Raw genomic sequence first — 56,668 nt, 5'->3', positions numbered from 1 at the left:
TTCGGTGATAAGGAGGCGAGCTCAACTGCGCCTTCCGGCCGGATTTGCGGATGTCGTCACGGTGCGGAGAGGTGGCAGAGTGGTTGAATGCACCGCACTCGAAATGCGGCATGCTCGCAAGGGCATCGGGGGTTCGAATCCCTCCCTCTCCGCCAATTCATCCGTCAAGTGTCTGCTTTTTCTCGACTTTCAAGATGAATGGTGGCGTTGCGCACAAAGCCACGTACGTGGTCTGCTGTGCGCAGGGGCTGGTGACCGCTAGCGGCTTATTCTGATGCGTAGAAAGACGCGCTTCTTCCCACCTTTGACGCTAGGTACCTTCGAGGAAGGATACCAATCGTCATCAACGAGGTATAACCTGATCGTCAGTGGCAATGCGCATGAAGCGGACATTGCTGATCAGATCGGTGCGGCCTTTTGCGCTGAGGTCCGTTAGGCTTTAAGCCATCCTTTCGGGCCAGTTCCATCGTGCCATAGCTGAAGCGCATACTCTTCCGCTGTCGCACCGCTCACGCGGCTTTTGCGACGGACCAATCCTGCTCTTTCTGCGCGGGCGTAGCTCTGGACGACGGCTTCGCGGTCCATGCCGTGTTCGGCCACCAATTTGCGCATAAAGTCACGCTGTCCAAATGAAGGCTCATCTGCCATCGCTGTTCCCCTACTGCTTTCGCTAAGCTAGCGCGCCACCTGTGTACGAAACGCCAATTGTTTGGACGTCAGACTGGACTGAGAGACTGCGCAGCGACCTTGGTAACTCAGTTTACGGTTAGCGCCTCGCCAGCTTGCGCGGCTTGCCGGTGGTCGTGTCCCAATAGGCCAACCATCTCTCAGGCGTAAACTTGTCAACTTCGGCATCAAGCCATCTGGGAAATTTTCTACCGTATTTCTCTTTAACGGACGTTCCATTCTGGTGGTGGTGGGCGATCACGGCGTACCACCAGCAACGTATAGCTGCCCTAGTGCGCGGTTCATACGGGTGCACAGTACGAGTGAGGTCTCTTCCCCAACCGCGCTGCATGTTCTTTGAGACAGTTTTATACACTGCTATGCCCGCTTCTTACACGGCCCTCGCTCGCCCGGCTTGTGCGCGGGGGTCGGCATCAGCTGGTGACCCCCGGTTTACAGTGACCGCACTTCCGTTTGTCGGTGAAGCGAGGAAACTGAGCATTCATGAACCGCTCCGCTTCCTCTACCGAGTCGAACGGGCCATCCCAGCCGGTATTGCCGGAGCCGTTCTTAGCTTGGCCGGGCTGGCCTTGCCCGTCGTTACAGTGCGAGCAGGCGCCTCTATGAACGCGCGCGCGTTTGATCGGGGTCATATGCGAGACATAGTACTGCATGCCGCCAAGGATATCGGATTTATGGTCCTAACGCGACAAACTAGTGGTATCCGCCTGACATAAGAGTCCTTTGCGGGATTCCCATTGGTTTGCGCGCATGCGAATCTGATGCATGCGCACCGGAATATCTTTCACCGTCTCGCCTGCGGATCGTTCGCGGCTTGCGTCCGTGATCACCAACCGCAACAGCCCGCAGAAGCATGTCTGGCGCGCCGAGATCGTGCTGCTGTCCGCCGACGGTATCGGCACTGTCGAGATCATACGCCGGACCGGCAAGTCGAAGACCTGCGTATGGCGCTGGCAGGAGCGCTTTGCCGCAGAAGGTGTCGACGGGCTGCTGCGCGACAAGACGCGACCGTCGCGCATTGCGCCGCTCGGGCCCGAGGTCGCCGAGCGTGTGGTGGCGCTGACGCTTGCCGATCCTCCGGGTGAGACAACGCACTGGACCGCCGACATGATGGCGAAAGCTGCCGATATCAGCGCCAGCGCCGTCAGGCGCATCTGGAAGGCGCATGGCCTCGCGCCCCACCGCTGGCGTCAGTTCAAGCTCTCCAACGATCCGAAGTTCGTCGACAAGCTGCGCGACGTCGTCGGCCTCTATGTCGATCCGCCGGCCCATGCCATCGTGCTGTCGGTCGACGAGAAGAGCCAAATCCAGGCACTCGACCGCACCCAGCCCGGCCTGCCGATGAAGAAGGGCAGGCTCGGTACCATGACGCACGACTACAAGCGCAACGGCACAACCACCCTGTTCGCCGCCCTCAACGTGCTCGACGGCACCGTCATCGGCCGGAACATGCAGCGCCATCGCCATCAGGAGTTCATCCGCTTCCTCAATGCCATCAATGCCGAGGTTCCGCCGAGTAAGGCCGTGCACGTCATCCTCGACAACTATGCTCCCCACAAGCATCCCAAGGTGCGGGCATGGCTCGACCGCCACGAGCGCTTTACCTTCCACTTCACGCCGACCTCCTGCTCGTGGCTCAACGCGGTGGAGGGCTTCTTCGCCAAGCTGTCGAAGCGGCGGCTGAAACGCGGTGTCTTCCACTCTGTCGTTGACCTCCAGGCCGCCATCAACCGCTTCCTCGACGAGCACAACCTGCAACCCAAGCCCTTCAAATGGATCGCCGACCCCGACAAAATCATCGCCGCCGTCAAACGTGGGCACCAAGCGTTAGACCCCATCCACTAGCCGTCAAATTTTAAACTGCGGCACTACCCGGCGACCCCTTTTGTAGCCATACAGTAACGGACCCGTGCATAATGTCCCATCTGCGGCAAGCTCGAAGCTGCAGCATGCACTGCGGGGGGGGGGGGGCTTCGACAGCGGCACCGTATGACGAAATTCACCAGTCGCGCCCTGGTATCGTGATTGTAGAAGAGCACGGTCGTGAGCCGTGTTGTTGAGGGAAACGTGGCGAAGAAGAGCGTTGAAATTCAGAACCTCAGCGGGTTCATATGGTCGATAGCCGAGATCCTTAGAGGCGACTTCAAGCAGTCGGAGTACGGCAAGGTCATCCTGCCGTTTGTCGTAATGCGCCGCCTTGACTGCCTGCTCGAGGCTTCCAAGAACAGCGTCCTCGCAGCAGCCGAGACGCTTCCGACCGGCATCGACGACGCGACGCGCGACATGATCCTGTTCGGCGCGGTCGGTGACAACGTCAAGGTCTACAACCTTTCGCGTTTCACCTTCGATAAGCTGAAAGGCCAGGAACCGGCGCAGCTGCATTCGAATCTCATCGACTACCTCACGAAGTTCTCCGCAAACGTGCGGGACATCTTCCTAGACAAGTTCCTGTTCACCGATCAGCTCAAGCGCCTGAAGGATGGCGGCATTCTGTGGCCGGTGTTCGAGCGCTTCTGCGAGATCGACCTGCACCCGGATAAGGTCTCTAATGTTGAGATGGGCTATCTGTTCGAGGAGCTTATCCGGCGCTTTTCGGAAATCTCGAACGAGACGGCCGGTGAGCACTTCACACCCCGCGAAGTCATCCGCCTGATCGTCGACCTGCTGATCGCGAATGATGACACCAAGCTGACCGGCCGCGGCATCATCCGGCAGGTCTATGACCCGGCATGCGGCACCGGCGGTATGCTGGCCCTGACCGAAGAGGCGCTCAAAGACTTCAACCCGTCTATCCGGGTTGAACTGTTTGGTCAGGAGCTCAATGAGGTGGACCCGCTTGGTGAGACAGTTTGGCGGCTTGGCTAAGGTGGATCGGGTTGGTTTTTACGCCGCCAATTTCTCCATCATTTCTGCCGTAGCATAGACCTCGTCGGGTGTCCTGCCGTCGAAGGTCGAGTGGGGGCGTCGCCGGTTGTAATAGTCGATCCATGAACCGATGCCAGCCCGGGCCTCACCGCCTGTCTCGAAGGCGTTGAGGAAGACGCACTCGTATTTGAGGCTGCGCCACAGCCGCTCGATGAAGACGTTGTCCATCCACCGGCCGCGCCCGTCCATGGAGATGCGGATGCCGGCATCCTTCAACGTCGTGGTGAAGGCGAAGCTGGTGAACTGGCTCCCCTGATCGGTGTTGAAGATGTCGGGCCTGCCATGGCGGGCGATCGCCTCTTCCAGAGCGGCGACGCAGAAGTCGGTATCCATCGTGTTCGACAGCCGCCAGGCCAGCACCTTGCGGCTGAACCAGTCCATGATGGCGACGAGGTAGAGGAAGCCGCGCCGCATGGGGATGTAGGTCACGTCGGCGCACCAGACCTGATCGGGGCGCTCAATGTTGAGATGCCGCAGCAGGTAGGGATAGATGCGGTGCTGGGGATGCGGCTCGCTGGTCTTCGGCGCTTGGTAGATCGGTGACAGGCCGATCTTGCGCATCAGCCGCCGGACCCGCTTGCGGCCTACTGTGTAGGGCGGTGACAAATTAGGCCATGGAGCGCCGGCGTGCTGCTGGTGCGGGCGGAGTAAAAACCGTCCATTGGCTAGGCTGATCCCTTTGAGGATCGGCCGGGAATGTTTGCCGTGGAAGTCTATGCCGCTGTCCGGCACTTCGTGTTTGTCGAGGGCAACAGTCGTCGTGAGGCAGCTCGCGTTTTCGGGTTGAGCCGGGAGACGGTTCTGAAGATGTGCCGGTTCTCGCTTCCGCCGGGCTACACGCGCACGAAGCCTGTCGTGAAGCCGAAGCTTGGTCCGCTGCTGCCGGTGATCGATGCGATCCTGGAAACCGATCGCGCCGGGCCTGTAAAGCAGCGGCATACGGCGAAGCGGATCTTCGAGCGGCTTCGTGACGAGCACGGCTATGGCGGCGGCTACACGGTGGTGAAGGACTATGTCCGGGTTGCCCGAGCCAGGGGCCGCGAGACGTTCGTGCCCTTGTCGCATCCGCCGGGTCATGCGCAGGTGGACTTTGGCGAGGCGATTGGTGTGATCGGCGGGGTCCGGCAGAAGATTCACTTCTTCTGCATGGACCTGCCGCAGTCGGACGCACCCTTCGTGAAGGCCTATCCGGCGGAGACGACGGAGGCGTTCCTGGACGGGCACGTCTCGGCCTTCGCCTTCTTCGGCGGCGTGCCGCTGTCGATCCTCTACGACAACACCCGGATCGCGGTGGCGAAGATCTGCGGCGACGGCAAGCGGGAGCGAACGCGTGCGTTCACCGAGCTGGTGAGCCACTATCTGTTCCGCGACCGGTTCGGCCGACCGGGCAAGGGGAACGACAAGGGCAAGGTCGAAGGGCTGGTGAAGTATGCCCGCTCGAACTTCATGACGCCGATCCCGATGGCCGCCAGCTTCGACGATCTCAACGCCATACTGGCCGAGCGATGCCGGTCGCGACAGGCAGAACGAGCCGGCCGCCATGCCACGACCATCGGCGAGCGCCTTGCCGCCGATCTTGCCGCGTTCCGGGAGTTGCCTGCCGTGCCGCTGGAGCCTTGCGAGAAGCGCTCGGCCCGCGTCTCCTCGACGGGCCTGGTGCGATACCGCGGCAACGACTACTCGGTTCCGACCGCCTATGGCTTCCAGGATGTGATGGTGAAGGGCTTTGTCGACGAGATTGTCATCCTGTTCGGCGGCGAGGAGATCGCCCGGCATCAGCGCTGCTATGGCTCGGGCACCTTCGTCTTCGATCCTCTGCATTATCTGGCGCTGCTCGAGACCAAGCCGAATGCGCTCGACCAGGCGGCACCCCTGCGGACTGGAATCTGCCCGAAGCCTTCCAGCATCTGCGTCACCTCATGGAAGCCCGCATGGGCAATCGCGGCAAGCGCGAGTTCATCCAGGTGCTGCGGTTGATGGAGGCGATCCTGAAAGAGGTGGTGACCCATGCCGTCACCGAAGGCGATCAGGCTGGGCGCGATCGGCTTCGATGCGGTCAAGCAGATCGCACTGGCTCGCGTCGAGCGCCGCCCGCCCCGTCTCGATCTCGCTGCCTATCCGCACCTGCCAAAGACCACAGTGAAGACGACCTCGGCGGCCGATTACACCATCCTCATCCCGGGAAGAGCCGCATGAGCGGGAAGCCGATGGACACGATGCCGGCGGGAACGACGAGCGGCACGCCGCAGGTGCTGTTGGCCCATCATCTCAAGCAGCTGAAGTTGCCGACGGTCCTGCGTGAGTACGACAAGGTCGCCCGCGAGTGCGCCCGCGACGGTGTCGATCATCCCTGCTACCTGCTGCGTCTCGTCGAACTCGAACTGATCGACCGGGAACGGCGTGTCGTGGAGCGCAGGATCAAGCAGGCCAGGTTCCCGGCTGTGAAGAGCCTCGACACCTTCGACTTCACCGCCATCCCTTCGCTCAACAAGATGCTGGTGCTGGAGCTTGCCCGCTGCGAGTTCATCCTGCGCCGCGAGAACATCATCGCGCTCGGCAATAGCGGAACCGGCAAGACCCATATCGCGCTCGCCCTTGGCCTTGCCGCCTGCCAGAAGGGCTTCGCCGTCGCCTTCACCACCGCGGCAGCCCTCGTGCATCAGCTCATGGAAGCGCGCGACGAGAGACGACTGCCGAAGCTGCAGCGCGAACTCCAGGCCGTGAAGCTGCTCATCGTCGATGAACTCGGATACGTGCCGCTGTCACCCACCGGTGCGGAACTCCTGTTCGAGGTCTTCTCCCAACGCTATGAACGTGGCTCCACCATCGTCACCTCGAACCTGCCCTTCGAGGACTGGACATCCATCTTGGGCTCCGAGCGGCTCACCGGCGCGCTGCTCGACCGCCTGACCCACCACGTTCATATCCTGACCATGAACGGCGACAGCTATCGCCTCAAGCAATCCGCAGGTCGCAGGGCCGCCGCCGCGTCAAACGGGGCGGAGCAAAACCAGGCCACCGCCTGAGCTTCGTTCTTCCAGATTCAAAGGGCCGCTCGCTCGCTACGGCGCAATGTGGAAGCGCGCTCGCGAGCGGCCAGCGCCAAGACCTCAATGGCCTGCTTTTACTCCGCCACGCTGGTCCGGATTCCGACCGCCGTTGACAAGCTGCTCCTCTCCGGTCGGCTCGAACTCCTCGGGCGAGAAGCCGGCGTCGATCAGCGCGCGGCGGAAGAACAGCGTGCAGATCAGGCAGTCGCTCTCAGCCGAGATGGCGTGCGAGAAGAGCCAGAAGGCGCGCTCCGGCAGCGCCTTCGCCAGCTCGTCGCGCAGCGTGTACCATTCCATGTAGGCGCGGTAGGCCGGCGGCGAATGCATGAGCGTGCGCTTCATGTTGGTGACGTGGCCGCGCTTGCGCACCTCCTCGTCATGGGCGGCGCGCACGTCGTCCGGCGCGCTCGCATGGTCGATCTGGCTGATATGGGGCATGTCGTCCCTCCTTTGCGGGCGCAAGTCTAGCGCCGCGCGGCGGGCGACAGGAGAAACCGGCCGGTCGCGCCGGGGGCGGGCGGGAGAAAATTCCTCCCTCCCCACGCGGCCCGGGCCGCATCCGGTTTCGTCCCCCCACAAAAAAGATTTGCCTGCAATCACGATCCGGACAGGTGGAATTTTTACCGACCCGCCCCGGTTTTGGTCGGCATCGACATCGGCAAACGCCGATCCGTGTGTGATCGTATCCGGCGATGAACCAAGAAGAGACGGAGACGGAGTTGAGAAGCTTCCGTGATCTACGAGGAAAATCATTCCGGGATGGAGAATACAATACTGAAAATCTCCGGATGGAGACGAAATTTCCTTCGGAGCTATGCTTCCTCGATTCTGGATTTCTTCTTTTCCATCCTGAGGGGCATCAGATTGCGCAATGCCTTCTCGAAGTGGCGCGCGAGTCCTCCCGCCGCGACGCCTGACCGACACGCCCTCCTTTCGACGGATACCGCCATGACGCTTGAGCACCTGAAACCCGAGACGATCGCCCTCCATGGCGGAGCCTACCGCGCCGACCAGGCGAGCGGCGCCGTCGCGGTGCCGATCTACCAGACCACCTCCTACCAGTTCCAGGACACCGGCCACGCCGACCGGCTGTTCGCGCTCGACGAGATCGGCCACATCTACACCCGCGTCTCCAACCCGACGCAGGACGCGTTCGAGACGCGGCTGGCGGCGCTGGAAGGCGGCGCGGCGGCGGTGGCGGTGGCTTCGGGACAGACGGCGTCGGCCTTCTCCATCCTCAACCTCGCCGGGGCGGGCGACAATATCGTCTCCTCGACCGATCTCTATGGCGGGACATGGGCGCTGTTCGCCGCGTCGTTGAAGCATTTCGGCGTCGAGGTGCGGTTCGTCGACCCCGCGGACCCGGAGAATTTCCGCCGCGCCACCGACGAGCGCACCCGCGCCTATTACGCGGAGGCGCTGCCCAACCCGAAGCTGAACGTGTTTCCCATCCGCGAGGTGGCGGATATCGGCCGCTCGCTCGGCGTGCCGCTGATCGTCGACAACACGGCGGCCCCGCTGGTCATCCGGCCGCTGGAGCACGGCGCGGCCGTCGTGGTCTACTCGGCGACGAAATATATCGGCGGCCACGGCACCACCATCGGCGGCGCCATCGTCGACGGCGGCAACTTCCCGTGGGAGGAGCACGCGGCGCGCTTCGCGACGCTCAACGCGCCGGACCCGTCCTATCACGGCAAAGTCTGGGTCGAGGCGGCGCAGCCGCTCGGCCCCATCGCCTACGCCCTGCGCGTGCGCACGGTGCTGCTGCGCGACGTCGGCGCCGCGATCAGCCCGTTCAACGCCTTCCTGCTGATCCAGGGGTTGGAGACGCTGCCGCTGCGCATCCGCCAGCACAACAGCAACGCGATCAAGGTCGCCGACTTCCTGCACAACCACCCCAAGGTCGGGAAGGTGATCTTTCCGCGCTTCCAGACCGGCGAGGAAAAGCGCCGGGCCGACGCCTATCTCCGGCCCGGCAGCTACGGCGCGCTGGTCGGCTTCGAGCTGAAGGGCGGGCGCGAGGCGGGCCGGCGCTTCATCGACGCGCTCCAGCTTTTCTACCACGTCGCCAATATCGGCGACGCGCGCTCGCTGGCGATCCACCCGGCGACCACCACCCATTCCCAGCTCTCCGACGAGAACCAGCTCTCGGCCGGCGTGACGCCCGGCTATGTGCGGCTTTCGATCGGCATCGAGGATGCCGACGACATCATCCTCGACCTCGCCCAGGCGCTCGACAAGGCGTGAGCCATTCCCATCGACGAAAGGACAACGACATGAGCGACAGACTTCCAGGAAAGACGGGTGCGGCGGGAATCTCCCGGCGCGGGTTCATCGGCACGGCCGGCGCCCTCGGCGCGGCGGCGGTGGCGGGCGGGCTCCTCGCCAACCCGCTGCGGGGCCACGCCACGGCAGGCAACGCGACGAAGCTGCGCCTGTCATGGACCGAGTTCGCCGCCTGCCACTCGCCGGTGGCGTTCGGCGTCGCCGAAGGCGTCTATGCCAGGCACGGCCTCGACGTCGAGCTGTTCTATCAGGGCGCGAGCGGTCAGACGCTGATCCAGTCCATCGCCACCGACAAGACCGACGCGGGCGCGGGCCTGCTCTACGACTGGGTCAAGCCGCTGGAGCAGGGGCTGGATGTCAGGCTGTTCGTCGGCTCGCATGGCGGCTGCACCCGTCTTCTCGCCGCGAAGTCGTCCGGCATCGAGAAGCTGGAAGACCTGAAGGGCAAGAAAATCGCCTCCTATGATGTCGCCAGCCCGCCGAAGCACTCGTTCCAGGTGGCGCTGGCCAAGGCCGGCCTCGACCCCGAGCGCGACGTGGAATGGCTCAATGTGCCGTTCGACCTCGTCGGCGAGGTGGTCGGGCGCGGCGAGGCCGACGCGCTCGCCCATCTCGATCCATGGGCCTACGCCCACAAGAAGAAGTTCGATTTGACGGAAGTCTACAACACCCAGAGCGGCGTGTTCGACGGCGCGGTGTGCTGCGTGCTCGGCGTCAACGCGAAGTTCCTCGAGGCCAACCGCGACGCCGTGCGCCGGCTGGCCGAGGCCAATATCGAGCTGCACGAGCTGGCGGCCGCCGACCCCGACCGGGTCGCCGACTGGTTCGTCAAGAACCTCAATCCCGGCTTCCCGTTCGAGGACATCCGCGACAACATCGCCTCGTGGGACAACCACAACCACCCGATCGGCAAGGCGCTGGTCGATCAGGTGGAGTGGGCGGCGGACGACCTCGCGCTCATCACGGTGCTCGACCCGACGACCGACCGGCGCGAACTCGCCGAGCGCGTCACGGTCGACATCCTCGCCTGACCGCGAGGGAAGCATCGGTGAGCACGGTGACGGAAACCGGCGCGGCGGGCGGGGGCTATGCCCCGCCCGCGCTCGCGCAATCGCTATGGTGGCCCGGGCTTTGGGCCGCAGCGACGTGGCTGACGGCGGCGGGCATCACCCTCGGCCTGCCCGACATCATCCCGTGGGGCAGCCGCGACATCTTCGCCGGCCTGCTCGTCGCCGGAGCGGCGATCTTCGTCCTCTTGGCGTTCGGCATCGACAGGCTGGGCCGCTCGCGCGACGCCGTCGCCTATTACGGCCCGTGGATGATCGCGCTCGGCGTCTGGTTCGCGCTGTGGGAGCTGGTGACTGCCAAGCTCGGCTGGCTGCCGAAGCCGTTCTTCTCGCCGCCGCACGGGCTGCTTCACGTCTACATCGTCGACTGGGAGCGTATCGCGATCTGCATCGCCTATACGGCGCGGCTTTGGACGCTGGGCTTCTTCTCCGGCATTGCCGTCGGCTTCGTCATCGGTGTCGGGCTCGGCTGGTCGCGCGGCTTTTCCTACTGGGGCATGCCGCTCCTGAAGCTCATCGGGCCGGTGCCGGCTAGCGCGTGGATCCCGGCGACCTTCTTCCTGTTCCCGTCCACCTTCCAGGCCTCGATCTTCCTCGTGGCGCTCGCCTCCGGCATTCCGGTGGCGATCCTGACGGCGTCGGGCGTCAACCAGGTCAACCGCGCCTACTACGATGTCGCGCGCATGCTGGGGGCGGGCAGCCGCTTCCTCGTCCTGCGCGTCGCCATCCCGGCCGCGCTGCCCAACGTCTTCGTCGGCCTTTTCATGGGCCTTTATTATTCCTTCGCCGTGCTGGTGGTGGCCGAGATGCTGGGGGCGAAATACGGCCTCGGCTGGTATCTCCAGTTCCAGACCGCCTATTCGGCCTACGCCAATGTCTACGCCATGCTCATCATCATGGCGCTGCTGTGCTCCGGGCTGGTCAAGCTGCTCTTTGTCGTGCGCGACCGCGTGCTGGCGTGGCAGAAGGGGGTGGTGCAATGGTAGCCGCGCCCGCATCGCAGCCTGTCGGCGCGGCGGCGGAGGCGGGGCTTTCCCTGTCGTTCCGCGGCGTCTCGCACGCGTTCCGCCTCGACGGCGCGCCGCTGCCGGTGCTGGAAGGGATAGACCTCGACATCGCGCCCGGCGATTTCGTCGCGCTGCTCGGGCCTTCGGGCTGCGGCAAGTCGACCCTCCTGCGGCTCGCCGCCGGCCTCGATGCGCCGGCCGCCGGCGCGGTGCTGGCGAACGGCGCGGCCATCGCCGGCCCTGACCCGTCGCGCGTGCTGGTGTTCCAGGACCCGACGCTGTTTCCCTGGCGCAGCGTGCGCGACAACGTCGCCACCGGGCCGCAGGCGCGCGGCGTTGCAGTGCAGGCGCAGGCGCGCATCGACGCCGCGCTCGCCCTCGTCGGGCTTTCCGCCTTCGCCGGGGCCTATCCGCACCAGCTCTCCGGCGGCATGGCGCAGCGCGCCGCGCTCGCCCGCGCGCTGGTCAACGACCCGCTCCTGCTCCTGCTCGACGAGCCGCTCGGCAAGCTCGACTCGCTGACGCGGCTCGCCATGCAGGACGAGCTTCTGAAGCTGTGGCAGGAGGCTGGCTACACCGCGCTTCTCGTCACCCACGACGTGGAGGAGGCGCTGCTCCTCGCCAACCGGGTGATCGTGCTTTCCGACCGGCCGGCGCGGATCAAGGCCGACATCGCCGTCGGCCTGCCGCATCCGCGGCGGCGCGAGGACGGCGAGATCGTGCGGCTGCGCCACGATATTCTGGCGATCATGGGATATGGCGGATGAAGCCCGGCATGTCCCTTCCGCCGCGCCTCGTCCCGGCGTTGGAAATCCTCGGCGCGGCGCTGGTCGCCGTCGCTGTCGCATGGTGGGCCGTGGTCTACGGCCAGGTGATCGCCAGCACCGGCATGGCGCCGCACAGGACCGTGGCCTGCCTGCTGCGGACCTCGGACCTGTGCTCCCTCGCCATGTCGCTGTGCTCGGAATGGCACATCCTCGGCATCCGCCGCTATTCGGCGGAACTGTTCTGGAGCGGCGCGGCCGTCATCGCCGCGGCGCTGCTGGCCGGCTCGGCAGGGCGCGGGCGCGAATAGGGGTGAAGGAGGCCCGCCGCCGCGCGCGGGGCGGGCCGGAGGAGGGGAGGAGAACACGCGATGGGAACGACGATGAAAGCGGTGCGCTGCTTCGGGTTCGGGCGGCAGCACCGGTTCGTGGCCGACGCGCCGGTGCCGGTTCCAGGGCCCGGCGAGGTGCTGGTCAGGGTCGACGCCAGTGGCATCTGCGCCACCGACCGGGCGATGTGGGACGGGAGCGGGCCGTGGCGGCTGGCGTTTCCGTTCACGCCCGGCCATGAATTCACCGGCACCGTGGTCGAGTTGGGCGAGGGCGCGGGCGAATTGCACGGGCTGGCCCTCGGCCAGCGCGCCGTGGCCGAGCTCAACGTCACGCGCGGCAACGACTTCTTCCGCCAGCGCGGCCTCTACCACCTTTCCGACGCGCCGGAGGTGATCGGCGTGACGCGCGACGGCGGCTGGGCCGAGTACATGATCTATCCGGCGAACGCCGTGGTCCACAAGGTGCCGGACGCGGTGTCCGACAAGGCGGCCTGCTATGCCGAGCCGCTGGCCAACGCCATCCATAGCGTCGAGCGCGCCGGGATCGGGTTCGGCGACGTGGTCGTCGTTTCGGGTGCCGGGCCGCTCGGCCTCGGCATGCTTCAGGCCGCGAGGCTCAGGACGCCGCGCAAGCTGATCCTCGTCAATCCCGGCGCGGCGAAGCGGGCGCTCGGCCTCAGGCTCGGAGCGGACCTCGTCTTCCATCCCGACGATCCGGCGCTCAAGGCCGCCGTCGCCGACCTGACCGGCGGGCGCGGCGCCGACGTGTTCCTCGAGGCGTCGGGCCACACGGAAGCGTTCCAGGCCGGCCTCGACCTGATCCGCAAGCGTGGCACCATCGTCGTGTCCGGCGTCTACAGGCGGAAAGCCGAGATCGACCTCAACGCGCTCGGCGAATTCAAGGAGCTGAACATCCTCGGCAGCCGCCTCGCGCCCTTCACCTACGCCGTCGCGCTCGACCTGATGGCGCGCGGGCTGATTGACGGCGAGGCCTGCGTCACGCAAGTCTATCCGCTGGAGGCGTTCGAGGAGGCGCTCGACCGCCAGCCGATACCCGGCGTGTTGCAGGTCAAGGTGATCTTCGACCCGCGCCTGTAAGGAGGACGCATGGCCTATACCGCGGCGCATTGGGGCGCCTACAGGGTCGTCGACGGTGGCACGGCGCTGGCGCCGCTGGAGGACGACCCGCAACCCTCGCGCATCGGCCGCGGCTGGCTCTCGGCCGCGACCGACAGGCAAAGCCGCATCCTGCGCCCGGCAGTGCGCCGCGGCTGGCTGGACGGCGACCGGGGCGCGGGGCGCGGCATCGATTCCTATGTCGAGATGGAGTGGGACGCGGTCCTCGACCTCGCTGCGGGCGAGGTGGAGCGCGTGCGCGGCACGTTCGGCAACGGCGCGATCTTCGCCGGTTCCTATGGCTGGGCCAGCGCCGGCCGCTTCCACCATGCGCAGAGCCAGCTCCGCCGCTTCCTCAACCTCGCCGGCGGCTTCGTCGGCGCGCGCGACACCTATTCCCACGCCGCCGCCGAGGTGATGTTCCCGCATCTCCTCGGGCTCTCGAACCGCGAGTTCCAGGACGTGGTGACGAGCTTTTCCGAGGTGCGCCGGCATTGCGAGCTGGTGCTGGCTTTCGGCGGGATCTCGCCGCGAACCGCGCAGGTCGCCTCTTCCGGCACCACGCGGCACGAGGTCGGTCGCTGGCTCGGCGACCTCGCCGCGGGCAAGGTGCGGCTCGTCAACGTCTCGCCGCGCCGCGGCGACCTCGACGGGGCCGAATGGCTGCCTATCCGCCCCGGCACCGACGTCGCGCTGATGCTGGCGCTCGCCTTCGAGATCGTCGCCGCGGGGCGCGAGGACCGCGCCTTCCTCGCCCGCTGCACCGCCGGCTGGGAGACGCTGCGCGCCTATCTTTCCGGCGAGAGCGACGGCGTTCCGAAGACGGCCGAATGGGCGGCGGCGCTGTGCGACATCGACGCGCCGACGATCCGCGCGCTGGCGCTGGAGCTGACCGAAAGACGCTCCATGGTGTCGCTCACTTGGGGCATGCAGCGCGCCGACCATGGCGAGCAGCCGCTGTGGGCGGGGCTGGCGCTCGCCTCGGTCATCGGCCAGATCGGCCGGCCCGGCTGCGGCTTCGCCTTCGGCTACGGCAGCACGACGCCGGTGGGGCGCGACGCCCCGCTGGTCGACTGGCCATCGATGCCGCAGGGCGTCAATCCGGTGCGCGACTACATCCCGGTGGCGCGGATCGCCGACATGCTGCTCAGGCCGGGCGAGGCCTATACCTACAATCTCCAGCATCGCGTCTATCCCGACATCCGCCTCGTCTGGTGGACGGGCGGCAACCCGTTCCACCACCATCAGGATCTGCGGCGTCTGGACGAGGCGTGGAAGCGCTCCGAGACGGTGATCGTCAACGAGCATAGCTGGACGGCGACGGCGCGCCGCGCCGACATCGTGCTGCCGGCGACAACGCCGTTCGAGCGCGAGGACGTGATGGTCAACCGCCGCGATCCGGTGCTCCTGTGGATGTCGCGCATCCGCGCGCCGATGGGCGAGGCGCGCGACGACTACGCCATCTTCGCCGGGCTCGCCGAACGGCTCGGCCTCGCCGAGGCCTTCACCGAGGGGCGCGACGCCGAGGGCTGGCTGCGCCACCTGTGGGCGCGCTCGCAAGGGGTGGCGCAGCGGGCGGGCTTCGCGCTGCCGGATTTCGAGACCTTCCGCGCCGTCGGCCGCTTCGACGTGCCGCTGGCGGCGGAGCCGCAGAACCCGCTGTCCGGCTTCGTCGCCGACCCGCAGGCCAATCCCCTGCGCACGGAATCGGGGCGCATCACGCTGGCGAGCGAGCGGATCGCCGGTTTCGCCATGGACGACTGTCCCGGCCATCCGGCCTGGCTCCCGCCAGCCGAAAGCCTTCTCGATGCCGCGGAGGACGAACTCCACCTCGTCTCCAACCAGCCCGACACAAGGCTCCATGCCCAGAACGACCGCGGCTCCGAGGCGCTGGCCGACAAGACCGCCGGGCGCGAGGCGGGCTATCTCCATCCCGACACCGCCGCGCGCCACGGCCTGAAGGAAGGCGAGGTGATGCGGCTGTGGAACGCGCGCGGCGCCTGCCTCGCCGGCGTGCGCTTCGACGAGGGCATGCGCCGCGACTGCGTCGTGCTGCCGACAGGCGCCTGGTACGATCCGCAGATCGTCGACGGCGCATGGCTGGAGGCGCACGGCAACCCCAACGTGCTGACGATCGACAAGGGAACGTCGGGCATGGCGCAGGGCAACATCGCCCACACCGCGCTGGTGCGCATCGCGCGCTGGGACGGCCCGTTGCCGCCGCTGACCATCGACCGGCCGCCGCGCGGCATCAGCAACGGGTGAGGGCTGCCGGCCGTATCCGCCTTCAGCGCGCGAGAAAGGCGATGGAGGCCGTCAGGTTGACGGCCAGCGCGGCGATGAACGCGAGGTAGAGGACCGCGCCGGCGCGTTTGCCGCCGGCTTCCTCGGCCGCCCGGACGGGATCGTCCGGGCCGGGCGTTCCAGTGCACAGGCACATCCGGCCAGTCCCGTCACGCCTTGCGGCAGAAGCAGGAGAACTTGATCGAGACGTCGCTCGTCTTCTCCAGCTTCTCGATCCTGGCGCGGATGCTTTCCGCCTCCTGCGTCCGGCCGAGCTTCTGCAGGCACTCGTGATAGCCCTTGAGGCTCCAGATGTTGTCCGGGTGCTGGCAGGCGCGCGGCAGGGAATCGTTCAAGCCGAGATCGGCCTCGTAGACCGCCATCGAGTCCTCGACATGCCCCTGCTCGAGCAGCAGCGCGCCGAGCGCGTGGCGCGCCGGCTGCATCCAACCCCACGGCTCGTCATAGGGCAGTGCGTCGTCGAGCGCGACGGCGTTGCGCAGGTGCCCGAACGCTTGCGGATAGAGCCGCTCGCGATAGGCGATCTCGCCCAGCATCATCTCGCGGGCGACCGCCAGAATGTCGATGCAGCGGTTGTTGAACAGGTAGCGGCTCTCCTGCACCCGCGCCAGCGCGGCGTCGAATTCGGCCGCGCAGGCCTTGGCGTCCGCGACATTGCCGAGGACGCCGTGGGCGACGGCCTTGGCGTACCAGATCATCGCCGTGGTGACGCTGAACAGGCTTTGATCAGTGGGGAGCTCCTGCGCGATGATCTCGTGCCAGCGGCCGAACCGCACCATCACGTGCTGCTTGACCGAGACAAAGCCCTCCAGCCAGTCGGCCATCGGCGGGGATTCGACCCTGAGCAGCTCCTCCGGCAGCGTGGCGAGCATCTGGTCGGCGGTGGTGATCGCGGTCTCGTACTGGCCGGCGAACATCGCGCCGTAGATCTTGAAGTGATAGTTGTGGCAGCGATAGAGCGAATAGAAGTTGAGCGGGCCCCGCTTGGCGAGGAACTTGGTGTCGGCCTCGATGCCGGCCGTGTTGGCGTCGATCGCGGCGACATAGTCGCCGACGAGCACGTCGATATGGCTCGGCATGTGGGCGAGATGGCCCGCATCCGGCACGAGGCCGCGCAGCGCGTTCGCCGCCGGCAGCGCCCGCTCGGGGTGAGGCGACATCTCCATCGCGTGGATATACATGTGCAGGATGCCCGGATGGGTCATGCCGCCGGCGGCGAGGGCCTTGTCGAGCACGTCGAGGATTTCGCGCGTGTCGGCGCCTTCGGCGACGGTCCCGGCATTGATGTCCCAGAGCTGCCAGGGCGTGCGGTTCATCATCGCCTCGGCGAAGACGGCGGCGATCTCGGGATTGTCCGGCATCTGCGCATAGGCCTTGCGCATCGCCGTGGCGAAATCGTCGTTCCACTTTTCGAGGTCGTCGCGCGCCGCGGCGGCCTGATAACGGTGCGGCAGGGCCTCGATCAGCAGGCGCTCGAACTGCGAGGTGCCCTCGCGCAGCTCCAGCGCCTTCTGCGTCATCGCGAACGCCTCGTCGATGGAGCGCGCCGCGTCGTCCGGGTCGAAGGCGACCCACGGCTTGTTGTAGTTGCAGCCCAGCACGAAGGCCTTGCCCCAATAGGCGATGGCGCAGCCGGGATCGGCCTCCAGCGCGAGGTTGAAGCACTCGTAGGCTTCCTGATGGTTGAAGGCGTAGCACAGCACCAAGCCGCGGTTGAACCAGAGCTGCGCGTCCGGCGAGGAGGTGGTGATCACGACCCGGTAGGTGCCGAGATCGAAGTAGTCGGATGCCATGTCGTCTCTCCCGTTGGTGACGGTGGGGTTCAGGCCTGCGTGTCGCTGCCGGAATGGAAGTTGAAGACCGCGCCTTCCTTGATGCCGCTCGGCCAGCGGGTCGTCATCGTCTTCAGGCGGGTGTTGAAGCGCACGCCCTCCATGCCGTGGATGTGGTGGTCGCCGAACAGCGACCGCTTCCAGCCGCCGAAGGAGTGGTAGGCCACCGGCACCGGGATCGGCACGTTGACGCCGACCATGCCGATGCGCACGCGCGTGAAGAAGTCGCGCGCGGTGTCGCCGTCGCGGGTGAAGATCGAAGTGCCGTTGCCGTATTCATGGTCGTTGATCAGGGTCACGGCCTCCTCATAGGACCCGGCGCGCAGCACGGAAAGCACCGGCCCGAAAATCTCGTCCCTGTAGATCGACATGTCGGGCGTGACGTTATCGAACAGGCAGCCGCCGAGGAAGTAGCCGTTCTCGTAGCCCTGCAGCCTGACGCCCCGGCCGTCGACGATAAGCCTGGCGCCGGCCTTCTCGCCTTCGGCGATGTAGCCGAGGATGCGGTCGAGGCTCTGGCGCGAGATCACCGGGCCCATGTCGGAGGCGGGATCGTCGAAAGGAGCGACCTTCAGCGCCTCGACGCGCGGGGCCAGCACCTCGACCAGCCGGTCGGCGGTTTCTTCGCCCACCGGCACGGCGACGGAGATCGCCATGCAGCGCTCGCCGGCCGAGCCGTAGGCCGAGCCGATCAGCGCGTCGGCGACCTTATCCATGTCGGCGTCGGGCATGACGACGAGATGGTTCTTGGCGCCGCACAGCGCCTGGACGCGCTTTCCGTTGGCGGTGCCGCGGCTGTAGATGTAGTGGCCGATCGCCGTCGAGCCGACGAAGCTGACCGCGTCGACGTCCGGGTGGTCGAGAAGCGCGTCCACCGCCTCCTTGTCGCCGTTGACGACGTTGAACACGCCTGCCGGCAACCCGGCTTCATGCAGGAGCTCGCCGATGCGGACGACGACGGACGGGTCGCGCTCGGACGGCTTCAGCACGAAGGCGTTGCCGCAGGCGAGCGAGACCGGATACATCCACAGCGGCACCATGGCCGGGAAGTTGAACGGCGTGATGCCGGCGACGACGCCGAGCGGCTGGCGGATCGAGAAGCTGTCGACCTGCGAGGCGACCTGCTCGGAATATTCCCCCTTCAGCAGATGGGGAATGCCGCAGACGAACTCGACCACCTCGATGCCGCGCGCGATCTCGCCTTTGGCGTCGGACAGGGTCTTGCCGTGCTCGCGCGACAGCATCGGGGCCAACTCGTCGATGTGGCGCACGAGAAGGTCGCGGAAGGCGAACATCACGGCCGCGCGCTTCGCCGGCGGCTGCGCGCCCCACGATACTTGCGCCTTCTTCGCGACGGTGACGACATGGGCGACGTCGTCGGCGCTGGCGAGGCTGACCCTGCCGATGGCCATACCGGTGGCGGGGTTGAAGATGTCGGCGGCGCGGGACGACGCGCCGGCCCAGATCTTTCCATCGACGAAGTGTTGGACGGTGTTCATGTCAGCTTTCCTTTTCGCTCAAGGGAGTCTTGCGGCGCAACCGGCCGAAATCGTGGGGATCGTGCGGGTGGTTCGGGCCATGCTCTCCTCCGTCAGGCGACCGTCGCCAGCAGCGCGAGGCTCGCGGCCGAGATGAAGACCGAGGCGAGGGCGGCGAGAAGGAGCGGGCGCATGCCGCGCGCCCGCACCGCGCTGAAGCGGGTGCCGAGGCCGAGCGCGCCCAGCGCCGCCGCCAGCATGATCGGCGTGATCGCGACGATCGCCGCCTTCAGCGGCGCGGGCACGAGACCGAGCGTGTTGATCGCCATGCACAGCACGAAGCCGAGGACGAAGGTCGGGACGATCTGCGAGAAGCCCAGCTTGCCGGAGACGCCGCCGGAACGGTCGGCGGTCAGCACCGACATCGCGACCAGCAGCGGCGCGAGCAGGACGACGCGCGACAGCTTGACGACGACGCCCTGCTCGCCGGCAACGTCGCCGTGCTGGAAGCCGGCGGCGACGACCTGCGCCACCTCGTGGATCGAGGAGCCGACCCAGAAGCCGTAATCGACGGGGGAAAGGCCGGCGAGCTGCCCGAGCAGCGGATAGACGAGCATTGCCGCGGTGCCGAAGACGGTGATGCAGGCGACGGCATAGGCGACATCCTCGTCATTGGTCCGGTGGACGGCGTTCGCCGCCGCGATCGCCGAGGCGCCGCAGATCGAGGTGCCGGCGGCGAGAAGCCGCGCCAGCCCGGGATCGACGCCGAGGAGCCGGCCGAGCCCCACCGTGGCGAGGAACGTCGCCGCGACCAACGCGCAAAGGGCGAGCATGCGCACGAGCCCGACCTCGCCGAGCTGCCCGAGCGTGAGCTGGAAGCCGAGCAGGACGATCGCCAGCCGCAGCATGCGCTTGCCGAAGAAGGCGACGCCCGGCCCGGCGGCGGCGGGAACGGTGGTGAAGCTCGAGAATGCGATGCCGATGAAGATGGCCGAGATCATCGGGCTGAGCCCCGAGAGCCCCGGCACCTGCCGCAGCCCGTAGGCCGCCGCGGTGATCGTCGCCACCAGCGTCAGCCCCGGGACGATCGCCTCCAGACGCCGCAGCGGCGAGGCGGAAGTCGCATTCGCGACGGCGGGTCGGTCCAGAGTCACGGCGCAGCCTCGGCGAGGTCGTTGTTCGTGCGCCGGTTATGGATTTGCCAGATTGTGCGGTCCAACAGATTGATCTGATCGAACCGTTCGGCGTGATCGAACGGTTTGCGCGCCGCCGCGATGACCGTCGGGCCGTGCCGGGTGCGGGAAGTGAGAGGCGTGCCGTCTACCGCTGCGAGGTCGATGCCAAGCGTGGCGCTTTCGGGCGCGACGTTGCCGGATGCGGGTTTGCCGGATGGGGCGATGCCGGACAGAACGGCGGCAGACCGCATGATGGCAGGCAGGGCGATACTGACGGTAGGCAGGGCGATACCGGACGCGGCAACACCAGCCGGGGCGATGCCAACCGGGCGGATGCCGGCGGCGATCATGCCCGGCGCGGGCGCGCCGTGCCCCTGACGCCCTTCTTCCTCATGCGGGTGTTCTGCATGCTCGTCTCCTCCGTGCCCGTGCGAACGGATCATCCGCTGCGCCTCCCGTCGCGGAACGAATGTTGCGTAGCACAACAATTAATTGTTGACAATTATACGTAGATCGCTTTCCCTTGGGCCAGGAACGAGCGTTCTGGGCTGCAGGCGACGCCGGACGGGCAGGGCAGGGGCCGGGGAGGAGAACACGTCTTTTCAGGGGTTGCGCCGGTCTTTCTGGTGCACCGCGCCTGTCAACAGGCATAAAGGCGGCGTATTCTTTTCCGGTTTCGGAGTGTTCTTTCGAGCGGCGGCCGTTTCACGGCCTGCAAGCTTCACAGGCGCGGAGGACAGGCGTGAATAAATCGAGATCGGCGTCCGGAGACATGGCGGCAATACCCGAACTGCCGCGCTCTGTTGCCGCGATCGCGGCACAGCATCTCGAGCGCGAGATCATCGAGGGGCGCCTGAACCCGGGCGCGCGCCTCATCGAGGAGGAATGGGCCGAGAAGTTCGGGATCAGCCGGGGTTCGTTCCGCGAGGTGCTGCGCATCCTGGAGACGGCGAAGCTGGTGGAGATCATCCCGCGCCGGGGCGCGCATGTCGCGCGGGTCAACCGCCGCGACGTCGAGGAGATCTACATCCTGCGCAAGCATCTCTTCGAGCTGGCCTACATGTACGCCACGGCCAACATGACCGAGGAGCACCTGAAGGTGTTCAGGACCATCGTCGACGACATGGAGCGGGTCGCGGCGCGCGGCGACGTGGTCGAGTTCAGCGCCCTGTCGCAGAAGTTCGACGATCTGGTGCTCGACGTCGCCGACATCGTGCGCCTGCGCATGGTCGTCGAGTTCCTCGGCAAGCAGACCATCCGCTACCGCTATATCGGCTTCAAGATTCCCGGGCGGATCGAGCGGTCGCTTGCCGCCCACCGCGCCATTCTCGAGGCGTTCGAAGCGCGCGACGGCGAGCGCGCCGGTGCGACCGTCTACGACGTGATCGAATGGGCGGGCAAGAGCATTTTGACCAGCGTCTTCGGCAACGGCGCCGAGGAGCAGGAGGTCGCCCCGGACGGCCGCGCGAGGAGGAGACGGCAGTCGGGATTGTGACGATCTGAAGAAGTGAAGCCGGGCGGAGTTCGCGTTCCGCCGCCCGTCCCTGGATTCAAGCACTTGCAGACACGGCGCGACATCGCGCGGGAGGCCGGAAGGCATGCCGGCTCCCGCGACGGGTCGGCGCGTGCCTGATGGAGGCCGGCCATTCGATGGCCGCGGCCGGAAGGACAACAGGGCGCGCCGCGCGCGCCCGAAGCAGAGGAGACCGCATCCATGAGCGGCATCGTCATAACGAACGTCTCCAAGTTCTACGGGGCGTTCCATGCTCTCAAGGACGTCAGCCACAGCATGGCCGAGGGCACGGTCACGGTGATCCTGGGGCCGTCGGGCTCCGGCAAGAGCACCCTGATCCGCTGCATCAACGGGCTGGAGACGATCGACGCGGGCTCGGTCTCGGTGAACGGCGTCGACGTCTTCGACCGCAAGACCAACATGAACAGGCTGCGCTCGTCGGTCGGCATGGTGTTCCAGCAGTTCAACCTCTACCCGCACATGACGATCATGCAGAACATCACCCTCGCGCCGCGGAAGGTGAAGGGGATGTCCGCCGACCAGGCGCAGAAGCGTGCGCTCGAGCTGCTCGACCGGGTCAGGATAGCGGACCAGGCGAACAAGCACCCGGCGCAGCTTTCCGGCGGCCAGCAGCAGCGCGTGGCGATCGCCCGGGCGCTGGCGATGGACCCGAAGGTGATGCTCTTCGACGAACCGACCAGCGCGCTCGACCCGGAGATGATCGGCGAGGTTCTCGACGTCATGGTCGATCTCGCCCGCGACGGAATGACGATGGTGGTCGTCACCCACGAGCTCGGCTTCGCCAAACAGGTGGCCGACGAGGTCGTCTTCATGGACGGGGGCAAGATCGTCGAGTGCGGCAAGCCGGAGGCGTTCTTCGCCAACCCCACCGACCCGCGGGCCCGGCAGTTTCTTTCCAGCGTCGTGCACTGAAATACCAAAACAAACCGGAGGTAAATGAAATGTCCAGAGGTAGTTGGAATCTGTTCTCCATTGCGGGCGCGTGCGGCCTCGCGATGCTCGTCTCGGCCTGCTCCTCGTCCGAGGAGACCAAGAGCGACGTCGATCCCTCGGCGGCGACCTGGCAGGGCATCGAGAGCAAGGGCAAGGTGGTCGTCGGCGTCAAGTACGACACGATCCCCTACGGCTTCGTCCCGCAGGGGCAGGAGACGCCGGTCGGCTTCGACATCGATCTCGTCACCGAGATCGCCAAGCGCTGGGGCGTCGAGCTCGAGCTCCAGCCGGTCACCAGCGCCAACCGCATCGCCAACCTGACCACGTCCAAGGTCGACTTCATCGCCGCCTCGATCGTCCACACCCGCGAGCGCGACGAGAAGATCGACTATTCCGTCACCTACATCGCCGAGTCGATGAAGCTGATGGTGCCCATGGATTCGCCCATCAACGCCATCGCCGACCTCGACGGCAAGACGGTGGCGCTGGCGCAGGGTTCGATCCAGTCGCAGATGATGAAGCAGATGAACCCGCAGGCGCGCGTCCTCGAGATGAAGGACTGGGCCGACGTCTACCTTGCCGTCCAGCAGGGTCGCGCGGACGCGGCCTTCGACACGGCCGGCTCGCTCGGCTCGGCGGTCGCGGCGGCCAAGGACGCCGGCGTCTCGCTCAAGGTCGTCGGCGAGGACGGGATCGGCAACTCGCCTTTCGCGTTCGGCGTGCGCCAGGGCGACGCGCTGGTGCGCGACAAGCTGAACTTCACGCTGATGGACATGGTCGAGGACGGCACCTACGAGGCCATCTTCAAGAAGTGGTGGGGCACCCTCTACGCCAGCACCTACCAGGTCGAAGTCTGGCCGAAGTAAGCGTAGCGGACGTATGAACATGGGCTCCGTCAACTGGAACGTCGTGTTTGGTCCCGAAGGCCGGGCGCTGTTTGCGTCAGGCCTCTGGATCACCGTGCAACTTGCGTTCTACGCCATCGTCTTTTCGTCGTTGATCGGCAGCCTGATCGCGTTCGGGCGGGTGTCGAAATCGCCCGCCCTGCGCCCCCTGCGCGTGGCGCTGACGGCGCTGGTCGAGTTCATCCGCAATGTCCCGGTGCTGGTGCAGCTGGCATTCTGGTATTTCGGCGTCTTCGGCCTGTCCTCGGTCCAGTGGTTCGTGTCGCCGCTGACCAGCGTCTACAGCATCGAGTTCATCGCCGGCGCCTGCGCGCTGATCGTCTATCGCAGCGCCTACATCGCCGAGGCCGTGCGCTCGGGCCTGCAATCCGTCCCGCGTGGCCAGTACGAGGCGGCGATGGCGACCGGGCTCGGCTATGTGACGACGATGGTGCGCATCATCACGCCGCAGGCCTATCGCATGGCGCTGCCGGCGCTGATCAACCACTATGTCGGCGTCACAAAGAACACGAGCATCGTGCTGGTCATCGGCGTGCCCGACCTCGTCTTCCAGGCCTATACGCTGACATCGCGCACCTTCGAGGTGTTCCTCGTCATGGGCACGGCGGTGGCGATCTTCGTCGTGCTGTGCACCCTCGTCAGCACCGGGTTCAATGCCCTCGGCAGCTATCTCGACCGAAGGTGGGGATACGCCCAGCCCTCGCATGGCCCGCGCTCCGTGAAATCCTGGCTCAAGGCGCTGGCGGCATGAACGCGATCCTGAACAACTGGGAATACATGATCTCCGGCCTGCGCTACACCTTCGCGCTGGCGCTGGTCGGCATCGTCGGGAGCTTCCTGTTCGGCTGTGTCCTCGCTACATTGCGCCTGTCGCCCTACCTGCCGGTGCGGCTGGCGGCCAAGGCCTTCATCGAGCTGGTCCGAAGCGTCCCGCTGCTGCTGTTCATCTTCTTCACCTACTTCCTGATGACGGAGCTGGGCTACAACGTCTCGGCCTTCGTCTCGGGCAGCATCGCGCTCGCGGTGTTCACCAGCGTCTATGTGGCGGAGATCATCCGCAGCGGCATCCTCGGCGTGCATCCGGGCCATGTGGAGGCGGCGCGCGCCAGCGGGCTCAGCTACCTGCAGACCATGCGTTACGTGGTGCTGCCGCAGGCGGTGCGCCGCATGATGCCGTCGCTCTCCTCCGAATTCATCATGCTGGTCAAGGAAACCTCGCTGGTCTCCGTCATCGGCGTGCAGGAGTTCTACACCCGCGTCAGCATCACCAATGCGCGCGTCCTCGTCCATCCGTTCGAGCTGCTGGCCTTCGCCGCGGTCGTCTATTTCTGCATCTGCTTCGTGCTCAGCCTCATCGCGAGGCGATACGAGCTCAGATCCGACATCTGAAGCCGGCTGTCGGGCGTTTTTCTGCGAAAGATCATCATGGAGTCCATTGTGAAGGAAGAAGAAGGCTACACCCTGAGCAGTCCGCTGTTCGAGGATCTCTGGTCGAGGGCGCCGATGCGCCGGAAATTCAGCGACCGGGACATGGTCGGCGGGTGGGTCCGCGCCGAGGTGGCGCTGGCGCGCGCGCAGGCAGAGCTCGGCCTGATCCCGGAGGATGCGGCTAAGGCCATCGCGGAGGCCGGCCGCACCCACGCGTTCGACATGGTGGCGATGCGCCACGGCGTCACCGCGACGCTCCACCAGCTGATGCCGTTCATCAACCAGCTGCGCGACGCCTGCCCGGGCGATGCGGGGCAGTATCTCCACTGGGGTGCGACGACGCAGGACATCATCGACACCGGCGCCATGCTGCGCTCGAAGGAAGCGATCGCGATGATCGTCGAGGGGTTGGAGTCGCTGGAATCGGCGCTGGCGGCGCTGTGCGAGCGCGAGGCCGAGACCGTGATGGCCGGGCGCACCCACGGCCAGCAGGCGCTGCCCATCACCTTCGGCTTCAAGGTCGCCAACTGGCTTTCCGAGGTTCGCCGCAACATCGACCGGCTGAAGGCGATGTCGGAGCGCGTCTTCGTGGTCTCGATCGTCGGCGCGGTCGGCACCTCCGCCTATATGGGGCCGAAGGGGCTGGAGGTTGCGCGCAAGGTCGCGGCCGATCTCGGGCTCGGCTGGGACCCTGTCTCGTGGCAGGCGGCGCGCGACCGCCTCGGCGAGATGCTGTCGACGATGATCCTGACCGGCTCCTCGCTCGGCCGCATCGGCCACGAGCTCGCCGTCCTCCAGAAGACCGAGCTGTCCGAGGTCCACGAGCCGCATGGGCCGGAGCAGGTCGGCTCCAGCACCATGCCGCAGAAGCGCAACCCGAGCATCGCCGAGGGCGTCCTGTCGGCCGGGCTGATGCTGCGGGCCCAGGCCGGCCTCGCCATGGAGCTGATGGCGACCGAGCACGAGCGCGACGATTCGCGCTGGCAGATCGATTCGCGCATCGTGCCGGAAGTCTTCCTGCTGCTAGATGGCCAGATCGGCAACCTCACCTATCTCGTCGAGGGGCTGGAGGTCGACCGCGAGCGCATGCGCGCCAACATCGTCGACGAGATCGCGGGCGAGCCGATGATGCGCGCGCTCGCCTCCTTCCTCGGCCGCCACAACGCGCATGACGTGCTGCACGAATGCTTCATGACCGCGCATGAGAAGCGCATTCCGATCCTAGATGCGCTGAGCGCGAACGAGGCCGTCAGCGCGCATTTGAACAGGGAACAGCTTCGGTCGCTCATGGACCCCGCGTCCTATCTCGGCGTTGCGGTCGAGGTCGCCCGCAATGAGGCCCGCCGGGCACGATGAAGCCGTCCGCCGAACGCCGGGAGCGTCCGTCTCCCGGCGTTCGGCATTCCAATTTTCTTTTTGCTGCGGAGAACGAGCCATTGGTCCGTCGCGCCGATAGGGCCGGGGAAGCCGGCATGGGAAATGAGGCCGTCACCGCCGTCCTCGCCGACTACGCGCTGGGCGACGTTGCGCGCCATGTGACGGGGGAGGCGCTGCGGCAGGCCCGCGACACGCTGCTCGACACGGTCGGCGTCGCGCTCGCGGCGCGGGACTCGGTGCTCGTAGCAGTGCTGGCGAAGACCCATGCGGGAAGCGCCGGCGCGGCGGGCTCGACCATCTGGACGAGCGGGCGCCGCGCCGATCCCGAGATCGCGGCTATGGTCAACGGCGCCACCGCCCACGCGCTCGACTACGACGACACCAACGAATCGATCCGCGGCCATCTCGCCTCGACGATCTGGCCGGTGCTTCTCGCGCTCGGCGAGGAGATCCGGCCGAGCGGCCGGGCGCTGGCCGAGGCCTATGTGGTCGGCGTGCGCGCTGCGGTCGCCGTCGCCGACGGCATGGCGATCGACGACCACTACGCCCGCGGCTGGCATTCGACCTCGACCGTCGGCGTCGTCGCCGCAACCTGCGCCGCCGCGCGTCTGCTCGGCATGAGCGCGGCGCAGACGCGGCACGCGCTGGGCCTCGCGGGAAGCATGGCGAGCGGCAGCCGCCAGAACTTCGGCACGATGACCAAGCCGTTCCATGCCGGGCTCGCCGCACGCAACGCGGTGCTCGCCGCGACGCTCGCCCGCGCCGGCTTCGAGGCCAACCCCTCGATGCTGGAAGGGCCGCTGGGCTACTACGCGCTGATGGCCGGCCGCGCGCGGCTGGCCCAGGTGGCGCGGAGCCTTGATGAGGCATGGACGCCGGCGCGCCACGGCGTCAGCCTCAAGAACTACGCGGTCTGCTACAACCTTCATCGCATGTGCGACGCCATGGCGGCACTGAAGGCGCGCACCGGCCTCAGGCCCGGCGACGTCGAGCGCATCGATGTCGCCATCGAGCCGCAGGGCAAGGCGCCGCTCATCCACAGCCGGCCGGGCGCGGCGCTGGAATGCAAGTTCAGCGCCGAATACGTCCTCGCCGCGCTGCTCCACGGCCGCGGCCTCGGCCCGGCCGATTTCGGCGATGGGATTCTCGAGCACGAGGCGCTGCGATCGCTGATGCGCCGCATCGAGGTTTGCGAGCAGAAGATGCCTCCGGCCGGCGCGCCGGAATGGCTCGAAGGCTATGCCGTGGTCACGGTGACGCTTCGTTCCGGCGCGCGTCTCACCGAGCGCGTCGACAACCCGAAGGGCCATTGGGGCGCGCCGTTCTCGCGCGAGGAGATCGCGCGAAAATTCCGCGATTGCGTGGCGTTCGGCTTTCCCGGCGCAGACGCGGCCGGGCTGGAAGAAGAAATCCTCGCCGTCACAGAGGCCGACCGCTTCGAGGGGTTTTCGAGGCTTCCGGCGCAAGTTCCCGGTCGCGGCTAGGCCGATCCCCATATCGTCGCCGGATCGATCGCGTCGATCGAGGCCCGGCCGGTCAGCGCCATGGCGACCTCCAGCTCGGCGCGCAGGATGACGAGAAGATGGGCGACGCCGACCGGGCCGGCGACCGCCAGCGCGTGCATCACCGGCTGGCCGATCATGCAGGCGCGGGCGCCGAGCGCCAGCGCCTTCAGGATGTCGGTGCCGCGGCGGATGCCGCCGTCGAGGAGGAGGGGGACGCGCCCTTCGACCCGCGCGGCGACCGCCTTCAGCGCGTCGATGCTGGCCGGTAGGGTGTCGAGCGTCCGCCCGCCATGGTTGGAGACGGCGACGGCGTCGGCGCCGAGCCCGATCGCCCGCTCGGCGTCGTCAGGATGGACGATGCCCTTGAGGATCAGCGGCAGGCTGGTGCGGCCGCGCAGCCATTCGATGTCGTCCCAGCGCGGCGCGGCGTCGAGCAGGCCCTTGAACACCGGGCTCTCGCCCGGCCTGGCGCGCGAGACCGGCCCGGCCATGCCCTCGATGTTGACGGGGCGCACATGCGCCGGCAGCCGGAACCCGGCCCGTTGCTCGTCGTTGCGGACCCCGTTCACCGGGGCGTCGACCGTCACCATCAGCGCGCGGTAGCCCGCCTCCTCCGCGCGGCGGACGAGGGAGAGCGCCGCCTCGCGCCCGCCCTGCATGTAGAGCTGGAAGATCAGCGGCGCGGCGGCGCGGGCGGCGATGTCCTCGAGCGTGGTGCCGGCCAGCGTGCTGACGCACATCGCCGCGCCGCAGGAGGCCGCGCCGAGCGCGCTCGCCAGCTCGCCGTCCGGATGGACGAGGCGCTGGTGGGCGACGGGGGCGATCAGGAGAGGGAAGGGCAGGTCGATGCCGAGGAACGTCGTCGCGGTGGAGGCCTGCCGCATGTCGGCGAGCACCCGGCCGGCAAGCTCGATCCGGTCGAAGGCGGCGCGGTTGCGCGTTAGCGTCAGCCCGTCCGCGCCCGCGCCGGCGATGTAGGCCCAGATATCCGCCGGCAGTCTTTCGCGCGCGTGACGCTCGTAGTCGGCGGCGCAGACGACATCCGGCGGGACCGGCCCGCTCATACGTCGGACCAGTGGCGCAGCAGGTTGTGGTAGTGGGCCGTCAGGCCGACGACCGCCTCGTCGTCGTCCTCCATCTCCTCGCGCACGCGGATGATCGAGCGGTCGAGATCGTAGAGCATGGTGCGCTGCCAGTCGTCCTTCACCATGGACTGCGTCCAGAAGAAGGAACCCCAGCGGCTGCCGCGCGTGACCGGGGTCACGGAATGCATCGACGTCGCCGGATAGACGACGAGATGGCCGGCCGGCAGCTTCACGGAATGGGCGCCGTAGGTGTCGTGGATGACGAGCTCGCCGCCGTCATAGTCTTCCGGCGGGGTGAGGAAGAGGGTCGAGGACACGTCGGTGCGCAGGCGCTGGCCGGTTCCGGGCAGGGCGCGGATCGAGCCGTCGACATGCGCGCCGAAGGTCATGCCGACATCGTAGCGGTTGAACATCGGCGGCAGGATGCGCAGCGGCAGCGCCGCGCTGGTGAAGACAGGGCTTCGGGCCAGCGCGCGCAGCACGATCTGGCCGAGCTCCTGCGCGGTCTGCGATTCGATGGGGAGCTGTAGGTTGTTCTTGACCTTGACCGCCTGGCTGCCGGCGGTGACGCGTCCGTCGACCCATTCGGTGCCTTCGAGCACCTGCCGCATATAGGCCAGCTCCTCGGGCGTGATGAGATCGGGGATGGTTACGATCATGTCCTCACTCTCTTTCGTTCAACAGAAAAGTGCCGGCCTTGAAACGGAAAATTGCCGGGCTCGCGCCCGGCAATTCCATGGGTGGGGAAGACGCTGCGGAGGTCAAGAGCTTCCCATGCCTCGGTTGCCGCGGGTCAGAACTTGAAGCTGGTGCCGAAGCGATAGGTGCGCGGCGCGCCGAGATAGCCCCAGCTTCCGTTCCAGTTGGTCGTCGTCAGATAGGTCTCGTTGAAGACGTTGTCGATGTTGAAGCGCAGCGTGACGTTGTCGTTGACAGCGTAGGACGCCATCAGGTTGACGAGGAAGTAGCCCGGCAGCTTGCCGAACTTGCCGTTGGGGATGACGCGGGTGGCGTCGTCCGGGCGGCCGATCCAGCTGTCGCCGACATACTGGAAGCCGCCGCCGAGCGTCAGCTTCTCGGTCACGTCGTAGGTCGTCCACACATTGGCGGTGAATTTCGGCGTGAAGGCCAGCTCGTCGCCATTGGTGGTGGTGACGCCGGTGAAGCCGGGCGAGACCGTGCCGGTGCCCGGCAGGTAGTCGTTGCTGTTGGGAGCGGTCCTCTGAAGCGCCCGATCGACCTCCGCGCCGTGCTTGCGCTCGCTATTGAGCAGCACGAGGCCGCCGAAGAGGCTCCACCGTTCCGTGATGTTGCCGGCGACGCCGAGCTCGATGCCCTGGACGACCTGGTCGCCATAGACGATGTCGGGGTCCGTGGGCAGGCTGACATTGCTGCGCGGATAGGCGACGTTCTTCTTCTCTGTGCGGAACAGGGCGCCGGTGACGGAAAGGCCGCCGTCGAGGAAGTCCCACTTGACGCCGACCTCGTAATTATGCGCCACGACGGGCTTCGCGCCGGCGACGAAGCCGGGGAACGCCTGGTCGATGCCGCGCGAGATGTCGGGGTTGGACAGAAGCGAGCCGTGCGGGAGATGCGTCAGCCCGTAGGAGGCGTAGATGCTTCCCTCGGGCCGCGGCTTGTAGACGACGCCGATATTGCCGCTCAGCGTGGTGCGGGAGTCGCTGTAGGCGTTGGACCCCGTGCCGGGGATGGTGCCGTTGCCGCGGATGTCGACGCTGTAGCGCTCGGCGCGCAGGCCGCCATTGACCAGCCACTTCTCATTCAGCTCGATCGTGTCGTAGAGATAGGCCGCGACCGTGTCGACCCCGACCTCGCTCGTCGTCGGGCTCGCCGCATCGGGGTTGCCGTGGATGGCGTCCGCTCTTTCGCGGCTGAACTCGAGGCCGGCGGACAGCGAGTGCCGCCACGTCCCCGTCTCGAACTGCGCCGACACGTTGGTCAGGTTGGTCAGCGTGGTGTTCTCGCGGTTGTAGTACTGGTTGCCCGGGAGCGCCGCCCCCGCGCTGGGAACCCTGTAGACCGACGAGCGGTCGACGCTCGACCATCGCGTCTGGTTGCTGATGGTAATGCTGTCGTTGAAGTCGTATTCGAAGCGGGCGAGGAATGCATCGCTCTCGACGTCGTTGTAGTCCGTCGGCGCGCCGAAATAGGTGTCGCGCGGCAGGAAGCTGCCAGACGTTCCGCGCGGGCCGGCGCCGGGGATGGCGACGACGTTCGGCCTGCCGCCCTCGCCGGGGTTCCTGTTGTAGGCGACGCCGTTGTCGGGCGTCTCGTCGCGCCTGACATGCTCGTAGGCGAAGATGGCGCGGAAGTCGGTGCCGAGGCCGTAGGCGAGCGAGGGGGCGATGCCCCAGGTCTTCATGTCGGCGACGTCGCGGCCGAAGATGTCGCCGCCTTCGCCCATGGCGTTGAAGCGGAAGGCGAAATCGTCGACCACCCTGTTTACGTCGATCGTGCCGCGCGTGCGGGTGCGGCCGTCGTCGTCGAAGCCGATGCGCGTCGAGCCGCGGATGAAGTTCTCCGTGGTCGGCGTCTTGGTGGCCATGTTGATGTAGCCGCCGCCGGTGGAGCGGCCGTTCTCGCCGCCGGCGCCCTTCACCACCTCGACCTGCTCGATGTTGAAGGTGTCGCGCGTGTAGCTGCCGTTGTCGCGCGCGCCGTCGGTGAAGACGTTGCCGGTGGCGTTCATGCCGCGGATGAAGACGGAGTTGCCGCCGCTGCTGAAGCCGTTCTCGCCGGCGTCGAGGCTGATGCCGGGCGTGTTGCGCAGCACCTCGACCAGATCGGTCGCGCCGCGCTCCTCGATCACCTGCTCGGGGACGACCGTCACGGTCTTCGGCGTGTTCTTCAGCTCGGCCGTCGCCTTCTTCGACTGGAGCCGTTCGCGCTTGTAGCCGGAGGCCGCCGTGCCCTGCCTGCCGCCATCGACATTGATCGTGTCGAGCTCCGTCACGCCTTGCGCCTGGGCGGGGCTGGTCAGGGCGGCCGAGAGCGCAATCATGGGCAGCAAACCAAGGGTCGTCCTGACAGAATCGGCGCGAGTTTTGTTGTCGGTGGGATTGTCGCTCAAGAAAGCCTCCGTGATTGGGCCGAACCGGGAAGGGGGCTTCCGGTCGCGGTCCTTAAAAAAATGCCGTCCAGCTGTCCGCCGGGGCAGGCGAAAGCGGGACGGTTGCCTGAGAGGGGCATTTCACCGGTTACTAATCTTGAATAAAGGAGTCAACTAAAATTGTGGCGCGATTGTGCGCATGCCACGATTTCGCCATATGCCGCGTCGCCGAGCCGGGCGGACCTTGCCGTCAATGGAAATCCCGCGATTTCGGGATGATCCGCACATTGCGCGGGTGGGTGGCGCCTCGCGGCTGCCGCGGGAGGGTCTCGTCGATGCCGGGCGCCATGAAATCCGGCCTGTCGTCGGCAGAGAGCCGGTTGAGGTCGGCGCTGCGGTCGATCAGCTTCTGCGCGACGAGGTGGGCGATGCCCTCGGGACTCTTCTGTACCCGGCCCTGCACTTCGATCAGGCGCGAGCCCATCACCTGCCGCCGGAACGCCTGGAACAGGCTCGCCCATATGACGACGTTGGCGATGCCGGTCTCGTCCTCGATGGTCATGAACACCACCTTGCCGTTGCCGGGCCGCTGGCGCACCAGCACGACGCCGGCGGTCTTGGTCCGGCTCTTGTCCGCGAGCGCCGCAATCTCGCCGCAACTGCGGATGCCTTCCGAACGATACTGCGCGCGCAGGAAGACGAGCGGGTGGGCCTTCAGCGACAGCCGCGTGGTCTGGTAATCGGTCACCACGTGCTGCGCCAGCGAAAGGGCGGGCAGCCGCGCGTCCGGCTCCTGCGGGAGCTCGGCGGCATCGGCGGCGGCGAACAGCGGCAGGGGCCGGTCGTCGGGAATGCGACGCGCCGCCCACAGGGCGTTGCGGCGGTCGAGCCCGATGGAGCGGAAGGCGTCGGCGTCGGCGAGCCGCTCCAGCATGGCGCGCGGCAGGGCGGCGCGGCGCGCCAGCGTCTCGATGTCGGGATAGCCCGTGCCGCGGTTGTCGACCAGCTTCCCGGCGAGCTCTTCCCGGATGCCGCCGATTTGGCGCAGCCCGAGCCGCAGGGCGAGCCTCTCCTTGCCGGTGGCGGGATCGAGCATGCCCGTGGGCTCGATGGTGTTGTCCCAGTCGCTCATGTTCACGTCGGCGGGCCGCACCTCGACGCCATGCTCGCGCGCGTCGCGCACGATCTGCGCCGGGGCGTAGAAGCCCATGGGCTGCGCGTTCAAGAGGGCGCAGGCGAAGATCGCCGGGTGGTGGCACTTGATCCAGGACGAGACGTAGACGAGATGGGCGAAGGAGGCGGCGTGGCTCTCGGGAAAGCCGTAGCTGCCGAACCCCTTGATCTGCTCGTAGCAGCGCCGGGCGAAGTCGGGATCGTAGCCGCGCGCGGTCATGCGGTCGATCATCATGCGCTCGAACTCGTCGATGGTACCGAGATTGCGGAAGGTGGCCATGGCCCGGCGCAGCCGGTTGGCCTCCTCGGCCGTGAACTTCGCCGCCACCATGGCAAGGCGCATGGCCTGCTCCTGGAACAGCGGCACGCCTTTCGTCTTTCCCAGCACCTCATGCAGCTCGTTCTCCAGCCCGTGCTCCGGCGAGGGTGAGGGGAACGTTACATCTTCAGCGCCGCTGCGGCGCCTGAGATAGGGATGGACCATGTTGCCCTGGATGGGGCCGGGCCGGACGATGGCGACCTGGATGGCGAGGTCGTAGAAGCAGCGCGGCTTGAGGCGCGGCAGCATGTTGATCTGGCCCCGGCTCTCGACCTGGAACACGCCGATGCTGTCGCCCCTGCACAGCATGTCGTAGACGGCCTCATCGTTGCGCTCGAAGGTGGCGAGGTCTGGCTCGATGCCCGCATGCTGCCGCAGAAGATCGAAGGCCTTGCGGATGCAGGTCAGCATGCCGAGGGCCAGCACGTCGACCTTCAGCAGGCCGAGCTCGTCGATGTCGTCGCGGTCCCATTCGATGAAGGTGCGCGCTTCCATGGCGGCGTTGCCGATGGGAACCGTCTCGTCCAGCCGGCCGCGGCTCAGGATGAAGCCGCCGACATGCTGCGACAGGTGGCGTGGGAAGCCGATGAGCTGCTTGGCGAACTCGACCGCCCTCATGATGACCGGGTTGCCGGGATCGAAGCCCGCCTGCCTCACCTGCGTCGCGGGAAGCTCCTCGCCATGTGAGCCCCAGACGGTGGCGGCAAGGGCCGAGGTCACGTCCTCGGTCAGCCCCAGCGCCTTGCCGACCTCGCGGATGGCGCTGCGCGGACGGTAGGAGATGACGGTGGCGGCGATGCCGGCGCGGTGGCGGCCGTAACGCTCGTAGATGTGCTGGATCACCTCCTCGCGGCGCTCGTGCTCGAAATCGATGTCGATGTCGGGCGGCTCCTTCCTTTCCTTCGATAGGAAGCGGGCGAAGAGGACGTCTATCTCTTCGGGATCGACATTGGTGATGCCGAGGACGAAGCAGACCACGGAGTTCGCGGCCGAGCCGCGCCCCTGGCAGAGGATCTTCTTGTCCCGCGCGTAGCGGACGATGTCGTGGATGGTCAGGAAATAGCGCGCGTAGTCGAGCTCGGCGATCAGCGCCAGCTCCTCCTTGAGAAGGCCCGCCACCTTCGCCGGGGTGCCCCCCGGATAGCGCGCCGCGGCATGCTGCCGGACCAGATCCTCCAGATGGCCCTGCGGCGTCTTGCCGGGCGGGACAGGCTCGTCGGGATAGTCGTATTTGAGCTGGTCGAGCGAGAACCCAACCCGCTCCAGAAGGCGCCGGCTCTCCTCGACCGCTTCGGGCCGGTCGCGGAACAGGCGCGCCATCTCCTCGGGCGGCTTCAGGTGCCGTTCGGCGTTGACCTCGAGCCGGCGGCCGGCCGTGTCGATCCGCATCCCCTCGCGGATGCAGGCGAGGATGTCCTGCAAGGGCCGCTGCTCCGGCGCGTGGTAGAGCACGTCGTTGGTGGCGAGGAGCGGCACGCCGACGCGCCGGGCGACGGCATCGAGTTTTACGAGGCGGCGGCGATCCGCGCCCTGCCGGTGCATGGTCGCGCCGAGCCAGAGCGAGCCGGCGGCGCGCGCCGCCAGCCGCCGCAGCGGCGCCTCGCAGGCGGCGGGATCGCCGGGCATCAGGATCAGCAGCAGGTGGCTCGTGTCGTCGAGGAGATCGTCAAGAGTAAGATGACACTTACCTTTTGTTCCGCGCAGATTGCCTACTGTCAGGAGGCGGCACAGCCGGCCCCAGCCGTCGCGGTTTGCGGGATAGGCGACGACGTCCGGCGCGCCGTCCTCGAAGACGAGGCGCGCGCCGACCGCGAGCCTGAAGGGGATGTCGCCGTCGGTCTCCTCGCGGTGCTTTTCCTTTATCTGGTTCAGCGCGCTGTAGGCGCGCACGACGCCGGCGACGGTGTTGCGGTCGGCGATGCCGATGCCTTCGCAGCCCAGTGCGATGGCCTGCGCCACGAGGTCGTGGGCATGCGAGGCGCCCCTCAGGAAGGAGAAGTTGGAGGCGGCGACGAGTTCGGCATGGCTCATGCGAACAACCCGTGGAGATACCAGCGCGGCCGCTCGCGCTCGCGCCGGTAGAGCCCTTCGCGGAACAGCCAGAAGCGGTGGCCGGCGCGATCCTCGACGCGGAAATAATCCCGCGTCAGCGCGTCCTCCCCGTCGCGCCACCATTCCGGCGCGATGCGGTCCGGCCCTTCGGCGGCGACGATGTCGTGGACGATCCGGCGCCAGCGGAAGCGGATCGGCGGCCCGTCCGGCACCTCGGCCATGGCCTCGACCGGCTGCGGCGGCGCGAACAGGCGCAGCGGCAGGAGCGGCGGCTCGCCCCGGGCGGCGGCGGGCCACGCGCGGTCCGCCGCGCTGCCACCCCCTGCGTGAGACGAGATGGCCTCGACGGTGCGGAAGCTGCGCTCCGGCACATGGCTGTCCTCGGCCGCGAAGCGCATGACCTGCGCCGCGTCGAGGCGGGCGCTCAGGCGGTCGATCAGGCCGGCGACGGCCTCGTCGTCCTCCTCGCTTCCGTCGAAGCGCGCCTGCCGCCCCTCCATGGCCTCGCAGGCGAGGGCGGCCAGGCGGATCACGTCGAAGCCGAACCCCGGATCGAGCGGGTCGGCGAGGGCGTCGAGGCGCTCGGCATAGAGCCGGGCAAGGATGCGCGCGTCGCGCAGCGGCCGGCCGCTGGCGACGGCGATCCGCCGCACGATCCCGTCGGCGCGGAAGAAGCTCGCCTCGAATTGCCGCCCGCCGAGGCCGTGTTCCTCGAGTTGCCGGGCGAGCCCCTGCGCCAGCCCGGCGACGGTGGCGTCGATGTCCTCGGTGCGCGCGAGCGGTTCGGCGAACCGGCGCTCGACCATCAGCGCGGGCGGCGGGCGGTCGGGCGAGGTCGGGTGGTCGACCTCGCCCAGCACGCGCGCGAGGCGGTCCATCAGGTCCGCGCCGAAGCGGGCGGCGAGCGGCGCGCGCGGCCGGTCGGCGATGGCGGCGATCGTCTTCAGCCCGGCGCGCGCCAGCGCCAGCACCCGCGCGCCGTCGATGCCGAGCGCCGCCGCGGGCAGGGGCCGGACGGCCTCGGCCTCCATGCCGGGCGCGACGACGCCTTGCGTCGTGTAGCGGGCGACGGCGCGCGCCGCGTCGGGCGTTCCGGCGATCGCCGCCTGCACGGTGAAGCCCATGAAGCCGAGCCGGGACACGATCTCGGCGCGCATCGCCGCCTCGCCGCCGAAGAGATGGACGCAGCCGGTGACGTCGAGCATGACGCCGTCCTCGCCGTCGAGCCCGACCAGCGGCGTGAAGCGGTCACACCAGTCGGCGACGCGCTTGAGGAGGGCATGGTCGGCGCCGGCGTCCCTGTCGGCGACGACGACATCCGGCACGCGCGCCCGCGCATCGGCCAGCGTCAGGCCGGGCGCGAGCCCGAGCGCGCGGGCCCTGCGGTCCGCATGGGCGACGCGCAGCGCGCTGCCGACTCTGGCGAGGACGATCAGGGGCCGCTCATCCGGTGTCGCGCCATGCCGTCGTTCGAGCCGGTCGGTGGGAAGGAAGGGAAACCACAGCGCCAGATAGCGCCGGTTCCCGGAAAGCAAGCTCATCACGGTTCCACTCCACGCGCCAACGGCCGGAACCCGGTCCGCCCCGATGGCGCAGCAAGGCAAGGTCGAAGGAAGGATGGCCGGGCGCGCCGGCCTCCAGCGTCACCGAGGGCGCGGCCGCTACGCTCCATCGGCTGAAGGCGGCGCTCGGCTGCGGCCGGGCGTCGAGGCGCAGCATGACGAGGCCGACGCCGGAAGAGGCCGCCGCCAGCGACAGGCGGCGGCTCGTCGTCAGGCCGGGGGTCCCGGCCGTGCCCCACAATTCCAGCACCACCGCGCCCAGCGCCCGGCAGCGCGCGGCCTCATGGGCGGCTCGCAGCGCCTGGACCGCGTCGCGCGCCTCGACGAGCAGGACGGACGGCGCCGCGCCGAAGCCGATCAGCCCGTGCGGATGAAGGCCGCCATGCTCGCGCGCGGCCATTGCCTGCTGCACCCAGACGATCGTGCGCCCTTCGCCCGCCATGCGCAGCGCCAGCCCCAGCGCAAAGCCGCAGGCCGCGCCGCCATCGGCCATGGCGGCGGCGAAGACCTCGTGCATGGCCCGGCGCGGCAGGCCGCCGTCGAGCGCCGCGTCGATCGCCCCGACGCCCAGCGCGACCCGCTCCGACGCCATCGCCTCGCCCCACTCCCGCGCATCGATGCAGGCAAGGCTCTGCCGGAGCCGGGCAAGGGTATCCTGCTCAGCCATCATTGGTATGTTCCTGTTTTGTTCTATAAAGACTCCGATCGGGACAAGAGTCAACCGGATCGGCTTCATGGGAAGCCGTCGGGACGGAGTCGTCGAAGGCCGGCAGGGCAAGGCTCAGGGCGAAGGAGTCAATGCGGCAGTACGGCCGCGGCTCGCCGCAGTTTTCCCTCGCGCTGGACGAGGATACCTGAAGCGTCCGCTATCGCGTGCCTGATGTGCATCGTCGTCGGCGCCGGCGCTGCCCCTCATCCGGCTGCCGCCACCTTCTCCCCGTGAACGGGGAGAAGAGAGCTGCCGCCCTTGCTTTCGCCAATAGCAAGCGTGGAAAAGAGGATGCGGCGGTGCGGCCGTCATTCCTTCTCCCCGTTCACGGGGAGAAGGTGCCCGAAGGGCGGATGAGGGGCAGCGCCGGCGCAATACGCTTTAAGGAGTCGATGTGCCGGACCCGGGCAGCTCGGGAGCGAAACCCCCGCCGATTCAGCCCTTCCGGCGCGTCTTGCGGGGCTCGGGCGCGGGCTTCGCGGCCGCTTCTTTCGCAAGCCTTGCCGCGCGCAGCCGCTCGGTCTTGGATTCGCGCGCCGTCGCCTCGCTGTCGATGATCTCGCGCGCGATGCGGGAGGTGACGTCGGCCTTCGCCTCCTGCCTGGAGGGCTTGGCCTGAAAGACGGCGCTGATGATCGCTTCATCCATGATGGTGCTCCCTGAAAACGAAAAAGGCCGGGAATTCCCGACCTTCTCCTGAGCGCCTCGATGGCCAGTGCCAGTACATCCGTGGTCAAAGACCAGAAGCGCTGTTCGGTGTTACGCCGCCTGAAGGTTCTCGGCCGCGTTCTTGCCGTTGCGGCGGTCCTGCACGACGTCGAAGCTGAGCTTCTGGCCCTCGACGATGGTGCGCATGCCCGCGCGCTCGACGGCGGAGATGTGGACGAACACGTCCGGCTGGCCGTCACCCTGCTCGATGAAGCCGAAACCCTTGGTGGAGTTGAAGAACTTTACGGTTCCCGTCGCCATGATGCATTCCTTTCAAATCGGAAATAGTTGATCGCCGCCCGGCCGCGTGCCGAACGTCGCAGTCTTCGAAATTGAGAAGGAAGATCGTAGGAGCGCCGGAGCGCGAAACAAAGTTCGTCAACAAGTTCGATGCGGCATAGATAGCGACGAATTGTGTCCGCGACAAGGCACCGGCGCGAAATGGGCAGGGATGCGGGGCAGGAGCGCCCTGTCCCGCGCGTTCCCGGCCCCGCCGGGAGTGGCGCTCAGCCGAAGTGCGGCACGGTCACGCGCCAGCCCTGCGGGTCGTTGTCCCTGCCCTTCTGGACCGCCAGCAGCTTGTCGTAGAGCCATTCCGTCGTCGGGCCGCGCTGGCCGTCGCGGACCTGGATTTCCTTGCCCTTGTAGGCGATCCGCCCGATCGGCGAGACGATGGCGGCGGTGCCGGTGCCGAAGACCTCGTCGAGCGTGCCGGCGTCGTGGGCCTCGAACAGCTCGTCGATGGCGATGGGCTCCTCGCTCACGGCCGCGCCGCTGTCGCGCAGGATCGAGAGGATCGTGTCGCGCGTGACGCCCGCCAGGATGGAATCGGACAGCGGCGGCGTGCGCACCCTGCCGGCGATCTTGACGAAGATGTTCATCGAGCCGACCTCCTCGAGATAGCGCCGTTCCACCCCGTCGAGCCACAGGATCTGCGAGTAGCCCTGCTCGACCGCGGCCCGCGTGGCGTACATGGCGGCGGCATAGTTGCCGCCCGTCTTGGCCGAGCCGACGCCGCCGCGCGCGGCGCGCACGAACTCGTCGCTGGCGAGGATGCGCACCGGCGCGCTGCCCTCGGCGAAGTAGTCGCCGACCGGCGACAGGAACACGACGAGCAGATAGTCCCGCGCCGGGCGCAGGCTGACGAAGCCCTCGGTGGCGACGATGGTCGGCCGGATATAGAGCGCGCTGCCCGGGTCGCTCGGCGCCCAGCGCCGGTCGAGGTCGCACAGGCGCTGTATCAGCTCCATCAGCATCCGCGGCTCGACCTGCGGGATGCACATGCGCGCCGCCGACCGGTTGAGCCGGGCGATATGCATGTCCGGGCGGAACATGGCGAGGCTGCCGTCGGGCTGGAGATGCGCCTTGAACGCGTCGAAGATCGACTGGCTGTACTGGAAGCCGGCGGCCGAGGGATGGAGCGAAAGCTCGCCGAAGGGGACGATCCGCGGCTCTCCCCAGCCGGTGGCCTCGGTGTAGCGCAACGTGGCGATGTGGTCGGTGAAGTGGTTGCCGAAGCCGTAGGGCGGCCGGGGAAGCGGGGCCAGCGTCGCGGCGCGGGTGATCTCGATCGGCGCGGCCGGGACGAAACTGTCGGCTTCCGCCTTGCCAATGGTGTTGTTCACTGGAAGCTGCCTCCTGAAGAATGTCCTTTCGCCCCGCGGATCGGCAGGGGATCGGTCTGCCGCTCGATCCGAGGGGGTCGGGCTAGGGATAGGTCGTCGGGGCGCGGGGGAAAAGAGACATCGCCGCCGCCGTCCGCGCCGGAGCGCACGCGAGGGCGCTTACGTTAAGCGCGCGTCCGTTTGGTGAAGGACCGGCCGTTTCCATCCTGCCCGCCGTCAGATCTCGCTCGCCAGATGGCCGAGGCAATCGCCGGCCTCGACCAGCGAGAAGGTGCGCACGCACATCGCGATCCCGGCCGAGCGGAAATGGACCGCCACCGGCGTCGCCCAAGGGTCGTCGATGTCGTGGATCAGCCCGGCGACGGCCCCGGCCGCCACGGTCTGGCCGAGCGCGAATTTCGGCTCGAAGAAGCCGCGGCGGTCGGCGAAGGCATAGAGGCCGGGATCATCCATCGCCAGGCGGCGGATCGGGCCCTTGCGCGGCGCGGGGGCCTTTTCGGCCGGCAGCACGCCCAGATGCGACAGCACGCCGCGCACGCCTCTTTCCGCCATGGCGAGCCCGTCGATGTTCACGCTCGAGCCGCCGCCGAACTCGCCGGTCAGGAAATCGACGCCGTTGCGGTCGGCGTAGTTGCCGATCACCCGGTCCTCGCCGCTGAGGGCGCGCACGGAATCGAAGTAGATGACGTTCCCGGCGTCGAACGCCGTCACCAGGGTTTCGACGCGCGCGGCCTTCCCGGGGTCCGACCAGCGCGGCGCGAGCAGCGCCGGCAGGTATTGCAGCGAGCTGCCGCCGGCGTGAAGGTCGATCAGGAAGTCGGCGCGGGGAAGCAGCTCGGTGGTGACGTAGTGGGCGATCATCTCCGTCGCCGTCCCGTCGCGCCGGCCGGGAAAGGTGCGGTTGAGGTTGATGCCGTCGATCGGCGACACCCGCGTTCCGGCGACGAAGGCGGGCTGGTTGAGCGTCGGCACGATGATGATGCGCCCGCAGACGCGCTCCACGTCGATCTCGCGCGCCAGCCGCGACAGCGCGATGGGCCCCTCATATTCGTCGCCGTGCACCCCGCCGGTCAGCAGCACCGTCGGTCCCTCGCCGTTGGCGGCCACGGCGATGGGGATCGGGATATGCCCGTAGGCCGAGCGATGCACCGAATGGGGCAGGCGCAGCTTGCCGAACTGAAGCCCCTTCCGGTCGAAATCGATGTCGGTCGAGATCATGGTCCTGTCGGAATTCACGGCTTGTCCTCCTGATGCTGCGTCGGCCGTCATGCGCGTTCACCCGCCGATGGCGATGCCTGGCCGAGGAACTGGCGCAGCTCCGGCGTCCTCGGGTTGCCGAACACCTCTTCGGGCGGGCCCATCTCGTGCAGCCGGCCCTCGTGCATGAAGACGACCCGCGAGCACACGCTGCGCGCGAAGGACATCTCGTGCGTGACCATGATCACGGTCATCCCTTCCTCGGCCAGCCGGCGGATGACCTGCAGCACCTCCTCGACCAGCTCGGGGTCGAGCGCGGAGGTGACCTCGTCGCACAGCAGCACCACCGGGTCCATGGCCAGCGCCCGCGCGATCGCCACGCGCTGCTGCTGGCCGCCGGAAAGCTGGTGCGGCCGGGAATCGGCGCGGTGGGCGAGGCCGACCTTCTCCAGCCGCGCCATGCCGATGGCGCGCGCGTCGGCGGCGCTCATGCCCTTGACGACCCTGAGCGCCAGCGCCGTGTTGTCGAGCGCGGTGAGATGCGGAAAGAGGTTGAACTGCTGGAAGATCATCCCGACCTTCAGCCGCAGCTTCTGCAGCTTGCGCTCGTCGGTCTCGACCAACTCGCCATCGACGCGGATCGTCCCGGCGTTCATCGCCTCGAGCCCGTTGATGCAGCGCAGGAAGGTGGACTTTCCCGAGCCGCTCTTGCCGATCAGCGCGATCACCTCGCCGCGCTCGATGTCGAGGCTGATGTCGCGGAGGACCTCGAGCGCGCCGTAGCTCTTGCACAGCCCCTCGATCTTAACGAGTGACATCGAAAACCGTCTCCATTTTGCGGCTGGCGAGCGACAGCGGGTAGCACAGGCAGAAGTAGATGAGCGCCACCAGGCCGTAGACGACGAACGGGTCGAGCGTGACGTTGGACAGGATGTTGCCGGTCTTCATCAGCTCGGTGAAGCCGACGATCGAGGTCAGCGCCGTGCTCTTGACGATCTGGACGAAAAAACCCGCGGTCGGCGGCAGCGCCATGCGGATCGCCTGCGGGAAGACGACATGGCGAAGGGCCTGGCGCCGCAGCATGCCGAGGCACAGCGCGGCCTCGGTCTGTCCGCTCTGGACCGCCAGCACGCAGCCGCGCCAGATTTCCGCCAGATAGGCCGACGACCACAGCGTCAGGGCGATGCAGGCCGCCGTCCAGGCGGGAATGTCCTTGCCGAGCAGGGCGGGGCCGAAGAAGATCAGGAAGAGCTGCATCAGCAGCGGCGTCGCCTGGATGAGCCAGATGAATCCCAGCGCCGGCAGCCTTACCAGCCGTCGCCGGGAGATGGTGCCCAGCATCAGCACCAGCCCGAGAATGCCGCCGAAGAAAAACGCCGCGAGCGACAGCAGCACCGTCCAGCGCGCGCCGAGCACGAGGGCGTAGACGATCTGCTGGAGCGTGAAATCCGTCATGACGCGTCCCCCGTGCCGAGCACCCAGCGGCCGAGGAGCCGCAGCGCCAGCCGCACGAGCGCGGCGAGGACGATGTAGATCGCCGTCACTACGAAGTAGATCTCGAAGGCGCGGAACGTCCTCGACTGGATGAAGTTGGCGGCGAAGGTCAGGTCTTCGACGGCGATCTGCGACACGACCGCCGAGCCGAGCATGACGATGACGATCTGCGAGGAGAGCGTCGGCCACATCTTCTGCAACGCGGGAACGAGGACGACGCGCCAGAACGCCTGGTTGCGCGACATGCCGAGGCTGGCGGCGGCCTCCCACTGGCCGCCCGGCGTCGCCTGCACGCCGGCGCGGACGATCTCGGTGCCGTAGGCGCCGAGGTTGATCGTCATGGCGACGACGGCCGCCGTCATCTCGGACATGCTGATGCCGAGCTGGGGCAGGCCGAAGAAGATGAAGAACAGCTGGATGAGGAAGGGCGTGTTGCGGACGAACTCGACATAGCCCGTCACGAAGGCGCGCACCCAGGCGGGGCAGAACAGCCGCGCCCAGGTGCAAAGGATCGACACCGCAAGACCGAGAGCCGCCCCTACCGTGATGAGCAGCAGGGTGATGTAGATGCCATGGAAGATCACATGGCGGTAGCCGGTGAGAAAGCTGAAATCGAAGCTCTGTATCATGCCGTGGCGCGAAACTCCGGGGCGCGCGCGCCCCGTTTCAGGGTCACATCTTGTCGGGTATGCCTCGTCCGAGCCACTTCTGGGAAATCCCCTCGAGCGTCCCGTCGGCGATCATCCCGGCGATGATCTCGTTGACCTTCTCGGCCAGGCGGGTCTCGCCCTTCTTCACCCCGACATAGAGCGGCGAGGTGTTCAGGATGAACATCTCCTCGGGCATGCGGCGCGGCGAGCGGGCCTTGAGCGCATTGATGATGATGTCGCCGGTGGCGATCGCGTCGACCTGGCCGGACAGGAAGGCCTGGGTGTTGCTGGTCTCGTCCTCGTAGCGCTTGATCTCCGCCGTCGCCGGGGCGACCTCGGTGATCAGCATGTCGGCGATGCCGCCGCGCAGCACCGAGACCGACTTTCCGGCGAGATCGTCCGGCCCGGCGATGCCGGAATCCTTCTCGGCGAACACCGAGTTGTTGAGCACGCCGTAGGCGTTGGCGAAGTCGATCGCCGCCTCGCGCTCCGGCGACTTGCCGAGCACGGAGATGATGAGGTCGACCTTGTCGGTCTGGAGCGAGGGAATGCGGTTGGAGCCGATGACCGGCACCAGCTCTATGTTCACCCCGAGCTTTTCGGCGACGTGGTTGGCGACGTCGACGTCGTAGCCGGCGGGCTTCATGTCGATGCCCATCGCGCCATAGGGCGGGAAGTCCTCGGGAACGGCGATGCGCACGGTCCCGCGCTGGGTGATGTCGTCGAGAACGTCGGCGGAGGCGCCGAAGGCGCCCATGGCGACGATGGAAAGCGCCATCATCGTCTTCTTGATCGCACTGAAGGGCATTGCGTGCTCCTTTCCAGACTGGCTAGCTGGCCGGGTTTTCAGGAAAATTCAATCGCTCTGTTCTGCGCTCCGGCGGGAGGCGGACACGTCAAGGGCCAAACTAGGGGAGGGGCCGCGCGGAGAAAAGCGCGGGCGCGGCCCCGGCAGGCGCGGCGCGCCGTTGCACGGCGTATCCGTGAAATCCGCGGCTCAACCGTGATATGGGTTTCGCCCGGCCGTCACACGATGCCTTTCGCATCTCCGGCCCGTTCCTCCTCGACGGGATGCAGGGTGGAGCCGGTGCGCTTGAGCCGCCGCGCGAGGAGGCTGAGGCTGCGATAGGCCGGCCCGGCATCGGGGTGCCACGTCTCCACCGCCTTTGCCTGCCGCTCGACGACGGACCAGTCGCCGCGCGCGGCCGGGCCGGTCAGCGCCTCGGCCGGACCCAGCGCGTTGACGTTGCGCGCGGTGGAGGACAGAAGCGCGGCGTTCAGGTCGGGGGATATTTCGGCCGGCACGCCCGCCTCGGCCCAGGCCTCGCGCGCGAGCGCCTGAAGCACGACGGCGAGGTTGTTCGAAAGGACGGCCGCGGCGTGATAGAGCGCCTTGCCGCCGGGCCGGATGGTGAAGGGCCGCGCGCCGACCGCCTCCAGCGCCGCGGCGACGCGCCGGACCGCGTCCTCGTCGCCTTCCATCCCGCAATAGGTGCCGGGGAAGGCGCGCGCCGAGGCTTCGGGATCGGCGAAGGTCATCACCGGATGCGCGCTCGCGAGGCTCCATCCGAGCGCGGAAAGCGGCGCGAGCTCCGAGGCCGGCAGGAAGCCGCTGCAATGAACGGCCGTTGCGGGGCCGGCCGGCGCGGCTGCGGCGAGGTCGCGCGCCACCTCGGCGATGCGCGTGTCGGGCACGGTGACGAACCAGATGTCGGCCGGGCGCATCGCCGCCAGCGACGTCGCCGCACGGCCCGCGCCGATGAACGACAGCGCCCGGGCGAGGCGGGCTGCGTCGCGCCCGTATATGTCCTGGATGTCGAAGAGGCCGGAACCGGCGAACACGCGAAACAGGCTGACGCCGACGCTGCCGGCGCCGACGAGGTTCAGTCGCGGGCGGCCGCCGCCCGGCTGCGGTGATCGGGACTGCACGGTTTCTTCCTCGTCTGCGGGCCGGGCGGGTGTCAGGTCATCGGCCCTTGTGAAGGTCCCGGTAGCGGTTCGGCGTCGTCCCGTAGTTCTGCTTCATCAGCGTCGTCAGGTGGCTCTGGCTGGAAAAGCCGGAGTGGCGCGCGATGTCGCCGATGCACTGGCCGGACGAGACCAGCATCTTGCAGGCGCGCTCCAGGCGCCGCTTCATCAGCCATTTGTGCGGCGTGGTGCCGAGCTCGCGGAAGAAGCTGCGCGAGAAGTGCCGCACGCTGAGGTCGGCGGCGGCGGCCAGATCGCCGACGCCGATGTCCTCCTGCAGGTTGGCCTCGACGAATTCCTCGACGCGCCGCAGCCGCCAGAGCGGCAGGTGGACCTGATCGGCGAGGTGGCGCTGCTCGCCGAGCTGCGAGAGCAGGTGCCAGAGCATGGCCGGCATCAGGCTGCCGCCGACCCGCCGCTCCATCGCGTCCTTGGAGGCGAGCGCGTCCCATAGCCGGGTCATGGCCATGTGGACGAAGGAATCGACCAGGATCGTGCCGGCGAAGCCCTCGAAGGAATCGCGTATGCGCGTCGCCGAGTCGGTCCGCAGCGTGCTCTGCATGGTCGCGTCGGGGACGGTGAGGATCAGCACCTTGCGCGCCGCGCCGACCTCCCATTCGCTCTCCACGCCCGAGGGGATGATGATGGTCTCGCCGCTGCTGGCTTCGCGGGCGAAGTCGCGCCCTTCCAGCCGCCAACGCCAGATATAGTCGCGGTCGGACGACAGCGGGATGGCGATGATGGTCTCGCCGACGGCCGGATCGCGGAACGAGTGGGGCTGCTGGTCGACCATGATCATGGCGAACCGGTTGCCCCCGTCCGAGCGCCGGTGTTCCTGGCGGAAGCCGGAATAGCCGGACCTCTGATAGAAGTCCGCGTAGCTGCGCCATGGCCGATCCGTCATCAGGGCCTTCTCGTCTCGAAGCGACAAAGGCAAAACGATAGCATGTGCGATGGCGAGCGCAATCGTGCCCCCGCTCCATCCCCATGTGATCGGGCCCACATGAACGGGTTCGCGGCGCTGCCCGGCGTGCCCGCCGGCGGGGTAAGCTAGGCTTCGAATATCTTGCCGGGGTTCATGATGTTCTTCGGGTCGAGCGTGCGCTTCAGGAGGCGCATGTAGTCGACGGTGACGCCGAGCTCCTGCCTGAGGAAGCGGCGCTTGCCCTCGCCGATGCCGTGCTCGCCTGTGCAGGTGCCGTCCATGGCGATGGCCCGGCTGTTCAGCCGGTCGATGAAGGCCTTCGTCCGCGCCATCTCCTCGGCGTTCTCGGTGTCGGCCATGATCGAGACATGGAAGTTCCCGTCGCCGACATGGCCGACGATCGGCGCGACGAGGCCGGTTCTAGCGATGTCCTCGTGGGTCGCGACCATGCAGTCGGCGAGCCGGGAGATCGGGACGCAGACATCGGTGGCGATGAACTTGGAGCCGGGCCGCAGCTGGAGGCAGGCCCAGTAGACGTCGTGCCGCGCGCTCCACAGGCGCTGCCGCTCGTCGGGCGCCGAGGCGTTGTCGAAGCTCAGCGGGCCGAACTCCGCGGCGATCTCGCGGAACGTCGCCAGCTGGTCGTTGACGATGGCCTCCGTCCCGCCGAATTCGACGAACAGCGTCGGCCGCTCCTGCATGGCAAGGCCGGAATAGGCGTTGCACGCGCGCACTTGGAGATCGTCGAGCAGTTCTATGCGCTCGAGCTGGAGGCCGAAGCGGATCGCGGTGATCACGGTGTCGCAGGCGGCCTGAAGGGTGGGGAAGGCGCAGACCGCGACCGCGGTGTGGGAGGGAATTCCGTGCAGCTTGACCGTGAGCTCGGTGATGACGCCCAGCGTGCCCTCGGCGCCGATGAACAGCCGCGTCATGTCGTAGCCGGCCGACGACTTGCGCGCGCGCGTGCCGGTCTTGCAGATGGCGCCGTCCGGCATCACCACCGTCAGGCCGAGGATGTTGTCCTTCATCGTGCCGTAGCGGACCGCGCTCGTTCCCGAGGCCCGCGTCGAGGCCATGCCGCCGATCGAGGCGTCGGCGCCGGGGTCGATGGGGAAGAACAGCCCGGTCGAGCGAAGGTCGGTGTTGAGCTGCTTGCGGGTCACGCCGGCCTGGACCACGCAGTCCATGTCTTCCTCGTTGACGCGAAGGATGACGTTCATCTGGCCGAGATCGAGCGAGATGCCGCCGAACGGCGCATTCATGCCGGCCTCGAGCGAGGTGCCGGTGCCGAAGGGGATGACCGGCACTCCATGCTCGCTGCAAAGCCTGAGGACCTCGGAAACCTCCTCGGTCGTGCGGGCGAAGACCACGGCGTCGGGCGCCTTGGCCGGGTGCCATGCGGTCGTGTTCGCATGCTGCTGGCGAACGGTCCGGTTCGTCGACAGCCTGTCCCCGAAACGCCCGGCGAGGATGTCTATCACGGCCTGGTGCCGCGGCTCGCCTGTCGCGCCGGTCGAATGCATGGGCAGGTCCATCAGTCTCACTCCCGAGCCGTCAGAAATGGAGGAAAGAACACGACCGCGACCCCGGCGCCCGACAGGCCCGCCGTTCGGCGGCCGGGCGCATGCGCCGGCTGGAAGCTTCGGGAAGCGGAAGAACGCACGTCCCCTCCATCCCCGGTTGTGCGGACCATCGACGCGGGCGGCATCGTGCTCATTTATTTATAAACGATACGTACCGTTTATAAATGCACGACATGACCGGGTCAAGGGGAGGCGGTTTATCGGCAGGCGGTCGGCGATCCGGATTCCTCCGGCTGGAGAAAGCGCCGTCAGGCCTCGTCCTTGGCCTCCGGTTTGCGCGGGGCGAGGCCGCTCAGGACCAGCTTGGCATGCTGGCGGATGAAGTCTTCCGACAGGGGCTGGTGGCCGACGAGAAGCCGGTAATAGAGGGGCGCATAGAGCAGATCGAGCACGATGTTGGGGTCCGCATCGCGGATCTCGCCGCGCTCGATGGCCCGCCTGACGATCTCGAGCCCCTCCTTGCGCCGGGCGAGCACGTTGCCCTCGCGAAACGCCTGCGCGACCTCCGGGTCGGACTGGCCCTCGGCGATCAGCGCGCTGATCATCTGCCCGAGCGGGCCCTGGAACTCCTGCGCCATCATGTGCAGCCGGGCGAAAATGCTCTGCGCGTCGAATGTCTCCGGATAGGGCAGCGCCACGCGCCCGGTCCGCAGAAAGGCGGACATGATGACCGAGGCGCGGTTGGGCCACCATTTGTAGATCGTCGCCTTGCTCACCCCGGCGCGGGCGGCGATGGCCTCGACGGTGGTGCGCTGCAACCCCTCCTGGACGAGGAGCTCATAGGTGGCGTTCAGCACCGCCGTCTCGGCGGCCTTGCTGCGCTTGCGCCCGCGTCTTTCTCCTTCACCCGACATGCAGACCAATCCTCGCTTGACCGAAATGGTGGCTTTATTTATAAACGATACGTACCGTTTATAAAAAGGTATATGCGTTAGAGGAGGCGTATCATATTTGGAGGAGCAAGCCAGTTCGCCGCCTGCAATGAATCCGCCGCCCGCCGATAATCGGCCCGCCGACGATCGCGCCGGCAGGGACGAGCTGGCGGGGAAGCAGGGCACGGCGAAGGCGCACGGCCGCTTCGGCGCCCGCTTGCCGCGGATCGCCGCCCGCCCGCGAAAATCTTCTCCGGCATCGTTCCGATCTTCGCCTCGACAGGTTCCCGGCTGCGGCGCCGTCGTGCATGCCGACTCATGAAATCGACCCCATTCCCGGCCCCGCGCGGGCACGGGCGACACGTTCCAAAGGGAGGAAATCCGACATGAAAAGTTCCATCTGGCGCTCCGTCCAGGCGCTCCTGTTCGCGTGCGCGACGATTCCGGGCTGGACCCTTGCGGCGCAAGCCCAGCAGGAGGTGAAGCTCGCCTATTGCTTCCCCGAGGCCTCGCACTACGGCGCCGGGGCGGGGGCGTGGACCGCCGCCATCGAGGAAGGGACCAACGGCAAGTTCAAGGTCCGGCATTTCTCGTCCTGCGCCCTGGGCGGCGAGCGCGACACGGTCGAGGGCCTGCAGTTCGGCACCATCGAGGCCATCATGGTCTCGACCGGAACGCTCAGCAACTTCGTGCCCGAGGTCGGGCTCACCGACATCCCGTTCCTGTTCCGCGACCTTGCCCACGCCCGCGGTGTCCTCGACGGCCCGATCGGCGACGAGATCCTCGGCAAGTTCGACGAGCGCGGCATCGTCGCGCTGGCCTGGGGCGAGCAGGGCTTCCGCCACATCACCAACAACACGCGCGCCATCAACGAGCCGGCGGACCTGGCCGGCCTGAAGCTGCGCACGATGGAGAACCCGGTCCACATCAAGGCGTTCGAGGTGCTGGGCGCCGCGCCGACGGCGATGTCCTGGCACGAGGTGATCAGCGCGCTCGAGCAGGGCACCATCGACGGCCAGGAGAACCCGCTCTCGGTGATCGTCTCCGCCAACATCGACGCCGTCCAGAAGTACCTGACGCTTTCCGGCCACGTCTATTCGCCGACCATGCTGCTGGTCTCCAAGCCCTTCTATGACGGGCTGACCGACGAGGAGAAGGCGGTGTTCAAGGACGGCGCGCTCGCCGGGGCCGCGGCGATGCGCGGCTTCGTCGACGATGCCGAGAAGACGGGCCTCGCCACGCTGAAGGAGCGGGGCATGCAGGTCAACGAGCTCTCCGCCGAGCAGCGCGCCGCGTTCCAGACCTCGGTGCAGGCCGCCTACGAGGAATACTACAAGACCTATCCCAAGGAGCTGATCGACAGGGTCATCGAATCCGAGTGATCGCGTCTCGCCCGGCTGGCTCCAGCCGGGCGATTTCCTTGCCGGAGGATGGGCGGTGGAAAAGGCAGAGTCGATTTTCATAGCGGCGAACCGCTGGGTGCTGATCGTCATCCTCGCGGCGATGAGCATCATCGTGTTCTCGAACGTGGTGGCGCGCTACCTCACCAACTATTCGATCATCTGGGCCGACGAGGTCGCGCGCTACCTGATGATCTGGATGACCTTCCTCGGCGCCGGCCTGACGCTGCGCTATGGCGGCCATGTCGCCATCACCAATGTGATGGACGGCTTGCCGCCGCGCGCGCAACGCATCCTGCGCGCGGTGATCGTCGTCTGCCTGCTCGCCTTCTTCCTGCTGATGATCTGGATCGGCTATGCCTACGCCATGCGCGTTCATCTCCAGCTGACGCCAGCGACGCGGATACCGTTCAGCTACATCTACGCGGCGATCCCGGTCGGCTTTGCGCTGCTGGCGATCCACCTTCTGCTGATCGTGCGCGGCTACGTGGCGGAGAACCGCTTCAAGGAAGCGGCCGACGTGCCCGGCGACATCGCCGGCAGCCTGAGCGCCTGAGCGCTTGAGTAAGAACGCATCGAGGGGACGCGCGTGGCCTGGATACTCTTCATCACCTTCGTGATCCTGCTGGCGGCGGGCTTTCCCGTCGCCTTCACGCTGGCGATCTCCGCCTTCGTCGCGGTCGCGCTCGGCAGCTCCTATCCCTATCTCGTCGTCGTCAAGGAGATGTTCTCCGGCCTCGACTCGTTCCCGCTGATGGCGGTGCCGTTCTTCATCCTCGCCGCCGAGCTGATGACCGGCGGGGCGATGACCTACGTGCTCCTGCGCTTCGCCTCGCAGTTCGTCGGCCACCTGCGCGGCGGGCTGGGCTATGCCAACGTCATCTCGGCGGCGCTGTTCTCCGGGATTTCCGGCTCGGCGCTGGCCGACGCGGCCGGCCCCGGCGCGATGATGATCCGCATGATGGAGAAGTCCGGCTACGACAAGTCCTATGCCGGGGCGCTGACCGCCTCGGCGGCGGTGATGGGGCCGATCATCCCGCCCTCGATCATCATGATCGTCTACGCGCTCCAGGTCGAGCAGGTGTCCGTCGGGGCGCTGTTCATCGCCGGCATGGTGCCGGGCATCGTCATCGCGCTCGCCCTCTCGGCCGCCAACTTCGTCGTCTCGCGCAAGCGCAACTATCGCGGCGAGGCCGAGCGGCCGTCCGGCCGCGAGATGGTGAAGACGACGTTCCACGCCCTGCCGGCGCTGCTCTTGATCGTCATCATCATCGGCGGCATCCGCGCCGGCGTGTTCACGCCGACCGAGGCCTCGGTGGTGGCGATCTTCTACGCGCTCGCCTGCGGCATGTTCCTCTACCGCTCGCTCAAGCTGCGCGACATCCCGGCGATCATCTTCCGCGCGGCGCTGATCTCGATCGCGGTGCTGATCATCCTCGCCGCCGCCCGCGCCTTCGCCTGGGTTCTGATCATCGAGAGCGTGCCGCAGCAGCTCGCCGAGACCATCGTCTCGTGGCAGCTCAGCCCGCTCGTCTTCCTGCTGGCGGTCAACCTGCTCCTCCTCGTCTTCGGCCTGTTCATGGACCCGCTGCCGGGGGTGATGGTGCTGGTGCCGATCCTCGCGCCCATCGCCCACTCGCTCGGCATCGACCCGATCCACTTCGCCATGGTGGTGATCCTGAACCTGACCATCGGCCTGGTCACGCCGCCGGTCGGGGCGCTGCTGTTCGTCGTCTCCTCGGCCGTCAAGCTCAGGGTCGGCGACATCATCCGCGAAATGCCACCCTTCTTCATCGCCCACATCATCGTCCTCGCCCTCATCACCTTCATCCCGGCACTCTCGACCTGGCTGCCAAGGGTCAGCGGCTTCTAGGGAGAAACGCAGCCGATGCACTTCGCCGTCATATGCAAGGACAGGCCCGGCGGGCTGGAGCTCCGCGCCCGCACCCGGGCGGACCATCTCGTCTACCTCGAGCCCTACAGGGACAGGATCCTGTTCGCGGGGCCGTTCCTAGCGGCGGGAAGCGACAATTCGATCGGCGGCCTGATCGTGATAGACCTGCCGGACCTCGACGCGGCCCGCGCCTTCGCCGAGGGCGATCCCTACGCCGTGGCGGGCCTGTTCGAAACGGTCGAGGTGCTGCCGTGGCGCAAGGTCATCCCGTCCTGAGACATCGTTCACCATCGACCTGACAGTTCCGGCCGGGAGGCAGCTTAGAATGAGCGACACGAAAAGACAGGCAACCCCGATGGCCCGCCTGCGCGAGGCCGGCGCGCGCATTGTCGTCACCGGCGCGGCGGGCGGGATCGGCTCGGGCATCGTCGAGCGCCTGCTCGCCGACGGGTGGCGCGTGCTGGCGCTCGACCTGACGCCCGCGAGCCTCGAAGGGCTGCGCGCGCGGATCGGCGCGGATGACAGGCTCGCCGTCGCCGCCCTCGACGTTTCCAGTCCCGACGCCGTCGAACGGTGCTCCAGGGACCTCGCCGGGCGCGGCGTCGCGGTGGCGGGCCTCGTCAACGCGGCGGGCATCCTTCAGGACGCGGTGCCGCTTCTGGAGATGGACCTCGACCACCAGAGGAAGGTCTGGGACGTGAATTATTTCGGCGCGTTCCACTGCACGAAATGGTTCGGCGCGATGATGGCCGGCAATGGCGGCGGGGCCATCGTCAACATCACCTCGATCAACGAGCGGCGGCCGCTGCCGCTCCATGCCTACGCGCCGAGCAAGGTCGCGCTGGGCGCCCTGACCCGGCTTTCGGCAGGCGAGCTGGGAGCCAAGTCGATCCGGGTCAACGCGGTGGCGCCCGGCTTCACGCGCACGCCCGCCTTGCAGGCGAAGATGGATTCGGGCAAGCGGGACGCGCGCGTGCTGGAGAAGGCGAGCGCGATGGGGCGACTGGTGGAGATCGAGGAGATCGCCTCGGTGGTCAGCTTCCTGATCTCGGACGGTTCGAGCGGTGTCTCGGGGGCCTCGATCCCGGTCGATGCCGGCTGGCTGACGACATCGCACTGGATGAATTTCGGCAACCTCCTCGCGGCCGGGTCCGCCAATGGAGAGGACACGGCATGAAGCTGCTTCGCGTCGGAGAGCACGGCCGGGAGAAGCCGGCGGCACTGGACGCCAATGGCGACATCCGCGACCTGTCGGGCCTCATTGCCGACATCGACGGGGCAAGCCTCGGCCACGCGCCGCTTTCCGCCCTGAGGGGCGCGGACCTCGGCGGCCTGCCCGTCATCCGGTCCGGGCGCGTCGGCCCCTGCGTCGGCAGGGTCGGGAAGATCGTCTGCATCGGGCTGAACTACGAGGACCACGCGCGCGAAGCCGGCCTGCCGATTCCCGCCGAGCCGATCATCTTCCTGAAGGCATCGAGCGCGATCTGCGGGCCGAACGACCCGATCGTCATTCCGCGCGGGGCGGAGAAGGTCGACTGGGAGGTCGAGCTCGGCGTCGTCATCGGCACGGAGGCGAGCCATGTCGGCGCGGCGCGGGCGCTCGACCATGTCGCGGGCTATTGCGTCGTCAACGACGTCTCCGAACGCGGTTTCCAGTTCGACCGCGGCGGCACCTGGGACAAGGGCAAGAGCTGCGACAGCTTCGCTCCGCTCGGGCCGTGGCTGGTGACGGCCGACGAGATCGCCGACCCGCAGGAGCTCGCGCTCTGGCTCGAGGTCGACGGCCGGCGCTACCAGCAGGGATCGACGCGGACGATGATCTTCGGCGTCCGCGAGATCGTCAGCTATGTCAGCCGTTTCATGCGGCTGGAGCCGGGCGACGTCATCGCCACCGGGACGCCGCCGGGCGTGGGAATGGGGCAAAAGCCCCCGGTCTTCCTCAAGGGCGGGGAGACCGTGCGCGCGGGGATCGACGGGCTGGGCGTGCAGAGCCAGCCGGTGCTGCACGCCCCCGCCGGCTGAGGCTCGCGGTCAGGCCCCGACGGCGTTGCCCTCTTCGTCGAAGACGTGCAGCCGCGCCGCGTCGAAGACGATGCCGATCTTCTCGCCGACGGCCGGCCGCTGCGAGGCGGGCGCGGCGACGACGAGATGCTCGTCCGCCTGCGGGATCAGGTCGCCGGCGTCGAGATAGATGTAGTTCGACCCGCCGAGATATTCGCTGTGGTACACGCCGAGCGGCACCGCGCCGGGCTCGCCGGCGCCGGCGATGCGCAGCGCCTCCGGCCTGATGCCGAGGGAGACGGCCTGCCCGGGCGCCAGCGCGCCGATCGCCGCGCCCGCCAGCGGCAGCGTTCTCCCGCCGCCGAGGGCCACGACCGGCTCGCCCGCCTTCGTCTCGACGCGTCCCGGCAGGAAGTTCATGCGCGGCGCGCCCATGAAGCCGGCGACGAAGCGGTTGGCGGGCCGCTCGTAGATGTCCTCGGGCGTGCCGATCTGCTCGATGCGGCCGGCATTCATGACCACGATCAGGTCGGCGAGCGTCATCGCCTCGACCTGGTCGTGGGTGACGTAGACCATGGTCGCGCCGAGCTCCTTGTGCAGCCGCGCGATCTCGAGGCGCATGCTCACGCGCAGCTCGGCGTCGAGGTTCGACAGCGGCTCGTCGAACAGGAAGATCTTGGGATCGCGGGTGATCGCCCTGCCGATGGCGACGCGCTGCCGCTGCCCGCCGGACAGGGCCGCCGGCCGGCGCTCGAGCAGGGAATCGATGCGCAGGCTGGCGGCGGCGCGCCGGACCCGGCGGTCGATCTCGCCCTTCGGCATGCGCGCCATCTTCAGCCCGAACGCCATGTTGTCGTAGACGCTCATATGCGGATAGAGCGCGTAGTTCTGGAACACCATCGCCACCTCGCGACGATGCGGGGCGAGATCGTTGACCACGGTCCCGTCGATCAGCACCTTGCCGCCGGTGATCGGCTCCAGCCCGGCGATCATGCGCAGCAGGGTCGACTTGCCGCAGCCCGAGGGGCCGACGAAGACGCAGAACGCGCCGCCCGGCACCGTCAGGTCGACCCCGTGCAGCACCTGCGTCTGGCCATAGGACTTGACGACCGATTCGAGCTGGAGATGCGCCATTTGCCGTTGCTCCTACTTCAGTCCGCTCTGCGTCAGCGTCCGCACGTAGAACCGCTGGAACAGGATGAAGGGGATCAGCGCGACGCTGACCGCCATGGTCGTGGCGGCGAACATCTGTCCCCAGTTGGCCTGCTCGAAATCGGCGTTGCGGGCGATCGCCACCTGCACCACGACATAGTCGGGCGAGCTCGCCGCCACCAGCGGCCAGAAGAACGCGTCCCATTGCAGGATGAAGATCATCAGCGCGGCGGTGGCGACCGTCGCCCCCGACAGCGGCATGGCGATGCGCCAGTATATCTGGAGCCACGACGCGCCGTCCATGCGCGCGGCCTCGATGATCTCGCGCGGGATGGCGGCGAAGAACTGGCGGAACAGGAAGATGACCAGCCCGTTGGCCACCTCGGGCAGGATCAGCGCCTTGAAGCTGTCGGTCCAGCCGAGCGCCCGCACCAGCGTGTAGAGGGGGATGACGAGCGCCTCGAACGGCATCATGAAGCTCGCCAGCACGAGGACGAACAGCGTGCGCTTGAACGGGAAGTCGAACACGGCGAAGGCGAAGCCGGCCAGCGAGTTGACGACGACGCCGATGGCCACCGTCGCCCCGGCGACGATCAGCGAGTTGCGCACGGCGACGGGGAAGTCGCCGGACAGCAGCGCAAGGTAGTTGTCGAAGGTCACGGTGGTGGGAAAGAATGTGCGCCACGAGATCTCGCTGGTGTGGCGGAATATCTCGTCGGCCGGCCGGAAGGAGGAGATAATCATCCAGACGATGGGCAGGAGCTGAACCACCGCGATGGCGATCAGCAGGCCGTAGCGCGGCACCTCGCCCGACCATTTCGCCCCGGCATATCCGTTCACGTCAGACATCCTTGCGCTCGCGGAAAAACCGGAACTCGATCACGGCGAAGATGGCGATCACCAGAAGGATGATCGTCGAGATCGCCAGTGAGCGGCCCATGTTGAGGTAGGCGAAGGCCGACTGGTAGGCCTGGAACATCAGCAGGTTGGTGGCCTCGCTCGGGCCGCCGTTGGTGATGATGTAGACCGGCGCGAAGAACAGGAAGTTGATGGCCGTGTCGGCGACGAGCACGAAGACCAGCGGCCGGCGCATCAGCGGAAGCGTGATGTTGACGAAGCGCCGCCAGCCGAGCGCCCCGTCGAGAGCGGCCGCCTCGTAGACGTCCTTCGGAATGCCGTTGAGCCCGGCCAGCAGGAACAGCATCCAGTAGCCGACGCCCTTCCAGGTGGCGATGAAGATCATGGTGCCGAGCGCCTGGTTCTGGCTGCGGAAGAAGGGCTGGCGCTCGAAGCCGAGCTCGGCGAGGATGCTGTTGACCAGCCCGAGCGACGGGTCGAGCAGGATGCTCCACAGCACCGCCGTCAGCGCGATGGAGAAGGTCATCGGCATGAAGAAGGCGGTGCGGAAGAAGACGATGCCCGGCGAGGGCCGGAACACCAGCATGGCGAGGATGAACGCCAGCACGACCTGGATCGGGTTGATCAGCAGGTTGAAGATCAGCGTCACCCGCAGCGACTGCCAGA

At 67.5% G+C, this 56,668-nt stretch carries 51 protein-coding genes, 1 tRNA gene and 2 pseudogenes (1 of these 54 running past the window's edge); 25 read left to right on the top strand and 29 right to left on the bottom strand.

The window, feature by feature from the left end; genetic code table 11:
* The first annotated feature begins 65 nt into the window (after positions 1-65).
* Positions 66-155: transfer RNA gene (locus tag M9945_RS18505), tRNA-Ser, on the top strand.
* Positions 156-432: 277 nt separating this feature from the next.
* Here M9945_RS18505 and M9945_RS18500 read toward each other — a convergent pair.
* The gene (locus M9945_RS18500; RefSeq protein ID WP_367945748.1) at positions 433-648 is read right to left on the bottom strand and encodes a hypothetical protein; all 216 of its coding nucleotides are present in this window, start codon (positions 646-648) and stop codon (positions 433-435) included.
* A gap of 804 nt (positions 649-1,452) precedes the next feature.
* On the opposite strand from M9945_RS18500, the gene M9945_RS18495 reads away from it, so the two are divergent.
* Positions 1,453-2,532, top strand: a complete 1,080-nt coding sequence (locus M9945_RS18495; protein ID WP_367945747.1) for an IS630 family transposase — start codon at positions 1,453-1,455, stop codon at positions 2,530-2,532.
* Positions 2,533-2,754: 222 nt separating this feature from the next.
* On the top strand, positions 2,755-3,552 hold the full coding sequence (locus tag M9945_RS18490) for a type I restriction-modification system subunit M N-terminal domain-containing protein (RefSeq protein WP_367945746.1): 798 nt from the start codon (positions 2,755-2,757) through the stop codon (positions 3,550-3,552).
* A gap of 18 nt (positions 3,553-3,570) precedes the next feature.
* Here the strand turns inward: M9945_RS18490 and M9945_RS18485 are convergent.
* Positions 3,571-4,206, bottom strand: a pseudogene (locus tag M9945_RS18485) (IS3 family transposase); the annotation flags it as partial.
* Positions 4,207-4,308: 102 nt separating this feature from the next.
* On the opposite strand from M9945_RS18485, the pseudogene istA reads away from it, so the two are divergent.
* Both istA and istB read left to right on the top strand, forming a co-directional pair.
* A pseudogene (gene istA / locus M9945_RS18480) lies at positions 4,309-5,808 on the top strand (IS21 family transposase).
* On the top strand, positions 5,805-6,638 hold the full coding sequence (gene istB / locus M9945_RS18475; protein ID WP_367945745.1) for an IS21-like element helper ATPase IstB: 834 nt from the start codon (positions 5,805-5,807) through the stop codon (positions 6,636-6,638). The pseudogene istA and the gene istB overlap by 4 nt, the downstream one beginning before the upstream one ends.
* An 84-nt stretch (positions 6,639-6,722) precedes the next feature.
* Here the strand turns inward: istB and M9945_RS18470 are convergent, their stop codons facing one another.
* A complete protein-coding gene (locus tag M9945_RS18470; protein WP_367945744.1) occupies positions 6,723-7,100 on the bottom strand; it encodes a hypothetical protein in 378 nt (125 codons plus the stop codon).
* A gap of 510 nt (positions 7,101-7,610) precedes the next feature.
* Between M9945_RS18470 and M9945_RS18465 the strand changes: the two genes are divergently transcribed.
* Genes M9945_RS18465 through M9945_RS18435 form a run of 7 tightly spaced genes read left to right on the top strand, consistent with a single transcriptional unit; the run spans position 7,611 to position 15,499 of the window.
* On the top strand, positions 7,611-8,909 hold the full coding sequence (locus tag M9945_RS18465) for an O-acetylhomoserine aminocarboxypropyltransferase/cysteine synthase family protein (RefSeq protein ID WP_367945743.1): 1,299 nt from the start codon (positions 7,611-7,613) through the stop codon (positions 8,907-8,909).
* Between the two features lie 29 nt (positions 8,910-8,938).
* Positions 8,939-9,979, top strand: a complete 1,041-nt coding sequence (locus tag M9945_RS18460; protein WP_367945742.1) for an ABC transporter substrate-binding protein — start codon at positions 8,939-8,941, stop codon at positions 9,977-9,979.
* Between the two features lie 17 nt (positions 9,980-9,996).
* On the top strand, positions 9,997-11,001 hold the full coding sequence (locus M9945_RS18455; RefSeq protein WP_367945741.1) for an ABC transporter permease: 1,005 nt from the start codon (positions 9,997-9,999) through the stop codon (positions 10,999-11,001).
* Positions 10,995-11,789, top strand: a complete 795-nt coding sequence (locus M9945_RS18450; RefSeq protein WP_367945740.1) for an ABC transporter ATP-binding protein — start codon at positions 10,995-10,997, stop codon at positions 11,787-11,789. Before M9945_RS18455 ends, M9945_RS18450 begins: the two co-directional genes overlap by 7 nt.
* Positions 11,790-11,797: 8 nt before the next feature.
* On the top strand, positions 11,798-12,097 hold the full coding sequence (locus tag M9945_RS18445; protein WP_367945739.1) for a hypothetical protein: 300 nt from the start codon (positions 11,798-11,800) through the stop codon (positions 12,095-12,097).
* 60 nt (positions 12,098-12,157) lie between these two features.
* Positions 12,158-13,216, top strand: coding sequence for an alcohol dehydrogenase catalytic domain-containing protein (locus M9945_RS18440; protein WP_367945738.1), 1,059 nt, complete (start codon positions 12,158-12,160; stop codon positions 13,214-13,216).
* Positions 13,217-13,225: 9 nt separating this feature from the next.
* The gene (locus M9945_RS18435; protein WP_367945737.1) at positions 13,226-15,499 is read left to right on the top strand and encodes a molybdopterin-dependent oxidoreductase; all 2,274 of its coding nucleotides are present in this window, start codon (positions 13,226-13,228) and stop codon (positions 15,497-15,499) included.
* Between the two features lie 22 nt (positions 15,500-15,521).
* On the opposite strand, the gene M9945_RS18430 is transcribed toward M9945_RS18435, so the two are convergent.
* The 5 genes from M9945_RS18430 to M9945_RS18410 all read right to left on the bottom strand — a co-directional run bounded on the left by M9945_RS18430 (position 15,522) and on the right by M9945_RS18410 (position 20,466).
* Complete coding sequence (locus M9945_RS18430; RefSeq protein ID WP_367945736.1) at positions 15,522-15,674, bottom strand: hypothetical protein; 153 nt, start codon at positions 15,672-15,674, stop codon at positions 15,522-15,524.
* Positions 15,675-15,687: 13 nt separating this feature from the next.
* On the bottom strand, positions 15,688-17,331 hold the full coding sequence (locus tag M9945_RS18425; protein ID WP_367945735.1) for a tetratricopeptide repeat protein: 1,644 nt from the start codon (positions 17,329-17,331) through the stop codon (positions 15,688-15,690).
* Positions 17,332-17,360: 29 nt separating this feature from the next.
* Positions 17,361-18,869, bottom strand: a complete 1,509-nt coding sequence (locus M9945_RS18420; protein WP_367930215.1) for a CoA-acylating methylmalonate-semialdehyde dehydrogenase — start codon at positions 18,867-18,869, stop codon at positions 17,361-17,363.
* Between the two features lie 92 nt (positions 18,870-18,961).
* Positions 18,962-20,002 carry a YeiH family protein gene (locus M9945_RS18415; RefSeq protein WP_367945734.1) on the bottom strand — a complete coding sequence of 347 codons (1,041 nt, stop codon included), beginning with the start codon at positions 20,000-20,002 and terminating at the stop codon, positions 18,962-18,964.
* Complete coding sequence (locus M9945_RS18410) at positions 19,999-20,466, bottom strand: hypothetical protein (protein ID WP_367945733.1); 468 nt, start codon at positions 20,464-20,466, stop codon at positions 19,999-20,001. The genes M9945_RS18415 and M9945_RS18410 overlap by 4 nt, the downstream gene beginning before the upstream one ends.
* A gap of 329 nt (positions 20,467-20,795) precedes the next feature.
* Between M9945_RS18410 and M9945_RS18405 the strand changes: the two genes are divergently transcribed.
* From M9945_RS18405 to M9945_RS18375, 7 genes are all read left to right on the top strand, one after another.
* Positions 20,796-21,518 (top strand): GntR family transcriptional regulator, encoded by a 723-nt coding sequence (locus tag M9945_RS18405; RefSeq protein WP_367930218.1) that lies wholly within the window; start codon positions 20,796-20,798, stop codon positions 21,516-21,518.
* Between the two features lie 219 nt (positions 21,519-21,737).
* Positions 21,738-22,469, top strand: coding sequence for an amino acid ABC transporter ATP-binding protein (locus M9945_RS18400; protein ID WP_367930219.1), 732 nt, complete (start codon positions 21,738-21,740; stop codon positions 22,467-22,469).
* A 29-nt stretch (positions 22,470-22,498) separates the two neighbouring features.
* Complete coding sequence (locus tag M9945_RS18395) at positions 22,499-23,356, top strand: transporter substrate-binding domain-containing protein (RefSeq protein ID WP_367945732.1); 858 nt, start codon at positions 22,499-22,501, stop codon at positions 23,354-23,356.
* A 19-nt stretch (positions 23,357-23,375) separates the two neighbouring features.
* Positions 23,376-24,146, top strand: a complete 771-nt coding sequence (locus tag M9945_RS18390; protein WP_367930221.1) for an amino acid ABC transporter permease — start codon at positions 23,376-23,378, stop codon at positions 24,144-24,146.
* The gene (locus tag M9945_RS18385) at positions 24,143-24,784 is read left to right on the top strand and encodes an amino acid ABC transporter permease (protein ID WP_367930222.1); all 642 of its coding nucleotides are present in this window, start codon (positions 24,143-24,145) and stop codon (positions 24,782-24,784) included. The genes M9945_RS18390 and M9945_RS18385 overlap by 4 nt, the downstream gene beginning before the upstream one ends.
* Positions 24,785-24,820: 36 nt before the next feature.
* Entirely contained in the window at positions 24,821-26,179 is a 1,359-nt protein-coding gene (locus tag M9945_RS18380; protein ID WP_367945731.1) for an adenylosuccinate lyase family protein, read from the top strand.
* 116 nt (positions 26,180-26,295) lie between these two features.
* Positions 26,296-27,684: an MmgE/PrpD family protein gene (locus tag M9945_RS18375; RefSeq protein ID WP_367945730.1), complete on the top strand. Its 1,389-nt coding sequence runs from the start codon at positions 26,296-26,298 to the stop codon at positions 27,682-27,684.
* Here M9945_RS18375 and M9945_RS18370 read toward each other — a convergent pair.
* The 18 genes from M9945_RS18370 to M9945_RS18285 all read right to left on the bottom strand — a co-directional run bounded on the left by M9945_RS18370 (position 27,681) and on the right by M9945_RS18285 (position 48,679).
* On the bottom strand, positions 27,681-28,769 hold the full coding sequence (locus M9945_RS18370) for an alpha-hydroxy acid oxidase (RefSeq protein WP_367945729.1): 1,089 nt from the start codon (positions 28,767-28,769) through the stop codon (positions 27,681-27,683). The two genes, M9945_RS18375 and M9945_RS18370, sit on opposite strands and share 4 nt — an antisense overlap.
* The gene (locus tag M9945_RS18365; RefSeq protein ID WP_367930226.1) at positions 28,766-29,449 is read right to left on the bottom strand and encodes a Fe2+-dependent dioxygenase; all 684 of its coding nucleotides are present in this window, start codon (positions 29,447-29,449) and stop codon (positions 28,766-28,768) included. The genes M9945_RS18370 and M9945_RS18365 overlap by 4 nt, the downstream gene beginning before the upstream one ends.
* Positions 29,450-29,583: 134 nt before the next feature.
* Positions 29,584-31,812 carry a TonB-dependent receptor gene (locus M9945_RS18360; RefSeq protein ID WP_367945728.1) on the bottom strand — a complete coding sequence of 743 codons (2,229 nt, stop codon included), beginning with the start codon at positions 31,810-31,812 and terminating at the stop codon, positions 29,584-29,586.
* A gap of 298 nt (positions 31,813-32,110) precedes the next feature.
* On the bottom strand, positions 32,111-35,383 hold the full coding sequence (locus M9945_RS18355) for an error-prone DNA polymerase (protein WP_367945727.1): 3,273 nt from the start codon (positions 35,381-35,383) through the stop codon (positions 32,111-32,113).
* Complete coding sequence (locus M9945_RS18350; protein WP_367945726.1) at positions 35,380-36,945, bottom strand: DNA polymerase Y family protein; 1,566 nt, start codon at positions 36,943-36,945, stop codon at positions 35,380-35,382. The genes M9945_RS18355 and M9945_RS18350 overlap by 4 nt, the downstream gene beginning before the upstream one ends.
* Positions 36,848-37,636 carry an ImuA family protein gene (locus tag M9945_RS18345; protein ID WP_367945725.1) on the bottom strand — a complete coding sequence of 263 codons (789 nt, stop codon included), beginning with the start codon at positions 37,634-37,636 and terminating at the stop codon, positions 36,848-36,850. The genes M9945_RS18350 and M9945_RS18345 overlap by 98 nt, the downstream gene beginning before the upstream one ends.
* A 474-nt stretch (positions 37,637-38,110) precedes the next feature.
* Positions 38,111-38,323 carry a hypothetical protein gene (locus M9945_RS18340; protein ID WP_367930230.1) on the bottom strand — a complete coding sequence of 71 codons (213 nt, stop codon included), beginning with the start codon at positions 38,321-38,323 and terminating at the stop codon, positions 38,111-38,113.
* 111 nt (positions 38,324-38,434) lie between these two features.
* A complete protein-coding gene (locus tag M9945_RS18335; protein WP_367930231.1) occupies positions 38,435-38,644 on the bottom strand; it encodes a cold-shock protein in 210 nt (69 codons plus the stop codon).
* Between the two features lie 245 nt (positions 38,645-38,889).
* On the bottom strand, positions 38,890-40,008 hold the full coding sequence (locus M9945_RS18330; RefSeq protein ID WP_367945724.1) for a branched-chain amino acid aminotransferase: 1,119 nt from the start codon (positions 40,006-40,008) through the stop codon (positions 38,890-38,892).
* A 216-nt stretch (positions 40,009-40,224) separates the two neighbouring features.
* Positions 40,225-41,244, bottom strand: coding sequence for a succinylglutamate desuccinylase/aspartoacylase family protein (locus tag M9945_RS18325; protein ID WP_367945723.1), 1,020 nt, complete (start codon positions 41,242-41,244; stop codon positions 40,225-40,227).
* A 29-nt stretch (positions 41,245-41,273) separates the two neighbouring features.
* Positions 41,274-42,023 carry an amino acid ABC transporter ATP-binding protein gene (locus M9945_RS18320; RefSeq protein WP_367945722.1) on the bottom strand — a complete coding sequence of 250 codons (750 nt, stop codon included), beginning with the start codon at positions 42,021-42,023 and terminating at the stop codon, positions 41,274-41,276.
* The gene (locus M9945_RS18315) at positions 42,010-42,660 is read right to left on the bottom strand and encodes an amino acid ABC transporter permease (protein ID WP_367945721.1); all 651 of its coding nucleotides are present in this window, start codon (positions 42,658-42,660) and stop codon (positions 42,010-42,012) included. Before M9945_RS18315 ends, M9945_RS18320 begins: the two co-directional genes overlap by 14 nt.
* Positions 42,657-43,328, bottom strand: coding sequence for an amino acid ABC transporter permease (locus tag M9945_RS18310; protein WP_367945720.1), 672 nt, complete (start codon positions 43,326-43,328; stop codon positions 42,657-42,659). The genes M9945_RS18315 and M9945_RS18310 overlap by 4 nt, the downstream gene beginning before the upstream one ends.
* Before the next feature lie 43 nt (positions 43,329-43,371).
* The gene (locus M9945_RS18305; protein ID WP_367945719.1) at positions 43,372-44,157 is read right to left on the bottom strand and encodes a transporter substrate-binding domain-containing protein; all 786 of its coding nucleotides are present in this window, start codon (positions 44,155-44,157) and stop codon (positions 43,372-43,374) included.
* 218 nt (positions 44,158-44,375) lie between these two features.
* Complete coding sequence (locus tag M9945_RS18300) at positions 44,376-45,278, bottom strand: Rossmann-like and DUF2520 domain-containing protein (protein ID WP_367945718.1); 903 nt, start codon at positions 45,276-45,278, stop codon at positions 44,376-44,378.
* Positions 45,279-45,315: 37 nt separating this feature from the next.
* Positions 45,316-46,221, bottom strand: a complete 906-nt coding sequence (locus tag M9945_RS18295) for a helix-turn-helix domain-containing protein (protein ID WP_367930239.1) — start codon at positions 46,219-46,221, stop codon at positions 45,316-45,318.
* 146 nt (positions 46,222-46,367) lie between these two features.
* Positions 46,368-47,777: an FAD-binding oxidoreductase gene (locus tag M9945_RS18290; RefSeq protein ID WP_367945717.1), complete on the bottom strand. Its 1,410-nt coding sequence runs from the start codon at positions 47,775-47,777 to the stop codon at positions 46,368-46,370.
* 296 nt (positions 47,778-48,073) lie between these two features.
* Positions 48,074-48,679 (bottom strand): TetR/AcrR family transcriptional regulator, encoded by a 606-nt coding sequence (locus tag M9945_RS18285; protein ID WP_367945716.1) that lies wholly within the window; start codon positions 48,677-48,679, stop codon positions 48,074-48,076.
* 404 nt (positions 48,680-49,083) lie between these two features.
* Between M9945_RS18285 and M9945_RS18280 the strand changes: the two genes are divergently transcribed.
* From M9945_RS18280 to M9945_RS18255, 6 genes are read left to right on the top strand one after another with little or no spacing between them, the layout of a single operon-like run.
* Positions 49,084-50,079 carry a TRAP transporter substrate-binding protein gene (locus M9945_RS18280; RefSeq protein ID WP_367945715.1) on the top strand — a complete coding sequence of 332 codons (996 nt, stop codon included), beginning with the start codon at positions 49,084-49,086 and terminating at the stop codon, positions 50,077-50,079.
* A gap of 55 nt (positions 50,080-50,134) precedes the next feature.
* Positions 50,135-50,653: a TRAP transporter small permease gene (locus M9945_RS18275; RefSeq protein ID WP_367930243.1), complete on the top strand. Its 519-nt coding sequence runs from the start codon at positions 50,135-50,137 to the stop codon at positions 50,651-50,653.
* 33 nt (positions 50,654-50,686) lie between these two features.
* A complete protein-coding gene (locus tag M9945_RS18270; protein ID WP_367945714.1) occupies positions 50,687-51,970 on the top strand; it encodes a TRAP transporter large permease in 1,284 nt (427 codons plus the stop codon).
* A 15-nt stretch (positions 51,971-51,985) separates the two neighbouring features.
* Positions 51,986-52,267: a YciI family protein gene (locus M9945_RS18265; protein WP_367945713.1), complete on the top strand. Its 282-nt coding sequence runs from the start codon at positions 51,986-51,988 to the stop codon at positions 52,265-52,267.
* Positions 52,268-52,316: 49 nt separating this feature from the next.
* Entirely contained in the window at positions 52,317-53,168 is an 852-nt protein-coding gene (locus M9945_RS18260) for an SDR family NAD(P)-dependent oxidoreductase (RefSeq protein WP_367945712.1), read from the top strand.
* On the top strand, positions 53,165-54,013 hold the full coding sequence (locus M9945_RS18255) for a fumarylacetoacetate hydrolase family protein (protein WP_367945711.1): 849 nt from the start codon (positions 53,165-53,167) through the stop codon (positions 54,011-54,013). The genes M9945_RS18260 and M9945_RS18255 overlap by 4 nt, the downstream gene beginning before the upstream one ends.
* Before the next feature lie 9 nt (positions 54,014-54,022).
* On the opposite strand, the gene M9945_RS18250 is transcribed toward M9945_RS18255, so the two are convergent.
* The 3 genes in view from M9945_RS18250 to M9945_RS18240 are tightly spaced (at most 12 nt apart) and all read right to left on the bottom strand, a layout consistent with a single transcriptional unit that may run on beyond the window.
* The gene (locus M9945_RS18250; protein ID WP_367945710.1) at positions 54,023-55,126 is read right to left on the bottom strand and encodes an ABC transporter ATP-binding protein; all 1,104 of its coding nucleotides are present in this window, start codon (positions 55,124-55,126) and stop codon (positions 54,023-54,025) included.
* A gap of 12 nt (positions 55,127-55,138) precedes the next feature.
* Complete coding sequence (locus M9945_RS18245; protein ID WP_367945709.1) at positions 55,139-55,984, bottom strand: carbohydrate ABC transporter permease; 846 nt, start codon at positions 55,982-55,984, stop codon at positions 55,139-55,141.
* A 1-nt stretch (position 55,985) separates the two neighbouring features.
* Positions 55,986-56,668, bottom strand: the 3' portion of a protein-coding gene (locus tag M9945_RS18240) for a carbohydrate ABC transporter permease (protein WP_367945708.1). The gene runs 181 nt beyond the window's last position; 683 of the gene's 864 nt are visible here — the last part of the coding sequence; the start codon falls outside the window, past its right edge; it ends in the stop codon at positions 55,986-55,988.

This window comes from Aquamicrobium sp., assembly GCF_023954335.1.
In the GTDB taxonomy this organism is placed as follows: Bacteria; Pseudomonadota; Alphaproteobacteria; order Rhizobiales; family Rhizobiaceae; genus Aerobium.
This window is presented reverse-complemented; position numbering and strand designations above follow the sequence as displayed.

What these genes read in the sequence shown, in the direction of transcription:
- M9945_RS18260 (WP_367945712.1), top strand. Translation starts at nt 52,317, where the DNA reads ATGAGCGACACGAAAAGACAGGCAACCCCGATGGCCCGCCTGCGCGAG.
- M9945_RS18495 (WP_367945747.1), top strand. Translation starts at nt 1,453, where the DNA reads ATGCGCACCGGAATATCTTTCACCGTCTCGCCTGCGGATCGTTCGCGG.
- M9945_RS18385 (WP_367930222.1), top strand. Translation starts at nt 24,143, where the DNA reads ATGAACGCGATCCTGAACAACTGGGAATACATGATCTCCGGCCTGCGC.
- M9945_RS18500 (WP_367945748.1), bottom strand. Translation starts at nt 648, where the DNA reads ATGGCAGATGAGCCTTCATTTGGACAGCGTGACTTTATGCGCAAATTG.
- M9945_RS18290 (WP_367945717.1), bottom strand. Translation starts at nt 47,777, where the DNA reads ATGGACCTGCCCATGCATTCGACCGGCGCGACAGGCGAGCCGCGGCAC.
- M9945_RS18370 (WP_367945729.1), bottom strand. Translation starts at nt 28,769, where the DNA reads ATGAGCGGGCCGGTCCCGCCGGATGTCGTCTGCGCCGCCGACTACGAG.
- M9945_RS18280 (WP_367945715.1), top strand. Translation starts at nt 49,084, where the DNA reads ATGAAAAGTTCCATCTGGCGCTCCGTCCAGGCGCTCCTGTTCGCGTGC.
- M9945_RS18465 (WP_367945743.1), top strand. Translation starts at nt 7,611, where the DNA reads ATGACGCTTGAGCACCTGAAACCCGAGACGATCGCCCTCCATGGCGGA.
- M9945_RS18255 (WP_367945711.1), top strand. Translation starts at nt 53,165, where the DNA reads ATGAAGCTGCTTCGCGTCGGAGAGCACGGCCGGGAGAAGCCGGCGGCA.
- M9945_RS18405 (WP_367930218.1), top strand. Translation starts at nt 20,796, where the DNA reads ATGGCGGCAATACCCGAACTGCCGCGCTCTGTTGCCGCGATCGCGGCA.
- M9945_RS18345 (WP_367945725.1), bottom strand. Translation starts at nt 37,636, where the DNA reads ATGATGGCTGAGCAGGATACCCTTGCCCGGCTCCGGCAGAGCCTTGCC.
- M9945_RS18440 (WP_367945738.1), top strand. Translation starts at nt 12,158, where the DNA reads ATGGGAACGACGATGAAAGCGGTGCGCTGCTTCGGGTTCGGGCGGCAG.
- M9945_RS18310 (WP_367945720.1), bottom strand. Translation starts at nt 43,328, where the DNA reads ATGATACAGAGCTTCGATTTCAGCTTTCTCACCGGCTACCGCCATGTG.
- M9945_RS18285 (WP_367945716.1), bottom strand. Translation starts at nt 48,679, where the DNA reads ATGTCGGGTGAAGGAGAAAGACGCGGGCGCAAGCGCAGCAAGGCCGCC.
- M9945_RS18365 (WP_367930226.1), bottom strand. Translation starts at nt 29,449, where the DNA reads ATGATCGTAACCATCCCCGATCTCATCACGCCCGAGGAGCTGGCCTAT.
- M9945_RS18305 (WP_367945719.1), bottom strand. Translation starts at nt 44,157, where the DNA reads ATGCCCTTCAGTGCGATCAAGAAGACGATGATGGCGCTTTCCATCGTC.
- M9945_RS18250 (WP_367945710.1), bottom strand. Translation starts at nt 55,126, where the DNA reads ATGGCGCATCTCCAGCTCGAATCGGTCGTCAAGTCCTATGGCCAGACG.
- M9945_RS18355 (WP_367945727.1), bottom strand. Translation starts at nt 35,383, where the DNA reads ATGAGCCATGCCGAACTCGTCGCCGCCTCCAACTTCTCCTTCCTGAGG.
- M9945_RS18395 (WP_367945732.1), top strand. Translation starts at nt 22,499, where the DNA reads ATGTCCAGAGGTAGTTGGAATCTGTTCTCCATTGCGGGCGCGTGCGGC.
- M9945_RS18340 (WP_367930230.1), bottom strand. Translation starts at nt 38,323, where the DNA reads ATGGATGAAGCGATCATCAGCGCCGTCTTTCAGGCCAAGCCCTCCAGG.
- M9945_RS18420 (WP_367930215.1), bottom strand. Translation starts at nt 18,869, where the DNA reads ATGAACACCGTCCAACACTTCGTCGATGGAAAGATCTGGGCCGGCGCG.
- M9945_RS18425 (WP_367945735.1), bottom strand. Translation starts at nt 17,331, where the DNA reads ATGGCATCCGACTACTTCGATCTCGGCACCTACCGGGTCGTGATCACC.
- M9945_RS18450 (WP_367945740.1), top strand. Translation starts at nt 10,995, where the DNA reads ATGGTAGCCGCGCCCGCATCGCAGCCTGTCGGCGCGGCGGCGGAGGCG.
- M9945_RS18380 (WP_367945731.1), top strand. Translation starts at nt 24,821, where the DNA reads ATGGAGTCCATTGTGAAGGAAGAAGAAGGCTACACCCTGAGCAGTCCG.
- M9945_RS18375 (WP_367945730.1), top strand. Translation starts at nt 26,296, where the DNA reads ATGGGAAATGAGGCCGTCACCGCCGTCCTCGCCGACTACGCGCTGGGC.
- M9945_RS18410 (WP_367945733.1), bottom strand. Translation starts at nt 20,466, where the DNA reads ATGATCCGTTCGCACGGGCACGGAGGAGACGAGCATGCAGAACACCCG.
- M9945_RS18430 (WP_367945736.1), bottom strand. Translation starts at nt 15,674, where the DNA reads ATGTGCCTGTGCACTGGAACGCCCGGCCCGGACGATCCCGTCCGGGCG.
- M9945_RS18460 (WP_367945742.1), top strand. Translation starts at nt 8,939, where the DNA reads ATGAGCGACAGACTTCCAGGAAAGACGGGTGCGGCGGGAATCTCCCGG.
- M9945_RS18360 (WP_367945728.1), bottom strand. Translation starts at nt 31,812, where the DNA reads ATGATTGCGCTCTCGGCCGCCCTGACCAGCCCCGCCCAGGCGCAAGGC.
- M9945_RS18390 (WP_367930221.1), top strand. Translation starts at nt 23,376, where the DNA reads ATGGGCTCCGTCAACTGGAACGTCGTGTTTGGTCCCGAAGGCCGGGCG.
- M9945_RS18265 (WP_367945713.1), top strand. Translation starts at nt 51,986, where the DNA reads ATGCACTTCGCCGTCATATGCAAGGACAGGCCCGGCGGGCTGGAGCTC.
- M9945_RS18470 (WP_367945744.1), bottom strand. Translation starts at nt 7,100, where the DNA reads ATGCCCCATATCAGCCAGATCGACCATGCGAGCGCGCCGGACGACGTG.
- M9945_RS18315 (WP_367945721.1), bottom strand. Translation starts at nt 42,660, where the DNA reads ATGACGGATTTCACGCTCCAGCAGATCGTCTACGCCCTCGTGCTCGGC.
- M9945_RS18445 (WP_367945739.1), top strand. Translation starts at nt 11,798, where the DNA reads ATGTCCCTTCCGCCGCGCCTCGTCCCGGCGTTGGAAATCCTCGGCGCG.
- M9945_RS18400 (WP_367930219.1), top strand. Translation starts at nt 21,738, where the DNA reads ATGAGCGGCATCGTCATAACGAACGTCTCCAAGTTCTACGGGGCGTTC.
- M9945_RS18295 (WP_367930239.1), bottom strand. Translation starts at nt 46,221, where the DNA reads ATGACGGATCGGCCATGGCGCAGCTACGCGGACTTCTATCAGAGGTCC.
- M9945_RS18320 (WP_367945722.1), bottom strand. Translation starts at nt 42,023, where the DNA reads ATGTCACTCGTTAAGATCGAGGGGCTGTGCAAGAGCTACGGCGCGCTC.
- M9945_RS18335 (WP_367930231.1), bottom strand. Translation starts at nt 38,644, where the DNA reads ATGGCGACGGGAACCGTAAAGTTCTTCAACTCCACCAAGGGTTTCGGC.
- istB (WP_367945745.1), top strand. Translation starts at nt 5,805, where the DNA reads ATGAGCGGGAAGCCGATGGACACGATGCCGGCGGGAACGACGAGCGGC.
- M9945_RS18350 (WP_367945726.1), bottom strand. Translation starts at nt 36,945, where the DNA reads ATGAGCTTGCTTTCCGGGAACCGGCGCTATCTGGCGCTGTGGTTTCCC.
- M9945_RS18435 (WP_367945737.1), top strand. Translation starts at nt 13,226, where the DNA reads ATGGCCTATACCGCGGCGCATTGGGGCGCCTACAGGGTCGTCGACGGT.